The following is a 55,232-nucleotide window of genomic DNA, read 5'->3' as shown; positions in this document are numbered from 1 at the left end:
GCGCTGGACAAGCTGCGCATCGATGCGGGCCTGCTGTTTTATGGCTACGACATGACAACCGAGCATACGCCGTTTGAAGTCGGGCTCGGTTTCACCGTCGCCGGTTCGAAAACCGGTTATCGCGGCCATCAGGCGTTGATGCAGGCGAAAGGCAGGGAGAAGATCAGCAATGTCTGCCTTGTCATCGATCACCCGGGCATGGTTGCCGGCGGAGAGCAGCTTTTCCACGGCGGCAAGCCTGCCGGCGTTGTCAACAGTCCGTGTTTTTCCCATCGCCTCGACAGCTCGCTCGCGCTCGCCCATGTCAGCCGCGATGCCGCCGCCCTCGGCACGCGGCTTGAGCTTTCCGGCGACCGCATCACGACCACCGCAACTGTGGCGCCGATGCCGATCCATGATCCGGGCAAGACCAGAACGCATCAGGCCTGATCTGCCGCGCCGATGGCCTGGCCTGCGCCGAACGCAGGTCGGGCTTTGCCCGCTTGCCGGGAGGCCGCCAGCGCGCTATCCCGGAGTGGATTGCCGTTGCGGCTGAATGAGTGTTTCCCGCAAGGTTCCGCGACGCTTGCTTGAGGCCTCCCCATGCCCCCATGCCCCTGCGGCTCCACTGCTGATCTCGCCCTGTGCTGCGGCCGCTACCACGCTGGCGCTCCGGCGCCGAGCGCCGAAAAACTGATGCGCTCGCGCTATGCGGCCTATGCGACCGGCAAGCTCGACTACATCGAGGCCACATGCGCCGGACCGGCAGCGCTCGCGTTTGATCGCGCCGAGGCCGGTATCTTGCAGATCGGCACAGAGTGGCTCGGGCTCGAGATCGTCGCCACAAAAAGGGGCAGGGAAGGGGACAGCGAGGGCACGGTAAGCTTCATTGCCCGCTACCGCCAGCAGGGAACGGCGGCAGCGCTCAGCGAAACCTCGCTGTTTCGCAAGATCGAAGGCCGCTGGGTCTATTGGGACCGTGACCCGGTGGTCGCCGGCCCTGTGCACGGCGCGGGGCCGGGCCGGATTGGCCGCAATGATCCGTGTCCCTGCGGATCGGGCAGAAAGCACAAAAGGTGCTGCGGCTGATGCGGAACAAGGCCGGTTTCCCAGCAAAAATGCGGCATCCGGGGCCGTCAACGCTCGGTTAACCATGTTCAGCGAAAATCCGGCAACGTCATCGTTATGAGTTGAGTTGCCATGGTTTCGCGTCTTGCCTTCGTTTGCGTCTTGTCGTGCCTGGCCATGGCCGGCTGTGCGTCAAAGCCTCCTTCCAGCCTGAAAACGGCGAAAACCGCCTATGTGCCGGTTGTCGAAAGGCAGTCGCTTGTTGGCCGCGATCAGGCGGATGAGCCCGATGGCACGCCGCCGTTTTCCAGCTTCGGCACTGCGCCGGGCCGGCCCGGTTTCGGGTCGCTGGCCGGGAGGACGCTGCGGGTTGCCTCCCTGTCGGAGATAAAGCTGCACGACAAGGAGGTGGTCCTGACCTTCGACGACGGGCCCATGCCTGGCAAGACAGACCGCGTGCTCGAGATCCTCGACCGGTTTGGCGTCAAGGCAACCTTTCTGATGGTTGGCCAGATGGCAAGCAGCTACCCGGCCGTCGCCGCAAGGGTTGTCGATCATGGCCATTCCATCGGCGGTCACACCTACAACCATGCCAATCTGGCAAGTGTCGGCAATTCCCGCGCGCTCAGTGACATTGCCACCGGAAATGCGGCGGTTGCCAGGGCGACCGGTGTCGAAGTCGGCTTCTTCCGGTTCCCCTATCTGGCCGACACCGGCACATTGCGGAACGCCGTCGCCGATCGCGGCCAGGTCATTCTCGATGTCGATATCGACACCAAGGACTATTTCAAATCCAGTCCGGAGACCATTGCAGCGCGGACCATGGCGCGGGTCCGCGCACGCGGCAAGGGCATTATCCTGATGCACGATATTCATGCCCGCACCGCCGCAATGCTTCCCTCGCTGCTCTCGCAGCTCAAGGCCGGCGGCTACAAGGTTGTGGCTCTGCAGTATCGCCGCTCGCGGATGCCCGGCGCGCTGGTGTCTGCCGGAGTTGACGCGACCACAACGCGTCAGATGTAGCGCCATGGCAATGGCGGCAACGGTTCAGGTTTCCCGTCCGGAAACGATTGATTGCCTTGAGGCGCCGACGGCTGCAAAGGCCAAGTGTCGCCTCACTTCGCCGCCTCGGCACCGCCATGCATGTCCGGCGCGTATCTGGCGTGAAACCGGCCATAGCCCTTCTCGGTCACCCTCAGGTGCTGCGCCGTCAGCTTGTGCAGATCCGGCAGCCGGTGAAACGGCACCGCCGGATAGCTGTGATGCTCGGCATGATAGGGCATATTCCAGGCCAGCCGCCGCACCGCCGCAGTGGTAAAAGTGGTGCGGGAATTCTCCAGCATGTTGGCGACATGGGCGCAGCGGCCATGCTCGGCCAGCAGGTAGAGCCTGAGGAACGGCTGGCCGAGCAGCATCGGCAGCAGCCAGACGAAGACCAGCACCGGGCTCGCAAACGCGATACTGCCCGCCAGCAGCAGACTGTAGACGGCCAGCATTGTGCGCGCCTCGTTTCGCACCGCCTGCCGCTTCCCCACCGGCACGAAATCGTCGGCGCAGCGTCCGGCGGCATTGCGGACAAGTGTGCGGACATGGCTGATCCACACCGGAATGCCCGAAACGTAGCGGATATAGTCAGCCCAGCCCTCGGGCTTCGGTTCGGCCAGTTCCGGATCCTTGCCCGGAATTTGGGTATGGCGGTGATGGGCGAAATGGAAATAGCGAAACCAGCGCGGCGGCAGCAGGATGACAAGCCCGCTGACATGCGCGGCCGCGGTGTTGAGCCAGCGCGAGCGGAACGGGGTTTCGTGGCTGGCCTCGTGCAGCAGCGTGAACAGAAACACCAGCACTATGCCTTGTGGCAGCATCAGCAGCGGCCACAGCGGCACCCGCGCCACAATCAGCGCAGCGATCAGGCCGATGAGGCCCAGATGCAACGCCAGCTGCATCAGCCCGCGCCCATCGGATTTGCGGGTCAGCTCACGGCGTTGTGCGGCAGTCAGGCTGGCGAGAAACTCTCTGTGATCCATCGATCGTCCCCGTGGTGAAGCCTGACTGTAGCCAAAGCTGATGCCTGGTGAAAGCCGCAGCTTGTTGTGCCAGCCACCCTGTTTGCTGGGGTCAACCACCGGAATGAACCGGGAACGCTGGTCTTTCGCCCGCGAATCACTACATTCAGCCGCTATGAGCTCAGCAGATGATGACATTCCGTTTTTCGGTGACGACGATCCAGCGCCGCGCGCACAGCCGGCAGCCGGCGGCGGCTCGATTGCCGCGCGCGCCATGGCCGCGCGCAATGCCTCGCGGCCGACGCCGAATTATCTTTCCGGCCTCAATCCCGAACAGGCCGATGCGGTCGAATCCATCGAGGGCCCGGTGCTGGTGCTGGCAGGCGCGGGCACCGGCAAGACGAGGGTTCTGACCACCCGCATTGCCCATATTCTCAATCTCGGGCTCGCCTATCCCTCGCAGATCCTCTCCGTCACCTTCACCAACAAGGCGGCGCGCGAAATGAAGGAGCGCATTGGCGTGCTCGTCGGCGGCGCGGTCGAGGGCATGCCCTGGCTCGGCACCTTCCACTCGATCGGTGTCAAGCTGCTGCGCCGCCATGCCGAGCTGGCCAACCTGCGCTCCGATTTCACCATTCTGGACACCGATGATGTGGTCCGGCTGTGCAAGCAACTGATTCAGGCCGAAGGCATCGACGACAAGCGCTGGCCGGCACGGCAATTCGCCCAGATGATCGACGGCTGGAAGAACAAGGGGCTCGGGCCGGCGGAAATCCCCGAAGGCGACAGTCGCGGCTTTGCCAATGGCAAGGGCAGGGCGCTTTACACCGCCTATCAGGCGCGGCTGCAAACCCTGAACGCGGTGGATTTCGGCGATCTGTTGTGCCAGCCGATCCGGCTGTTTCGCGCCAATCCCGATGTGCTGAAGGAATATCAGCAGAAATTCCGCTTCATTCTGGTGGACGAGTATCAGGACACCAACACCGCGCAATATATGTGGCTCAGATTGCTGGCACAGCGCCCTGCACCCGAGCGCCCCAACATCTGTTGCGTCGGTGATGACGACCAGTCAATCTATGGCTGGCGCGGCGCCGAGGTGGAAAACATCCTGCGCTTCGACAAGGATTTTCCCGGCGCCAAGGTGATCCGGCTCGAGCGCAATTACCGCTCCACCGAACACATTCTGGGCGCCGCCGGTCACCTGATCTCGCACAATGAGGGCCGGCTCGGCAAGACCCTGTTCACCGAGCAATCCAACCCCGAGCATGAGCGTGTGCACGTCCACGCCGCCTGGGATTCGGAGGAAGAAGCCCGCGCCATCGGCGAGGAAATCGAGCAGGCGCAGAACAAGGGCCGGGCGCTTAACAATATGGCGATCCTGGTTCGCGCCTCGTTCCAGATGCGCGAGTTCGAGGAACGCTTCGTCACGCTTGGTCTCAATTACCGGGTGATCGGCGGCCCGCGCTTCTATGAGCGCCAGGAAATCCGCGACGCCATGGCGTTTTTCCGCGTCGTCAGCCAGCCCGCTGACGATCTTGCTTTCGAGCGCATCGTCAATGTGCCCAAACGCGGCCTGGGCGAGGCGGCGGTGCGCCAGATCCACGATGCGGCCCGCGCCCGCGGCATCCCGATGCTGGCTGCCGCCCGCGATCTGATCCTCACTGACGAGCTCAAGCCCCGGCCGCGCAAGTCCCTGACCGACGTGGTCGAGATGTTCACCCGCTGGCAGACCCTGATGGAAACCGCGCCCGGGCACGAACTGGCCGAAACCATTCTGGAGGAATCCGGCTACACCGAGATGTGGCAGAACGACCGCGCCGCCGATGCGCCGACCCGGCTCGAAAACCTCAAGGAGCTGGTCGAGACCATCTCCGGCTTTGAATCGCTGCGCGCCTTTCTCGAACACGTGGCGCTGGTCATGGACACCGACAACAATCCCGATCTCGACGCCGTCTCGATCATGACGCTGCATTCGGCCAAGGGGCTGGAATTCGAAACCGTGTTCCTGCCGGGCTGGGAGGAAGGCCTGTTCCCGCACCAGCGCGCGCTCGACGAGGGCGGCCGCTCGGGGCTGGAGGAAGAGCGCCGTCTCGCCTATGTCGGCCTCACGCGGGCAAAGCTCTTTTGCCACATCTGGTTCGTCTCCAACCGCCGCATCCACGGTCTGTGGCAATCGACGCTGCCCTCGCGCTTCCTCGATGAACTGCCCGAAGCCCATGTCGAGGTGGCGGAAATGGATACCGGCTATGGCGGTTACGGCCGCGGCGGAAGCTTTGGCGGACAGTCCGGCGGCCCCTATGGCGCCTCGCGCTTTGACCGGGCCGAGCCGTTTTCGGGCACGTACAACACGCCGGGCTGGAAACGGGCGCAGGCCAACAAGACCGATGCCGCGCGCGACAATTGGGGCACCCGTTCGGGCCATGCGGTCGAGCGCATCGCCTACGGTGAATCCGGCCCGCGCGGCTCCACCATCGAGGGCGAACTGGTGGCCAAATCCACCGGCACAACTTCGGCCTATTCGGTCGGCGACCGGGTTTTCCATATGAAATTCGGCAACGGCAACATCGCCGTCATCGACGGCAACAAGCTGACCATCGATTTCGACAAGGCCGGCCAGAAACGGGTGCTGGACGGGTTTGTCAGCCGGGTTGGAACGTAGCGGCGCGACTGAAAACCGGCGTTCCGGGCCGACGGCGAGCGCGCTTTCCGGCTGCGGATCACGCCGGCTGGCCCGCCATGCCCCCCGCTCTCCCTTGGCACACCATTAACCAGACCTCTCAACGGTTCTGAAACGAAACCGTGCAAGCCTTCGGTGTCTGGTCAATGAGTGGCCGGACCCGAACCATGAGAGTTCGGACATGTGCACATGCTGGAAAGGGACCTCCATGATGAAGGTACTCTGCACACGCGCTGCCAAATGCGAAGCTGGCGCGACCGCGATTGAATACAGCCTGACTGCTGCTCTTGTGTCCATGGCGCTCTACGCCGGCGCCGACAGGCTGGGTCATACACTCGCCGAGCAGTTCCAATCACTGTCAAGAACGATTCCCGCTGACGGCCCGCGGAGCCAATTTCTCCGCACAACAGCCGAAGCCCGCCCCGGCTCGGTCATTGCCGCGGCCGCGCAGGAGCCGTAACGGAAGAGCCGTCCGCTTCCCCGATCGCCGCATTCAAACCCATCCATGTGAACAGGATCGCAATCAGGCAATCCTCCTTCCGCGGATGGCGCGCACTCCGGGGCGGCCGCAATCCATGGTGGCGGAAGACGTTTTTCTCCCCCTCAGTGATTTTATCCACAACCAGTTTCCAGGATGCGCGGCATTTTAGCGATTGTTTTCAGGCGGTGTTAGGACGCGGCATCTATTCACCGGACCTCGTATTACAAAAAATATTTTCGGTGGGGCCAGAATTCATGAGCATTGAAAATCTGTTCCAGATCAGCGAGATGCGCCAGGTATACAGACTTGCGGCCATCATCACCGCCTTTACCGTGTGTGTCCCGGTGTTATCGATTGGCTCTGTGATCTGGAGCCTTGGCGGGACAGGCATCGCTCTATATCTGGTCTGGCTTGGTCCGGCGCTGCTGATTCCGCTGCTGATCACGCCCCCGCTGAGCATCGCCGTGCTCAATATGTTTCGCATGCAGACCCTGACCATCGACAAGGTCGACGAGTACATCAGATACGACACGCTCACCGGCGTGTTGACCCGAACCTATCTGCTGGGAAAGACCAAGGAGGTTGTGCCGCAAACCGGCGTGTTTCTGATGATCGATGCCGATCATTTCAAGGCAATCAACGACACCCATGGCCATGATATCGGGGATGAGGCGCTCAAGCGGCTGGCCGAGCTGTTGCGCAAGGCGCTGCCGACAGACGCTCTGATCGGCCGTCTGGGCGGCGAGGAGTTCGGTATTTTCCTGCCCGGCGCCGATGAGTCGGCAATTGCCGAAATTTCAGACCGGCTGTGCCTGCTGATGCGCACCGAAGGCCGGTTCGTCTCCGGTCGCAGGATCGATCTGACCGTCAGCATCGGCGGCGCCCGGCATCATCCCGGCCAGTCGCTGGAAAAGACCATGAAGCTTGCCGATACAGCGCTTTACCAGGCCAAACGCACGGGCCGCGACCGCTATTGCGTCGCCGGCGCGCCTGCAGGCGTCGTGCCGGCACCGCCAAGGCCCGCCAGCCTCGCCAGCTAGATGGGCGTTTTCAGCCGGCCACCATCATCCACACCCCATGTCCGAGCATTCCGGCCATCAGCACGAGTTGCCCCAGGAACGACAGGGTAAAGCCACCGCCGCGTTGCCAGCCCGGCGCATCTTCCTGGATAAAATGCCAGGCGTGCAGGCCGCGCCCAACGGTGAAGATCAGACCAAGCCCGTGCACAGCGATCGCAGGTATTCCCATCAGCACGGCGATGATCAGCAGAACGAAGAACATCGGCATGTTCTCGATTGCATTGGCATGACCGCGAATGATGCGCACCAGATGCTTGACCCCGCCATCGCCGATCGAGACCTTGTGTTTGGCGCGCAACCGGCCCGTCTCGATCGCGATCCAGAACAGGATGACCATGTTCAAAGCTGCGTAAATACCTGCGGCGGAAAGGGCCGGTGTCAAACTCTGCATCTGTCAGTCTCCGTGAAGTAAGCTGCCGCGGCACGGAAGCTCGTTACCGTTGTCAAGGCGATGCCGCATATTGGGCCAAATGTAAACCGCTGCCGGACACGCGATATACTTCTTTGTCGGCTGGCGAAAGCTCGACTGTCCTGGGTTGCTGCGCAACACACGGCGCTCTCTTGCCGCCCGGCGCGCCGATCGCGCGGGACTTTACCGGTGCGCTTCCTCGCTGGCCGCAACCAGCCGGCGGTTGAAATGGCCCAGCGCCTCGACTTGTTCGGCCCAGCCGACGATGCGCTTGTCCTCGCCATCGGCAATCACCGGCATGCGCATGTGTCCACTGGCATCAAAGAGGCGCAGCGCGATTTCAAGCGTGTCGGTCGCCTTGAGTGCCTGGACCTTGCTGTCGGGATCGTAATACTCGATCTCCGCATCATCCTCGGGCAGCGTCATGAAATCCATAACCCTGGCATTGCGCAGCACGGTTCGATGCGGGCCGCCCTTGATGAACAATCCGCGCATTTCCAGCTGCCACTGGAAATAGGAATGGCCATGCAGTGCCAGGTTGATGCCGTGGGCAATGGCAACAGTCAGCAGCAGCGCGATCGACAGCGCATAGCCGCCCGTCAGTTCGAACACGATCACCGTGGTCGAGATCGGGGCGCCGAGCACCGCGCCGGCCACCGCCCCCATCCCCAGGATCGAATACAGAGCCTGGCTCGATGCGAGGTCGGGAAACACCGATGCCGCGATGATGCCGAAAGCCCCGCCGGTCATGGCGCCAAGGTAGAGCGAGGGCGAAAACACCCCGCCGCCGAACCGCGAAGCCAGCGTGATGGCGGTGGCCAGCGTTTTCATCACGATCAGGATGAGCATCAGCCAGAGCGAGAGTTGCCCCCACAGCGCCAGGTCGGTGGCCTCGTAGCCGACGCCCAGAATGTGCGGGAAAGGCACCGCCATCAACCCGACGATCAGGCCGCCACAGATCGGCAGTGCCCAGATCGGGATTGGCGAGCGTCGCGCCAGGTAGTCGGCGGAAAACAGTGCAAACTGGAAGGCCATTGCCACCATGGCACAGACCACGCCCAACAGGGCAAAGGCGGGAAACTCCCAGTAGGATGTGATCTGGTAGGACGGCACGATAAACGCCGCCGTATCCCCGAACCACAGCCGCGATGTGACCGCGCCGGCTGCCGAGGAGATCACCACCGGCACGAAGGAACGCGAGGCGTAATGGCCCAGGATCACTTCATGGGCGAACAGCACGCCGGCAATGGGCGCATTGAAGCTGGCCGAAATGGCCGATGCGACGCCGGCCGCCAGCAGGGTGCGGCGGGCGTGGTCGGGCAAATGCAGCCGGTCGCCGACAGCACTTGCCAGCGTTGCGCCAAGATGGACCACCGGCCCCTCGCGGCCGGCACTGCCGCCCGCTCCCAGAGAAAACGCCGTTGTCACGGCACTGAGAAGGCCCTCCCGCAGACTGAGGCGGCGCCCGGCCAGGGTGCGCGCCTCGATCACGTCAGCAACCCCGCTGGTCCGGCGCGAGGAGATGAAGCGGCTGACGACGATACCGACGACGATGCCGCCCAGCGTCGGCCCGGCGACGATCATGTACCAGGGCGTGTGTTGCGCCACCGTCAGCACCTGTTCGCTGGTGTTGCCAAGCCAGTAGAGCTGCACAAATCCGATCAACTGCCGGAACCCGATCGCAGCCCAGGCCACACCAAGCCCGATCAGCAGTGACAGCAGCCAGATTTCTGGCTGCCGGTGTTCGATAAAGGCCCGAATGTTGGGCATCACCCATTTTCGAATACGTTCGGGCATCGAGTGAAGCAGGTCAAAGCCCATCAATCAGCCTGCCCTGTGAGTTTGCTTGCGGACAATCCCTATGGATCGCCCCGCCCGTTCGGGTCGCGCCAGGTGGCGATGGGCTGCGGCCATGCTGGTCACATTGGCCAGCACATCGTCAGGCATCGGGGCGGCCCGGGGACCGGTCATGTCGACATGCAGGATCAGGGTTTCCGACGTCGCCGACAGCCAGCCGTCGACATGCCGGAGCTCCTGAAACAGGTGAACCCGTTTGCTGTCGAAGTCGACAAGCTGCACGCTCGCCGCCACCACAGCATCGGGCTTCAATTCCCTGAGGTAGCAGATATGGGCCTCGGCGGTAAAAAAGCTCATCTTGCGCGCCGTCACATATTCAGGCCCGCAGCCGATCAGGCCGAAGGCGTGGTCGACAGCCTGGTCGAACAGGACATTGTAATAAGCCATGTTCAGATGGCCGTTGTGATCGAGCCACGACGGGTCCAGACCGCGCGCGGGCGCGATGACTGGAGCATCAAACAACATGGCTTCTCCTCACGATTGTTCATCTGCGCCCGGGTTTGTTTGTCCGCGGCGTCGTCGCGCACTGGACAAGAGCGTTTCAGTTTGCACATTACCTCATCATGCCGAAGCAGCAAGTATGTGGCGCCATCAGTGGACCCACAGTTGCCAGGAGATGATCAAATGGGACTCAGCGACATCGAATCCGGCCAACGCAACGACGCGGGCATCGCAGCGGTGATAGGTGTCCTGCGTCAGCGATTTGGCGATCAGGTCCAGACCGGCGAGGCGCTCCGCGCCCAGCATGCCCATACCACCACCTATATTCCCGGCCAGTTGCCCGATGCGGTGGTGTTCCCGGCTTCCGCCGACGACGTCAAGCTGATCGTGCGCGCCTGCGTCGATCATCGTGTGCCGGTGATTCCGTTCGGCACGGGAACGTCGCTGGAGGGCCAGGTCAATGCTCCCCATGGCGGCATATCCATCGACACGTCGCGGATGGACAGGGTGCTCGAAGTCAATGCGGAAGACCTCGACTGTACCGTCGAGCCAGGCGTGACGCGCGAACAGCTCAACACCCATCTGCGCGACACCGGGCTGTTTTTTCCCATCGATCCCGGCGCCAACGCTTCGATTGGCGGCATGACCGCAACACGTGCCTCGGGCACCAATGCGGTCCGCTACGGCACCATGCGGGAAAACGTCATTGCGGTCACCGCCGTGACCGCGTCGGGCGACGAGATCCGCACCGCCCGCCGCGCCCGCAAATCCTCCGCCGGCTATGATCTGACGCGGCTGTTCGTCGGATCGGAGGGAACGCTCGGCGTGCTCACCTCGGTGACGCTGCGTCTGCAGGGCATCCCGCAGGCGATTTCTGGCGGTGTCTGCCCGTTCCCCAGCGTCGAGGCCGCCTGCGACGCGGTCGTCATGACCATTCAGATGGGCATCCCGGTGGCGCGGATCGAGCTTCTCGATGCGCTTCAGATGAAGGCCTGCAACGCCTATTCCAAACTGTCCAATCCCGAAACGCCGGCCTTGTTTCTGGAGTTTCACGGCACCGAAGCCGGCGTCGCCGAGCAGGCGGCGATGTTTGGCGACATTGCCGCCGAATGCGGTGGCAGCGACTTCCTCTGGACGACAGATCCGGAACGGCGGACCGAATTGTGGAAAGCCCGCCACAATGCCTACTGGGCAGCGCTGCAGCTCAGGCCCGGCGCGCAAGGGATCTCCACCGATGTTTGCGTGCCGATCTCCAGGCTTGCCGAATGTGTGGTTCAAACCCAGCAGGACATCGCAACCGCCGGTCTGATCGCGCCGATTGTCGGGCATGCCGGGGATGGAAATTTTCATGTACTGGTGCTGATGGACACCAAAGTGCCGGCGGAAGTGGCGGCGGCGGAAGCCTTTGTCGGCCGTCTCAATGCCCGCGCGCTGGCGATGGATGGAACTTGCACCGGCGAACATGGTATAGGGCAGGGCAAGCGACCCTATTTGTCGCTGGAAATGGGCGAGGGCGTGTCGGTGATGCGGCAGATCAAACAGGCGCTCGATCCTTTGAACCTGATGAATCCGGGCAAGATTTTTTCATTCGATCACTGAGACCAACAAAAGCGGGCATGCTGACCGCAAGAGAGGATTGAACGCTGGTCCGTCTATTTGTCGCCATTGGGGGTTTGCTGGTGCTGGCGCTGTTTGCGGCGCTGCTCGCTCCGTTGTTCATCGACTGGAGCAGCTACCGCACTGCGTTTGAGACCGAAGCCAGCCGCATCATCGGCCAGCCGGTCAAGGTGCGCGGCGAGGCGGATGCGCGGCTGCTGCCATTCCCGTCACTGACCTTTTCCGATGTCACCGTCGGCGAGGACGACCAGCCGGCGATGACCATCGCCAGATTTTCGATGGATGCGGAACTGGCGCCGTTCCTCAGCGGCGAAGTCCTGATCTATGACATGCGCATGGAATCGCCGAAGGCGATCGTGCGGATTCTCGAAGACGGCACCCTGGATTGGGCGCTCAAGCGCAAGCCGACGCCGCCCGGCGATCTGGTGGTATTGGAACGGGTGACCATCGAGGATGCCGACATCACGATCCTCGACGAGCAGAACGGCCGCACTCACCGCATCCGCGACATAAATGCGGTTGTGTCGGCAAAGTCCCTCTCCGGTCCATGGCTGATAGAAGCCGGTGGTGAAATCGAAGGGCAGCGGGGCGCGGTGTCGATTTCCACCGGCATTGCCCAGGCCAATGGCTCCATTCGCCTGCGGGCCCGGATAGTCCCGGATGCCTGGCCGGTTCTGCTCGAAACCGAGGGCGACGCCCGCATTGAAGACAGTACACCGGTCTATGACGGGCTGTTTACCTTCACCGCTCTGTCTGGTTCCGCTGATGACAAGGCTGCACCGGAAAAGCCGCTGGTCGTCGCCAAGGGCGATTTCGCCGCAACCAATGAGCGCCTGGCGATCAAGGAATGGCGCGCGGAGGTCGGGCTTGCCGACGATCCCTATGTCATGACCGGCCAGGCCACGATCGACACCGGCCCCGATCCGGACTTCCTGCTCATTGCCGACGGCCAGCAAATCGACATGGCCCGGCTTTCCGGCGAAAATCCCGAAGCCGACAGGCCGCGGGAGGTGGCGTCCCTGGGCGAACGGCTTGCCATTTTCAACCGGCTGATTGACCGCTTGCCGCCGCCGCCGTTGCCGGGTCGGGTGTCGTTCAACCTGCCGGCCATCGTAGCCGGCGACACGACCTTGCGGGAGATCACGCTCGACGCCCGGCCCGAGGGCGACGCCTGGCTGATCGACCGCTTCTCGGCCAATCTGCCCGGCCGCACCACGGTGGAGGCGCGAGGCCGCCTGGTCTCCGGCCCGGACGCCGGCTTTAACGGCGCCCTGACCGTGGCCTCAACCCAGCCGTCGGGTCTGGCCAACTGGCTGGTCGGCGATGTCGATCCGGTGATCCGGCGTCTTGGCGCGGCGGGCTTTTCCGCGCAGGTCAGCCTGTCATCCCAGTTGCAGCGTTTTGAAGCGCTCGAGGTCGCGGTCGGAGCTGCCATTCTCAAAGGCCGGCTGGAACGGGAAACGCCGGCCCAGGGCACGCCGTCGCTGTCGCTCGAATTGTCCGGTGACACGTTCGATGTCGATGCAATGCGTGCGCTGACGCTGCTTGCGGCAGGCGAAGACGGCAAGGGCCAGTCTCTTGACCAGTACAATCTCGCCGCCCGCATCACAGCCGACACGTTCACGCTTGGTGACTACCGTCTCAACGGCTTTGACTCCTCAATGCTGTGGCGCAACCGACAACTGACCATCGAGCGCATGGAGTTTGCGGATTTTGGCGGCGCCTCAGGCGCCTTCTCCGGCGTTCTCGAAGGTTCGTTCGCCGCACCCAGCGGCACGGTCACCGGCGAGTTTGCCGCCGCCCAGGCCGCCGGTCTGTTCGCGCTTGCCGACCGGATCAGCAACGGCCATCAACTGGTCCGCCGTCTGGCCGCCAACAGTTCGGCATTCGATGATCTTTCCGGCCGTGTCGATCTGAAGCTCGATCCGGCAAGCGGCCCAGACCTGAGCGTGACCGGCTCGGCCGGCGGTGGCGCCTATACGGTCCGGGCGGTTGGAACCGGGCTTACCCCCGGTGGCGATGGTCCCCGCACCCTCAAGGTGACAGCGAGCAATCCGCAAGCCTACCGGCTTGTCGAGCAGGCCGGATTTGCGGTGCTGCCACTGGAAGGTGAAGGGCCGGCAGCCCTGACGCTCCAGGCCTCCGGCGGAGCCAACAGTGGTGATCTGGACATTGACGCCAGCTTTACAGCACCGGGAACCGAATTCACGTTGAACGGCAATGGCCGCATACCGTCGAATGATCCGATCACCGGCCTGTTCGATCTGGCAATCAGCACTGGCGACATCGAGCCTTTGCTTCTTACCTTCAACCGCTCCGTGCCGCAGGCAGGCACCGGGCTTGCGTTTTCGATGACGGCAAGTCTGGGTATGAATGACGAGCAGCTGCTGCTTTCCGATATCGCCGGCAGAGCGGCCGGAAATGCCTTCTCGGGCGAACTGGAATTTGACCGGACAGCTTCAAACCTGACCGGTCAGGGCAGTTTGAAGGTCGAAGAGGCAGATCTCGGCTGGCTTGGCGAACTGGCGCTCGGACCGCAATTGCCGGGAAGTGCCGGGGCCAGCTGGAGCGATGCACCATTTCTGCCGCCGTCACAGACACAGCCGGAAATGAAGATCGCGCTTGAGGCGGACCGGATCGATCTCGGGCGGGCCGGGACTGCGAGGAATTTTTCCGCCGGCCTGTCGATGGCAACCGGAACGCTGGCTTTGGAAAACGCCGGGGCGGACTGGTACGGCGGCCGTCTCGGCGGCAGCCTGTCGCTGTCCAATGCGGAAGGGGCGGTGTTCCTGTCCGGACGCGTCGTCGCAGCGGATGCAGACCTTTCAACCCTGGAACAGGCTGTGGGGGGGACCTCGGCGCTGGCCGGCAAGGCGGGCGCAAGAGCAAGTCTCGAGGGCACGGGAAATTCGATGCGCGAGCTTGTCGCCTCGCTCGCCGGCGGGGGGGAACTCACCGCCGGGAACCTGACCATCTCCGGATTGGACCCCGGTGCCTTTGACCGGATCCTCGGCGCCGCCGACCGTGAGGACTTCACGATCGAACCCGGTCCGGTTGCAGACCTAGTCGCCGGCTTCATGACCGGTGGCGAACTCAAAGCCGAGAGTCTGACGCTGCCGTTCACGCTGACCGGCGGGGTCATGCGCTTTTCCAGCGCCGAAATCGTCGATCAGGATACCAGACTGTCGGGCGATGCCCGCGTCGATCTGGTCGGCCTGCGTCTGGAGGCAAACTGGCAGATGAGCTTCGAGCCTGGTGTCGAGGCCATTGCCGGAGGCGATCCGTCGGTGGTTTTCAGTCTTGGCGGGCTGCTGGTCGATCCCGGTGTGTCGATCGACGCCGGACAACTGACCAATTATCTTTCGATGCGGGCTTTCGAGCGCGAACGCCGCAAGGTGGAACTGCTGCAGGCCGGCGTGATCGAGAAGCAAAGGCTTCGCCGCGAGATCGCCTTGCTCAAGGAACGGGCCGAGCAGCGCGAAGCTGCGGCCCGCGCCCGTGCGGAAGCCGAAGAGGCGGCAAGGGTGGCGGCTGAGGAAGCTGCACGTCTGGCGGCGGAGGAGCAACAGCGCCGGGAGGAGGAGCAAGCCCAACGCGCCCGCGATCAACAGGCGGCCGACCAGGCCGCTGCACAACGCGCGGCCGAGGAAGCTGCCCGGCAGAAGGCATTGCAGGCCCCCGACGGCCCCATCGCCCCCGAGGCCCCCATCGCCCCCGGCGTCATTGAGCGCCGTCCGCTGTCTGCGCCGTCCGCCGATCCGCCATCAGCCATCGAGGACAGGTCTTTGCCTCGCGCCATCCCGGACTTGAATTTTGAAGATCTGCCCGGCGTCAACGATCCGATCCGCAGCCTGATCGCGCCGGGCGGCTGAAAGCCGGGACCGTGTGCGCGGTGTTGAAGCAATGGTTGGGGGGCGGCAACAGAAATCAGCCTATTGATCACGTGTCGGCAGCGCCTGTTTGCCCAGCGCCCAGTCAAGCACGGCAAGCCGGATGGCCGATGACAGATTGACCGGCACCGCGTGCGCGCTGTCGATCTCGGCAATCAGCGCCGCGACCGCGATGCCGCGCTCGCCGGCCATCTGCCGCAAGGCGTCCATGAAGGCGTCTTCCAACGTGATGCTGGTACGATGGCCGCGAATGCTGACCGAATGCTTGCGGATCTGACCGCGGCTCACGCCTTACCGCTCGGTTTCATCGGTTTCGCGGCGGGACGCCGCGTGCTCGCGTGCGGCTTTGTCATTGCGGGCGCGGGCAAGGGTGCGCTCCGCCTTGGAGCGGCCATGCTCGAAGCGGTTGCGTTCCGCCTCCGCCGCCTTGTCGGCGCGGTCGCGACGCTTGCGCGCCATACGCAGATTGACGACGTCACCGCTCATCAATCCGTCCCGTCAGCTTTTCTTGCGGAAGGAATCGAGCGAGACCACGTCCGCTCCGGCTTTTTTCGCAGCATCGACATCGGCGTCGCTCTCGGTGGCGTCTGCCGCCTCGGCATTCTCGTCCTTGGTCGCCGTTTCGGCAAGCCGTTCAATTGTCCCGGAAAGTTCGGCACGGCCATTGTCTTCGGTGTCGCCGCCGTCATTGGCGGCAGAATCGAGGACGGTGTCGAATTCCAGCTCGAAATTGACTGACGGATCATAAAATCCACGGATGGCGGCAAACGGCACCACCAGTTTTTCGGGCTTGTCCGAGAACGACAGGCCGATCTCGAACAGCGATTCCGTGACTTTCAGATCCCAGAACTGATGCTGCACGACGATGGTCATCTGCTCGGGATAGCGCTCCTTGAGTGCAGTCGAAATCCGCACGCCGGGCGCTTCGGTCAGGAAGGTGATGAAAAAATGATGTTCTCCCGGCAGGTAGCCGGTCACCGCAATCTCGGACAGCACCTTGCGGATCACGCCTCGCAGCGCATCCTGGGCAAGTATGTCGTATCGGATATGGTCTTGCGGCATCAGCGGTTTCTTTCCTGTCGGGGCCCGTCCAGAGCCCTAGTCTCGTGTGCACAGGCGGTCATGCGCCGCCGATTCATCCTGCTTTATAACCGGAAAGCCCGCGCGCTTGAAAGCTGTGTTCCGCGATAAGGCCCCAATGCACTTATAATCGGCCGAATATGGCGCATTTGCGGGGGTGGCATTCCGGCGTCCCGGCTGCATCGGGCGCGATCATGGTCTGGTTCGGCATGGTCAAAAATCTGAAAAGTGGAGGTTTCTGTTGCCAGGTACCTCCGAACCCCGCCTAGAAGTGCGACCCTCTAGGACTTAATTTGAAGTGTCACACCGCAATTAAGCAGCGAGACGAGCTTCCGCATAGTTGTCGTTTGCAACTACAAGTTTAGCCCGATAACGGTGGTACAATGCCGAACAAAAAGTCGCTCTTTACACCCTCGTCGATCCTGTTTCGCCCCCATCATCATCCGGCCGTCAGGCTGGTTTTCGGCTCGTGGCCGGATCATGGTGGAGGCGCCGGGTACCGCCCCCGGGTCCGAATGGTTTATTTCAACGCTCGTTTATTGTCATAGCTGCTTGCGCAGCACTCCTCATATAGTGTGCTTGCAGTACAATGAAAAGGGGGCAATCGGGTGGACTTGCTATTGACAGCATAATTGCGATTGCGAAACATGCGCATTCAATGCCAACCGGATGAGGCTCGTGTGGAGTCGAGTTCCAGTCAAAGGGGAATGTTCATGACTGATTATGCCGCCGATGTGAAGAAATATGACGCCGGAGCGTCCGACGAAACCATCGGCAAGATTGTCAAACATCTCGGCATTGCGCTCAGAAGCCGCGACGCGTCGATGGTGGCCTGTTCCGATCCCTCAGAGCTTGCCCGTGTCTCGGAAAAATGGTGCGGCAAGAAGCTCGGCGTGACCGGTCCGGCCGCTGACGACGCGGTTGCCGCAGTTTGCGAAATGATGAAGGCGGACAACTCCAAGGCGCGGGTGACCTTCTATTATCTGGTGGCCAAGGAACTCGGCAAGCTCGGCGACCTCTGAATCAATCTGACTGCAGCGGTCAGGCCCTGCTCGCGCGGTGAGCGCAGCGGCGGATGCTATGCGCTGTCCGCAGTCTCTGCAGCAGCATTGGCAACCTGACTCAACAGCGTCAGCGCTGCAAAGGGCAGGGGGCCATGACGGCGATCGGTCTTGCCGCTCGTGCCGAAGGATTTTGTCGCCGCCGCCGGTGGCCATTCATCTCGGTCCGCGTTCGGCTGACCAGGCCGCAATCTAGCCAGATCCTCTCTCCGGTGGTAAATTGCTGCTGGCTCGTTGGAGGGCGCATCCGATGTCTTCAAGCAGTTTGTCGGTGCTGGTGGGAACCACCAAAGGCGCCTTTTTGCTCTCCGGTGGAAAACATCGCGACGGCTGGGCCGTGCGCGGCCCCTTCTGCGACGGTTGGCCGATCAATCACGTGATTGGCGATCCGGCGACCGGCCGTCTCTGGGCGGGCGGCGGCGGCGACTGGCATGGGGCCGGAATCTGGCGCTCAAGCGATGACGGCGAAACCTGGGACCTGATCCGGCTGACCCGCGGCACCATGGACGACTGGGCGGCAAACGATCCGGATTTCGCCGCGATGATTGGCTGGAGTGCACAGACCCTGCCGTTCGCCGACACGTTTTCGCAGATCTGGTCACTCGGCTATGCCCATGGCACCTTGTATGCGGGCACCAAACCCGCAGGCCTCATCGCCAGCACGGATGGCGGCCTGAGTTGGCAAAAGATTGAGAGCCTGACCGATCATCCGTCGGCCGAAGCCTGGAATCCGGGCGCTGCGGGCCTGGTTCTGCACACCATTGTGGCGGATCCGTCCGACCCGGCCAAGCTGTGGGTTGGCATCTCGGCCGCCGGTGTCTTTGCCACCGAGGACGGCGGCGCCTCCTGGGAGCGCCGCAACCGCTTGTCCAATGCCGACAAGTGCACCCATCACGACCACCCGGCGGCCCCGCGCGATGGCGAGATCGGCCACTGCGTCCACAACATGATGCGGGCACCGGGCACGGCCGATCTGTTGTACCAGCAGAACCATCATGGTGTCTGGCGTTCAGTTGATGGCGGCCGCAATTGGGACGACATCACCGCAGGCCTGCCCTCCAGCTTCGGCTTCCCGATCCGGGTGCATCCGCGCGATCCCGACACGGTCTTCACGCTGCCGCTCAATGGCGACAGCGCGGGCCGGTTTCCGCCCGATGCGGCGGCCGCGGTGTGGCGCTCGCGGGATGGCGGCCAAAGCTGGCAGGCCCTGCGCCAGGGCCTGCCGCAGCAAGGCTGTTATTTCACCGTGCTGCGCCAGGCTATGGCGGGGGATGGACGCGATCCGGCCGGCCTCTATTTCGGCACCAACAGCGGCTCGGTGTTCGCCAGCCTTGATGAAGGCGACCGCTGGGACGAGATTGCGCGGCACCTGCCGACGGTTCTGGCGGTTGAAGTGCTCGACCGCAGATAACGCAACAGATTGGAAGCCAGTCTGTGGCTTTGGGAAATCCGGCGCAAAAACAGAGTTCTGCGCCTGTTTACGGAATCGTTTCGTCAGAGTGCTTGTGTGCCGTAGCGGGGATAATCCGCCAGCGTCGTTTCGATGGCGCGGCATCTCGGCTAGGATTGCGCTTCCTCGAATCATGAAACGGCTTCCATGCAGCAATATCACGACCTTCTCCGGCTTGTTCTCGACCAGGGATCCGACCGCGACGACCGCACCGGCACCGGCACCCGCAGCCTGTTCGGCCACCAGATGCGGTTTGATCTGGCAGCGGGTTTTCCGGCGCTGACCACCAAGAAACTGCATCTCAGGTCGATCATTCACGAGCTGCTGTGGTTCCTGAAGGGCGACACCAACATCGCCTATCTGAAAGCCAACGGCGTGTCGATCTGGGATGAATGGGCCGATGAGAACGGCGATCTCGGTCCGGTCTACGGCGCGCAATGGCGCTCCTGGCCGGCGTCCGACGGCAGCACGATTGACCAGATCGCCGGTGTGCTGAACCAGATCAGAACCAACCCGTCCTCGCGCCGCTTGATCGTCTCGGCCTGGAACCCGGCCGAGGTCGATCAGATGGCGCTGCCGCCGTGCCATTGCCTGTTCCAGTTCTATGTCGCCGACGGCAAATTGTCCTGCCAGCTCTACCAGCGCTCGGCCGACATCTTTCTCGGCGTGCCGTTCAACGTCGCCTCTTACGCGCTGCTGACCATGATGGTGGCGCAGGTGACCGGTCTCAAGCCGGGCGACTTCGTCCACACGCTGGGCGACGCGCATATCTACAAGAACCATTTCGATCAGGCCGATCTTCTGTTGAGCCGGGAGCCGAAGGCTCTGCCGGTGATGCGGATCAATCCGGGTGTCACCGATCTGTTTGCCTTTGCCTATGAGGATTTCAAGCTCGAGGGCTACGATCCGCACCCGGCGATCTCCGCCCCGATTGCGGTGTGACCATCCATGAGCGAAACGCCTGCTGCATTGAAAATCGTCCTGGTTGCCGCCCATGCCCGCAACGGCGTGATCGGCCGTGACGGGGACATGCCCTGGCGGCTGCCGTCGGATCTGAAGCATTTCAAGGCGGCGACACTCGGCACACCGGTCATCATGGGCCGCAAGACCTATCTCTCCATTGGCAGGCCGCTTCCTGGCCGCGCCAATATTGTGGTCTCGCGATCGGGCTTCGCCGCCGATGGCGTCGAGACGGTGGATAGTATTGAGCGCGCGCTCGACCTGGCGCGAAAGCATGCGCGACAATCCGGCGCCAATCAGGTGTCGGTGATCGGCGGTGGTCAGATCTATGCGCTGACCATCGATCGTGCCGATGAGCTGCTGCTCACCGAGGTGGACGCCGATCTCGAGGGTGACACCGTTTTCCCCGAAATTGATTCGAACCTTTGGCAGAAGGTCAGCCTCTCCGATCCGGTCAGGACGGAAAAAGACAGCCATTCTGTCCGATTTGCGGTTTGGCGTCGTCGTCAGCGATAATTCGACCGGAATAAACCGCAAACACGGCCCTATTGGACAATGCTGCGTTGAAAGCGGACCGGACGATACCTATAACGAGGGCAGCGTGCGCGTTTCGGGGATTAGCTGCCGGGTCGCGCCATAACTCGGTTCGAAAAGAGGTATTGATGCCCTGGAGTAATCAAAACGGAGGCAGCGGCGGTCCATGGGGCGGCGGCGGCGGCGACAGGAATCAGGGGCCATGGGGCAAGGGGCCGCAACCGCCACGCGGCGGCGGCAATCCACCCGATCTTGAGGAGTTGATCCGGCGTGGCCAGGACAAGTTGCGCCAGGTGCTTCCCGGCGGCGGCGGCCCCGGTTCGGGCAGCAACAAGGCGATTGTCGGACTGGTCATTCTTGGCCTCGCCGGTCTCTGGCTGATGCAGTCGGTCTACACCGTGCAGCCGGACGAGCGCGGTGTCGAACTGCGCTTCGGCAAGCCCAAGGACGAGGTCTCCCAGCCTGGCCTGCACATGATTTTCTGGCCGTTTGAGACGGTCGAGTTGGCCACGATTGTCGAGCGTGAAATGGACACCGGCGGGTCTTCCCGTACCGGATCGAGCGACGGGCTGATGCTGTCGGGCGACCAGAACATCGTCGATGTCGAGTTCAAGGTGCTCTATGCCGTTCAGGACCCCCAGGCGTTCCTGTTCAATGTCGCCCGTCCTGAAGATACGCTGCGCCAGGTTGCCGAAAGCGCCATGCGCGAGGTCGTCGGCCGCAGGCCGGCGCAGGATATTTTCCGCGACAATCGTGAAGCCATCGCCACGGAAGTCCAGACCATCATGCAGACCGTGATGGACGCTTTCCCGTCCGGCATCGTGGTCAACCAGGTCTCGATCGAAGACGCGGCGCCGCCGCGTGAAGTGGCCGATGCCTTTGACGAGGTGCAGCGCGCCGAGCAGGACGAAGACCGTTTCGTGGAAGAGTCCAACCAGTACGCCAACCAGAAGCTTGGTCAGGCGCGTGGTGAAGGCGCCCAGCTTCGCGAAGAAGCGTCCGCCTACAAGGACCGCGTCGTCAACGAGGCGACCGGTGAAGCCGGGCGTTTCCTGTCGGTCTATGAGGAATATGCCAAGGCGCCGGATGTGACCCGGTCGCGTCTGTACCTTGAAACACTTGAAAAGGTTCTCGGCGGATCCGACAAGGTCATCATCGGTCAGGATGGCAACGGCTCCGGAGTCGTGCCCTATCTGCCCTTGCCTGAAATCCGCAAGAACGTCGGAGGCACCAACTAATGGGTAATCGTCTTCCCCTAATCCTTGGCCTTCTGGCCGTCGTCCTCTTCATCGCCTGGTCATCGCTGTTTGTCGTCAACGAGCGGCAGCAGGCAATTGTTGTCCGCTTCGGTGAAATTCAGGATGTGAAGACCGAACCCGGTCTGTACTTCAAACTGCCGTTTGCCTTCATCGACGCAGACACCGTGCAATATGTCGAGGACCGGGCCCTGCGCTTCGATCTCGAAAATATTCGTGTGCAGGTCTCGGGCGGCAAGTTCTACGAAGTCGATGCGTTCGTGCTTTACAAGATCGCTGATGCGCGGAGGTTCCGCCAGACGGTTTCCGGTGATCTGGTCGCGGCCGAATCCCGGCTCCGGACTCGTCTGAACTCGGCCTTGCGGACGGTTTACGGTCTGCGCGGGTTTGAGGCGGCACTGTCGGAAGAGCGCACCTCGATGATGCGAGAAGTGCGTGATCAGCTCCGTCCCGAAGCCACATCGCTCGGCCTGCGCATTGACGATGTGCGGATCCGCCGGACAGACCTCACTCAGGAAGTCTCGCAGCAGACCTTCGAGCGGATGAAGGCCGAGCGCCTTGCCGAAGCCGAATTGATCCGTGCACGCGGCAATGAGGCGGCCCAGCGTATCCGGGCCATCGCCGACCGTCAGGTTGTCGAGATTGTCTCCGAAGCCGCCCGTGATGCTGAGCTCATCCGCGGTGAGGGTGACGGTGAACGCAACCGCATCTTCGCGGAAGCATTCTCGCGCGATTCGGAATTCTTTGAATTCTACCGGTCGATGAATGCCTACGCCCAGGCGCTTGCCGACAGCGGCACAACGATGGTGCTGTCGCCAACCTCGGAGTTCTTCCGCTACTTCAACAGTGCGGCGGGCGCCGAGTCAGGTGCTCCGTCGGCTGCGGCGAATGCGGCGGCTTCGGCTGCTCCGGCCAACTGATTGAAGGGTGATCGCCAGTGAGCTTTTTCTTTCTGGCGGTTGGACTTGTGCTTGTTGTGGAGGGGCTGGCCTATGCGCTGGCCCCTTCCTTTATCCGCCGCATGGCGGAGGAATTGCCCAAGCTCGGTGACGAGCATCTGCGCGTTTTCGGCGTCGTCGCCTTGGCGATCGGGGTCGGCTTGGTCTATCTGGCGCGCAATTTCTGATCGCGCGCGCGGATGCCAACGTGGCTGATCCCGCCGGACCCATCCTGTCGCGTTCGACTCTGTACCCTTGAACGATAGTGCCGATGTGCGCATCCAGGCAAACGAGGCTCTGGCGCCATACTTTGGTACCAAGTATTGTACAAGGAATGCCCTTCAAGGAGACCTTGCCGATGAGACCTGTCCGTTTCCGTGCTGTCAAAGTTGCGTTCGCCGCCGCCATGCTGATGGCATCGCCCGCCGTGATGCCGGCCTATGCGCAGTCCAATCACGGCCCTGCATCTGTCGCCGACCTGGCTGAAGGTCTGCTTGATGCGGTGGTCAACATCTCGACCTCACAGAATGTCGATGGCGGCAGGGCGCAGCCGCCGATGCGCGCGCCTGACGGCTCGCCGTTCCAGGATTTCTTTGATGAGTTTTTCAGGGATCGCCAGGGAGAAGGCCCGCGCAACCGCAAGGTTTCGTCGCTGGGGTCCGGGTTCGTGATCAATGCCGAAGACGGGATTATCGTCACCAACAACCACGTCATCGAGGGGGCTGACGACATCGAAGTCAACTTCGCCGATGGCTCCAAACTTGCGGCGGAACTGGTGGGCGCCGATTCCAAGACCGATCTGGCGGTGCTCAGGGTCAAGCCGGTCAAGCCGCTGACCGAGGTGCCTCTGGGCAGGTCCGACACGATGCGGATCGGCGATTGGGTCATGGCCATTGGCAATCCGTTCGGCCTTGGCGGCACGGTCACGGTCGGCATCATTTCGGCGCGCGGGCGCGATATCAATTCCGGCCCCTATGACAATTTCATCCAGACCGATGCCGCCATCAACCGCGGCAATTCGGGCGGGCCGCTGTTCAACATGAACGGCGAGGTCATCGGCATCAACACGGCGATCATTTCACCGTCGGGCGGGTCCATCGGCATCGGCTTTGCCGTGCCCACGGAATTGGCGCTCAATGTCATCGACCAGCTTCGCGAGTTCGGCGAAACCCGCCGCGGCTGGCTTGGCGTGCGGATTCAGCCGGTGACCGATGAGATCGCCGAAAGCCTTGGCATGGCCGACGCCATGGGCGCGCTGGTGGCGGGCGTCATTCGCGGCGGCCCGGTCGATGATGGCTCGATCGAGCCGGGCGACGTGATCATCCGCTTTGACGGCAAGGACGTGGACACGATGCGCGATCTGCCAAGGATTGTCGCCGAGAGTCCGGTCGGCAAGGCCGTCGATGTGGTCGTCATCCGCAAATCCCAAGAGCAGACCGTCAAGGTCACGCTCGGACGTCTCGAGGACAGCGATCAACTGGCCAGTGCAGAGCCCGACAGTGATGGCATGACGGATCTGCCCGATCAGCTTGCGACCGCCGAGGTGCTCGGCATGACGCTGGCGGAACTGACCGACGAGGGCCGTCAGGAGTTCGCCATCGCCGATGATGTCGAAGGCGTGGTGATCACCGCCGTCGATCCCGATTCCGCCGCCGCCGAAAAGCGCATCGAACCTGGCGATGTCATCGTCGAGATCGCCCAGGAAATGGTCATGACGCCACAGGATGTCGAAGACCGGATCTCGGCGCTGAGGCAGGACGGGCGCCGGAATGCGCTGCTGATGCTGGCAGGACGCACCGGCGAGTTGCGCTTCGTCACCGTTCGCATGGACTGACGCTGTCGCCGCAAGAATCAGATCAACGGCGGCTTTCGGGCCGCCTTTGTCATGTCCCGATCCGAGTGTGCGTCAGCCGCGCGGGTCACCGGGCAGCATCTCGTAAAACACATGCCGCTTGAGCTGCGGATATGTGCCGGGCACCCCCGGATGATCGAAACTGAGATCGGGGCGAGGGCGCATGCCGGTCCGCTGCATCACGGCTGTCGAGCGGTGGTTGTTGGCGACCGCAAAGCTGATGATCCGCTCAAGCCCCAGATCATCGAAGCCGAAGTCGAGCCAGCGCCGCGCCGCCTCGGTGGCGTATCCCTTGCCCCAGTACCGCGGCGCCAGCCGCCAGCCGATCTCGATCGCGCCGTCTTCAGCGACCGGCAGCCCGTTGGTGATGTGCAAGCCGGCGAAGCCGGCCAGGTCGCCAGTCTCGGCGATCTCGACCGCAGCGAAACCGAACCCGTTCTGTGTGATGCCGGCTGCAATCCGGTCCATTATCGCGTCGGCTTCCGCCCGGCTGCGCCGCATCGGAAAGAATTCCATCACCTGCTCATCCGAATTGATCAGATGAAACAGGTCCCGGTCGCGTGTCTGCCAGTTGCGCAGGATCAGGCGTTCTGTTCTGAGCGGCGTCATGCAGTGACGAAATCGGTCCGCCGGTAGCCCTGCAGATACAGCAGGGCCGACAAGTCGCCATGATCGATGCGGATACCGGCCTGGGCTGCGACTGCCGGTTTGGCATGCAGCGCCACACCTGAGCCGGCAATTCCCAGCATGCCCAGATCATTGGCTCCGTCGCCAACGGCGATGGCATCAGCCGGATCAAGTCCGAGGCGGGCGGCGATGTCTTCAAGCGCATCGACCTTGGCCTGCTTGCCCAGGATCGGCTCGCGCACCGTGCCGCTCAGCACGCCGTCCTGGCTTTCGAGGATATTGGCGCGGTTTTCGTCAAACCCGAGCATTGCCGCCACCACCGAGGTGAACGAGGTAAAGCCGCCCGACACCAGCGCGGTGTAGTGGCCATGGGCGCGCATGGTGGCAACCAGTTCGCGGCCGCCCGGCGTCAGCGTGATACGGTTTTCGATCACCTGGGCGATCACGGAGATTGGCAAGCCCTTGAGCAGAGCGACCCGTTCCCGCAGAGCCGGCTCAAACGCGATCTCGCCATTCATGGCGCGTGCGGTGATGGCCGCCACCCGCTGCTTGAGCCCGACTTCGGCCGCCAGTTCGTCAATGCATTCCTGGCCGATCATGGTCGAATCCATGTCGGCGATGAGGATTTGCTTGCGTCGCGTCTCGGCCGGCTGAACCGCTGCGTCGACAGGCAAGTCACCAACAGCAGTTCTCAGACCGGCCAAAGCCGCATCCGCGTCGGCTCCGCTTCTGAGTGCGATATCGCAGGCGATTCCATCGGCGAGCCAGTAAAGGCCGGCGCCATCTACGGCCTGACAAGCCGCTTCGCCCAGTTTTGGCGACAGAACAGGGTTTGACGGATTGGCGACAAGCGTGGCAACGAGGGCCATGGAACAAAAACTCCTGCAACAAGGTATCTCGGCGGTTTTGATAGCCGGGCCGACCGCCAGCGGCAAGTCCGCGCTGGCGCTTGAGATGGCGCGTCAACACGGCGGTGAAATCGTCAATGCGGATTCCATGCAGGTTTACGGTGTGCTCGACCGGCTGACCGCGCGCCCGGATGCGCAGGATCTGGATGCCGTGCCCCACCATCTCTATGGCCATGTGCCGCCGCAGTCGGCCTATTCCACCGGCATCTGGGTTGAGCAGGCAACCGACGCGATTGCCGGCATCCGTGCCCGTGGTGCACTTCCGATTGTCGTCGGCGGGACGGGACTGTATTTCCGCGCGCTCACCGGCGGTTTGTCCGACATGCCGACAATTCCTGCCGCCATCCGCGATGATCTGCGGGCCCGACTGGAGAGCGAAGGCATAGAACCGCTTTCTGCCGAGCTTGCGCGGCTTGATCCAGGCATGGCCGAACGGCTCCGCCCGGCGGACCGGCAGCGCATCCTGCGTGCGCTTGAGGTCATTCTGGCGACCGGGCGGTCGATCGCGGAGTTTCAGGGGCAGGGCCGTCCTGCGATCATCGATCCGTCCAGCGCCCGTTGCCTCGTGCTGGAGCCTCCAAGGCCGCTGCTGCACGCGCGCATCAACACCCGGTTTGGCAAGATGATTCAGGACGGCGCGCTGGAGGAGGTCGAACGGCTGCTTGCGCTGGATGTTCCACCGCAACACCCGGCCATGAAAGCCATCGGCGTAAGCCAGCTCGCGCAATATCTGGCTGGTCATCTCTCGCTCGAGCAGGCTGTTGAGCTGGCCCGGGCCGCCACACGGCAATACGCCAAGCGTCAGATGACCTGGTTCCGAAACCAGCTTGACCAAGACTGGGTCAGGCTGATGCATGACAACTAGACAGCAACCAGTCGCCACTATCGACCAGCCGTTAAGCCAAATATAACGACTTGCCTCTAGAATTGACCGATAGATATTCGGGTTTTTGTTGGGCCATGCGCTTTCATAAAGTTGAACTTTTCTTCTTTTTGCTGATCGCCCTTGCGGGGTTTGGCGGACTGTTTGCATGGGCGGCCTACTCCGCCGCCTCTGGCGGACTTGTCGTCGGAGGCGGGGATGCCGCTGCGAAATTCGCGATGATGAGTGCTGTTTTGACCGGCCTTTCGGTGGTGTGTGGCGCCACTCTGGTGCTTCCGACATTGAGCCGCGGCCTCAGTGAACGTGGCACACTGGAGAAAATGACCGAGTCGCTCTCGGTGCGGTCCTTGTCGCTGGAGCACGCCGCCGTTACCGACGGTCTGACCGGCGTGTACAATCGCCGCTATTTTGATGATGCTCTGACGGAGTACATCAGTGCCTTCAGCAGCATCGGCAAACCCATAGGCATGGTGATCCTCGATCTCGATCACTTCAAGACCGTCAATGACACGCACGGGCATGATATCGGTGATGAGGTCCTGCGACGGGTTGCCGAATGTCTGCGCATGTTCATCCGCTACCATGATGTCGTGGCGCGGCTTGGCGGTGAGGAGTTCGCGATCCTGTCCCCCAACATCAGCGAGAGCCAACTCTTCAACCTGTCGGACCGCATCAGGCAGGCGGTCTCGGAAATCGCTGTCCGCAATGGCAATGTCACATTGAAGGTCACCGTGAGCGCCGGATTGGCGATCTGGGACGGCGAGGAAAGCGGCGAGGATCTCTATCGCCGGGCCGACAAGCAACTCTACCAGGCCAAGCGGCAGGGCCGCAACCGGGTGTGCGCCGCCTGACCCCTTTTTCGGGAAGGGGGCTCTGCCGCCGGGACAAAACCATTCCATTGCAAAAGTTTGCAGACTGCCGGGCAGGCCTCAGGGTTTGATCAGCGAAGACAGCGGCTTTTTCAACAGGCTCGACCGGATCGAGCTGTACTCGCTGCGCGGCGTGGCGGGAGCCGGAGCCGCAGGCCCGCTGTCCTGAGGCGGGTAGGCGGGGTTGTGACGCGATTGACTGTCGGACAGGCGGCGATGAGCCGCCGCGACGTCAAATCCATCCGACGGGTCGATTGAAGGCTGCTGGTGCGTGAGCGTGTCAGCCGCCGGTGCAGCAGGCTTTTGGGTATCGTCGATATGCCGCATCCGCTTCACGATCTTGGTCAGGTCCACCGCATTCGGGTCGCCGCGATGTATCGGTTGCAAACCTGAATTTGCCCGCGGCAGCACGTTCTCGGGAACCCGCTCGAACATCATGCGCATGGGAACCGCCACCGCCTCGCCGAAAGCGATCGCCTCGCCATTGCCGATCGAGGAGAGAAAGCTCATGGTCGAGGCCGATGAATCGGGAATCGCCGAGCGGATGATGTCCTGGTCATGGTCGTTGGACAACCGCATGGCGAACACGGTCGAGCACTGCGACAGGATCGTCGGATCAAGTTCGCCGGGACGCTGGGTGATCACGCCGAGGCTGACGCCGTATTTGCGGCCTTCCTTGGCAATCCGCGAGATGGCCTGCCTTGTCGGGAAAAATCCAAGCTTCGGATCGGACGGCACGTAACGGTGGGCTTCTTCGCAGACCACCAGGATGCGGACGCCGCCGGCACTCCACAGCGCGATTTCGAACGCCATGCGGCACAGGATCGATGCGACGGAGTTGACCACCTCGGAAGGAATGCCCGACAGCTGAAACGTGGTGACCGGCTTGCCGTCTCCGGGAATGCGGAAGATATGGCTGATTGTCGTCAGGATGGTGTCATGGATGGTGTTTGACGAGAACATGAATTCATAGCGCGGGTCATTGATCGCGGCCTGCACGCGGACCTTGAGCGAACGCAGGAACGGCTTTTCTGTCCGGCCTTCCAGCTTGCCGATCCGTTCGTCGATCAATGCCAGCAGGTCGGCGACCCGATAGGGCACCGGGGTGTCGGCGGTCAGCGACGATTTTTCCGGCCCGCGACGAAGCAGCGCCGTGTCGGTTGTGCCCTTGAACATGCGTTTGGCTTCAGGGATCAGATCGCGCAGAATGTCGACCTCGTCCATGATCGGCGGCCGTCCGCGGAACAGGACTTCAGTGAATTCCTCAAGCTTGAACAGCCAGAACGGCAAATCCAGCGTATCGGTATCGATGACGATCGATTCAGTGGGAAAGGCGGCGGCGAATTCATTGTGCGGATCAAGGATCAGCACCCGCAGGGAGGGGTCGGACTTGAGGGCCTTGTGCACCAGCAGCGTCACCGCCGTGGTCTTGCCGACACCGGTTGTTCCGACGACAGCGAAATGCCGCGACAGCAGCGAGGGAATATGAATGAGCGCACCCAGTGAGGTGTCCTGGGTCAGCTTGCCGATGACGGCCGTGTCGTTGACGCCGGGATCGTAAATCGCGGCCAGATCCGACGACCGCATACGGTGCGCCACGGCACCGAGATAGGGATATTGCGATATGCCGGCGCTGAACTCGGTCTTGCCGTTCACGCCGGTGCGAATCTCGCCCACCAGCTCGACATCGATATGCATGACGTTTTCGTCGGTTTCATTCCAGGATGACGTTGCCGTTTGCATCGAGCAGACCAGAGCAGCCACCCGGTTGGCGCCGACACTGATGGAAATCAGGCGGCCCACCGACCAGAGCTCCGCCAGGCCATTGCCGTCTTTTTCGGCAAATGCGCTCACGGTCGCCTTCGATCCGGAGCAGCCGGTCACACGGCCCATCAACCGGTTTCCGGCTGCAAATGTGCCGCGGCGTTCGCTGCCGTCTTCCGGCTCCGGGGTCGTTGATGTCGGTTCGCTGTCCATGCTCTTGCCGTTTTCCATGGCCCCGACCATCGCATTGCGAAGTTAATGGGGCGTTGCAAGTCTTGGGAAACTGAACGTTTTTAGGCAATATTGCGGCAACAAACCCGTTGACGCAGGGTTTGCGAGGCGGTACGACTTCTGGCATGAACAAGTTTGCGAACATTCTCGTGGTAGGATCGCGCATGGGCAGGGTGGCGTAGCCACCCGGCGAAAGCACCCATGCGCGAAACACAGGCTCCTTCGGGGGCCTTTTTTTATGGCTTAAACCGGGCTATTGAGCCCGACAAACAGACTGAACAAGGGGTCAGGCGATATGGCCGGCAAGCAAATGGAAATGACAGGCGCGGAAATGGTTCTGCAGGCGCTGAAGGACAATGGCGTCGAGCATATCTTCGGTTATCCCGGTGGTGCAGTTCTGCCGATTTACGATGAACTGCATCAGCAGGAAGACATCGAGCATATTCTGGTGCGTCACGAACAGGGCGCCGGTCACATGGCCGAAGGTTACGCCCGCTCGACCGGAAAGCCCGGGGTTGTTCTGGTCACATCGGGTCCAGGCGCCACCAATGTGGTGACGGCGCTGCAGGACGCCTTGATGGATTCCATTCCCATCGTTTGCCTCACCGGCCAGGTTCCGACTTCGCTGATCGGCTCCGACGCCTTCCAGGAATGTGATACCGTCGGCATCACCCGGCCGTGCACCAAGCACAACTGGCTGGTCAAGGACGTCAATCAGCTCTCCCGCGTCATCCATGAAGCCTTCCGCATCGCCACCACCGGCCGTCCCGGTCCGGTCGTCGTCGACATTCCCAAGGACGTCCAGTTCGCCACCGGCATCTACACCCCGCCATCGCCGGTGATCGAGCAGAAGAGCTACCAGCCGAAAGTCTCGGGCGACCTTGAGAAGATTCGGGCTGCCGTCGAGCTGATGGCCGGCGCCAAGCGTCCCATGATCTATTCCGGCGGTGGCGTGATCAATTCCGGCCGCGAGGCAAGCCAGTTGCTGCGCGAACTGGTCGAACTGACCGACTTTCCGATCACATCGACCCTGATGGGGCTGGGCGCCTATCCGGCGTCAGGCAAGAACTGGATGGGCATGCTCGGCATGCACGGCACTTACGAAGCCAACATGGCGATGCATGATTGCGATGTCATGGTCTGCATCGGCGCCCGCTTCGATGACCGCATCACCGGGCGTCTGGATGCGTTCTCACCGAACTCGAAGAAAATCCACATCGACATCGATCCGTCATCGATCAACAAGATCGTCCGGACCGATATCGGCATTCTGGGTGATGTCGGTCATGTGCTCGAGGACATGGTCCGGCTGTGGCGCGCGTCGAAGACCACCGACAGCAGCCAATTGACCGAGTGGTGGACCCGGATATCCAAATGGAAAGCGCGCAATTCGCTGGCCTATACGCCCAACAAGGACGTCATCATGCCGCAATACGCGATCCAGCGGCTTTATGAGCTGACCAAGGACCGCGACACCTACATCACCACCGAAGTCGGCCAGCACCAGATGTGGGCAGCGCAGTTCTATGGCTTCGAGGAGCCCAACCGCTGGATGACCTCCGGCGGGCTCGGCACCATGGGCTATGGCTTCCCGGCTGCCATCGGCGTGCAGGTGGCGCATCGGGACAGTCTGGTCATCGACATCGCCGGCGACGCCTCGATCCAGATGTGCATCCAGGAAATGTCCTGCGCGGTCCAGTACGGATTGCCGGTCAAGATCTTCATTCTCAACAACCAGTATATGGGCATGGTGCGGCAGTGGCAGCAATTGCTGCACGGCAACCGGCTGTCGCATTCCTATACCGAATCCATGCCCGATTTCGTCAAGCTGGCCGAGGCCTATGGCGGTGTCGGCATCCGCTGCGACAAGCCGGACGAGCTTGATGACGCGATTCAGACCATGATCGACACGCCGCAGCCGGTGATTTTCGATTGCCGTGTCGCAGCCCTTGCCAACTGCTTCCCGATGATCCCGTCGGGCAAGGCGCACAACGATATGCTGCTGCCCGATGAAGCCACCGACGAAGCCGTCGCCAACGCCATTGATGCCAAAGGCCGCGCGCTCGTTTGAGCCGCGCCTGTTAGAGGAACTGATTACATGAACGCTCAGCATCAACCCACCGGTTCGGCCTATTTCATGACCGCCGAAACCGCTCTTCCGGAGAGTCACACGCTCTCGGTTCTGGTCGACAACGAGCCCGGCGTCCTGGCCCGGGTCATCGGCCTGTTTTCCGGCCGTGGCTACAACATCGAAAGCCTGACGGTCTCCGAGACCGAGCACGAGGCGCACCTCTCGCGCATCACCATTGTCACCACCGCCACCCCGCATGTGCTGGCTCAGATCATGGCCCAGCTCGAACGCATCGTTCCGGTCCACCGTGTGGTTGATTTGTCTGTACGCTCGGTCGAGCTCGGCTATGACAAGGCGCTGGAGCGGGAACTGGCGCTGGTCAAGGTCACCGGAACGGGCGACAATCGGGTCGAGGCGCTGCGGCTTGCCGATGCCTTCCGCGCTCAGGTGATCGACGCCAACACCGAGCATTTCATCTTCGAGATCACCGGGCGGGTGTCCAAGATCGAACAGTTCATCTCGATCATGAAGCCGCTCGGCCTGGTCGAGATCTGCCGCACCGGCATCGCCGCCATGAACCGCGGACCGCAAGGAATGTGAGGAGGTCGGTCAGGCCACAGATCAAGATGCACTTGGTTAACGCCAGATTAACATGGCGTTCCATTTCGGTTCAGACGCACCTTTCTACAAGGGATCATCGCAACAACGCGACACCCCAGAGAGAGGAACCAGCCATGAAAAAGATCATCCTGACCACCGCCGCCTTGTCCCTCGGCATCATGTTTGCAGCCGCAGGCGCCGCCAGCGCCGAGGGCCGTTCGGCCACCTTCAAACGCGCGCAGGCGACAAGCACTCAAATGAAGATCGCCGCCAAGCCCGGCGCGACAGCCGGCCCACGCGACAACACGGCGCCTGCATGGACCGCGGGCTGCTACGCAGAATTCGGCCCCAATGCCAAATACCCCGATGCAGCCATGCTGGAGAAATGCCTCAGCTATTGAGGCGTCACCTGAGTTGTCCAATGCCGACGCCGGTGGAGATCTCATCGTCTCCAGCGGCGTTTCCCTGTCCAGCAACTGATATGCCGCGGCAAGGCCGCGATCTCAAATCATCTGCAGCGGCTGGCGTGAGCGCGGCGGCGGGAACAGCCGGTCGAGGTCCGCCAATTGTTCCGCGGTCAGTCTGATCTCGGCGCCGGCCCGGTTTTCCGCCACGCGCTGGGGGCTGGAGGATTTCGGGATGGCAATGACATTGTCGCGGGCAAGCACAAACGCCAGCGCCAGTTGCGCCGGCGTGACGCCGAGTTGCTTGGCCATCCTGCCCAGGTCCGGATGCCGCAACAGCCGGCCTTCATCGAGCGGTGAATAGGCCATCAGCGGCAGGGCATTCCCGCGCATCCATGGCATGAGGTCGAACTCGATGCCCCGCGTCGACAGATTGTAGAGCACCTGGTTGGCGGCGCATTTGCTGCCGCCAGGCAGGGCGGAGAGCTGGCGCATGGCGACGGTGTCGAAGTTCGACACGCCCCAGCGGGCAATCTTGCCGTCCGCGCGCAATTCCTCGAAGGCTTCGACTGTGTCACGCAAGGGGTGACGTCCGGGCCAGTGCAGCAGGTAAAGATCGATATGGGACGTGCCGAGTCGCTTGAGGCTCGCCTCGCAAGCGGCGATGGTGCCTTTGCGGCTGGCATTGGACGGCAGCACCTTGGACACCAGGAAGACCTCGTCGCGCCGGCCCTTGATGGCTTGGCCGGTGATCTCCTCGGCGCCGCCACTGCCATACATTTCCGCTGTGTCGATCACAACCATACCGCAATCGATGCCTGCTTGCAGGGCGCGGATTTCGCTCGCCGCCGCGGCGCGGCTCTCCCCCATATGCCAGGTGCCGAGCCCGAGGGCAGGCACCGATTGACCGTCAGGGAAGGTGGCTGTAGGAAGCGGAACGCTCATGCGGATCTCCTGTGACAGGTTTGGATCACAATCTCGAATGCGGGCCGGACGACACTGTCTGCGTTTCGCCCGAAAGCTCAAGCATAGGCCGGCACCTTGCCCGCAGGAACCGTATGGCACCGGAAACTTTCTTGTCCCTGATCATCTTCGCCTTCGTCACCTCGGTGACGCCGGGGCCGAACACCATGATGCTGTTTGCCTCGGGCGTGAATTTCGGCTTCCGCCGCACCGTCCCGCATATGGTCGGCATCGGGGCCGGCTTCTTCTCGCTGCTGCTCGGCGTCGGCTTCGGTCTCGGCGCCTTGCTGGCCACGGTTCCGGTTCTCTACACGGCGCTGAAGATCGCCGGTGGCGCCTATCTGGTCTATATCGCCTGGAAGATCGGCATGTCGCGGGCCATGCCCGACGGCAAGGTCGGCGAACGGCCGTTGACCCTGATCCAGGCGGCGGCATTCCAGTGGGTGAACCCCAAGGCCTGGGTGATGGCTGTCTCGGCGATGACGATCTACACCAACCCCGACCGCTACACGCTCACCGTGTTTCTGGTCGGCCTGGCGTTCGTGCTGACAAATTTTCCGGCCGTCTTCACCTGGGCAGGCTTCGGCTCGGTTCTGCGATCCTGGCTGGCCGATCCGGTCAGGCTCAAATGGTTCAACATCACGATGGGCGTGTTGCTGATCCTGAGCCTGTGGCCGATGCTAAGATAGGCTGATCGCCGGTTTGTTGATCATCAGCCAGACGATGCCCAGCACCGCGAAAAAGGCCGGAAACCCGCAGGCCAGCCAGATACGGTACAGTCTGTGGAAGTCATCGGGCAGGGGGATGCCCGCCTTGACTGCCGCGCGCGCCAGATCGCGCAGCCGGATCTGGATGCCGACGACCGGCAGCCAGAAGATGCCGGTCAGAACGTAAAGGCCGAGCGACAGCAGCAGCCATCCTTCCGACAACGGCCAGCCGGCTTGCCGCGCCAGCAGGTAGCCGGTGACCGGCTGCGCGATGACCGCCGTGGCGGTGAACGCCATGTCGGCAATCACCACAGTGCCGCTGACATGGGCGATGAGCCTGGGCTCGCCGGTCCGCACGGCCATCAGCATGAAGAACGCGATCCCGGTGCCGGTGCCCAGCAGAACTGCGGCGCCGATCACATGCAGCGGCAGCAGGATGTCAATGAGCGTCATCAGCGTTCATCCAGTATGGCCAGCGCCGTCAGCGTCAACAGGATCGACGGCACCACCTTGACCAGCGGCCCCAGCGGATCGAGCCACAGCGTGACCCCCGTGATGGTCGCGGCGACCAGATAAACCAGGCTGGCGGCGATCATGCCGAAAAGCGCGTACCGCGCCGTGGGGCGAAACAGCAGGCCAAGCCCGAGCGCCACATCGAGCGCGCAGCCGGCCAGAACGGCCAGCAGCGCCGGTCCGGGCGAGAGAAGGCCGTCGAGATAGGATGCGGCGACCGCATATCTTGCCAGCGGGATAAGGCCGGAGACGAGCCAGAACACCGCCAGCGTGAGGATGATCGGAGCCTTGAGCAGCGTGAGCCGCGCGAACCACAGATCCTGAGCCCCGGCGGGGTTGCGGGCAAGGGTTTCCTCAAGGCTCATCAGCGGGAAGGGGGCAGCCTGGCCCTGCGGGCGGCGGGTGACGCCTTCGGCCATGACCGCCATTGCCGTCGAGCGCAGCGCAGAGCGCCAGCCCAGCCGGCCGGCAACATCGGCGAGCGCGATCACCGGTCTGGCCAGCCAGGGCGGCAGATCGACCGGTTCGGCCGGCGCGAAGCCGAGCCATTGCCGGTGACGGGCAACGGTTTGGGCAAGGCTCAGGACCGGGCCCGCGGCGAGATCAAGATCAGCCCCGTGCGGGAGGTGGCCATCCACCGCCCGCGCCACCGCTTCGGCGACATCGTCAAGAGCCACGGTTTCAACCGGGCTCGAGGCGTGGATCAACGGCAGCCGCCGCGGGAAGCTTGCAAGCGCGCGCAGCAGCGCGGTCCCGCCATGGGCGTTGCGGCCGATGACGAGGGCAGGCCGCAGGATGACATGATCGAGGCCCGAGGCCTTGAGCGCCGCATCCGCGCGGGCCTTGGTTTGCAGGAAGGCCAGGTCGCTGCCTGCGCCGTCAAGCCGTGCCGAAACCTGCACGATCCTGCGCCCGCCGGCGGCAGCGGCGGCGGTATAAAGCGCTAGCATCGCCCGCTGCTGGGTGGCGGCAAGGTCGTCGCGCAGCCCGTCCTGCAGCGCGCCGGCGCAATTGACAATGACATCATGGAGTTCGACCAGTTCGGTCCAGTCTCCGGCCTGCTGCATCCGCGCCAGATCCGCCTGCACGAAGTTGGAGCCCGGATTTTGCCGCGCGGCGCGCGCGCTATCCCGCCCCAGGCCGGTGATCCGATGCCCATCCTGCATCAGCCGCGCCATGACCGCGGTGCCGATAAACCCGGTGGCCCCAAGAATCAGTATGTCCATGTCGACAGTCTACCCAAGAAACCGGCCGCTGACAGGGCTTGGCAGGGTCAAGGCAGCGGCGTAACAATGGCCTATCAAGATCAGGGGGATGCTGTGACGCACGACCACGACCATCATCACGACAACGAGCTTGATCCGTTCGCAGCCCGGGTCAAGGCGCTGGAGACGATCCTGACAGAGAAGGGTCTGATCGATCCTGCTGCGGTCGATGCCATTGTCGAGACATACGAGACCAAGGTCGGGCCGCGCAACGGCGCCCGCGTGGTGGCCAAGGCCTGGTCCGATCCAGACTTCGCTGAATGGCTCAGGCGCGACGCCACCGCAGCGATCGCCTCGCTTGGCTACACCGGCCGCCAGGGCGAGCACATGCAGGCGGTGTTCAACACCGAAGACACCCACAATCTCATCGTCTGCACGCTGTGCTCCTGTTATCCGTGGACCGTGCTCGGCGTGCCGCCGGTCTGGTACAAGGCACCGCCTTACCGCAGCCAGGCAGTGATCGATCCGCGCGGTGTGCTGGCTGAATTCGGCCTTGTGCTGCCCGAAGCCACGCGCATCCGGGTGTGGGATTCGACGGCAGAGCTGCGCTACATGGTGGTGCCGATGCGGCCCGCCGAGACCGAAGGGCTGAGCCAGGACGACCTTGCCCGGCTGGTGACCCGCGATTCAATGATTGGCACCGGATTGCCGCTCAGGCCCGGCTCCCTCGGCCCCGGAGCATTGTGGCCGGCCGCCGCAGATGAGGGTGGGGCGCCATGAACGGGCCGCACGACCTCGGCGGCCAGATGGGCTTTGGCCCGGTGGCGCCGGAACCTGACGAGCCGGTGTTTCATGCCGATTGGGAGCGCCGCGCGCTTGGCGTCACCATCGCCACCGGGGCGTTTGGCGCCTGGACCATCGACGAAAGCCGCCATGCCCGCGAAAGCCTGCATCCGGCGACCTATTATGCGGCAAGCTATTACGAGATCTGGATCCGGGCGCTTGAAACGCTGCTCGAACGGCACGGTTTCGTCTCTGCCGACGAACTTGCGGCCGGCCACGGGATCTGGCCCGGCGTGACGCCGAAACGGGTGCTGCACAAGGATGATGTTGCGGCCGTGTTGTCGCGCGGTGGCCCTTGCGACCGAGAGCTTGCCGCGGCGCCGCGCTTTGCGCCGGGCGCGCGGGTGCGCACCATCAACGAGCACCCTTCGGGCCACACCAGGCTGCCGCGCTACGCCCGTGGCAAGACCGGCGTCGTCGAGGCGGTGCGGGATGGATTTGTGTTTCCCGACACCAATGCACACGGCAAGGGTGAGAACCCGCAACGGGTCTACACCATCTGCTTTGAGGGCACGGAACTCTGGGGCCAGGGGGCTGACCCGGCATTGACGGTGTCGATCGACGCCTGGGAGAGCTATCTTGAGCAAGCCTGAAACGGGTTCTGGCGCAGCCGCCGCAACGCCATTTCGATTGCCCGCGGGCAGCGGAACCGACACACCGGTGTTTGCCGAGCCGTGGCAGGCGCAGGCCTTCGCGCTCGCCGTGGCGCTGCATCAGCGCGGCCTGTTCAGCTGGAGCGAATGGGCCGCAGCGCTTTCCAAAGAGGTGGCAAGTCCTGATGCGGCCGACGATGGCAGCGATTATTACCAGCACTGGCTGGCGGCGCTCGAAGCGCTGCTGGTGGCCAAGGGTGTGGCAGGTCCGGAGCTGATTGACGCGCTCTCGTCCTCCTGGCAACGCGCCGCCCGGGCCACACCGCACGGACATCCGGTCAGCCTCGAGAACGACCCGGAGCGCGCCAGATAGGGAAGATGGCGGATAGTTTAGGTTCACACGCAAGAGGGCGCCGCGTTCGACGGTTCCGAAGCGTGATAGCAAACGGTCCCCGAGCGTCTCAGGTGAGCCAGTCGGGCGCCGTGTTGAACGGCGTGCCGAACCGCGCCAGCCACAGGCTGCGGGCGATGCGCCGGGCGATGGTCAGGATGGCTGAAGCGACGCCCGCCTCAAACAGCGTCGCGGTGGTGCGCTCGAACTGCTGCAGCCACAACCGGAAATCATCTTCCTCAAGGTCCGGCAGGCCATTGTGCTTGACCACCGGCTGGCCCGAATACTCGCCCGAATGCAACAGCACCGAACGCCAGAACCTGTTCATCTGGTCAAGGTGCGGATCCCATTTGCCCGCCAGACGGTCCTCAAACAGCGGGCCGAGGCGCGGGTGCTGGCGGATCGCGCCATAAAACTGGTCGACCAGAACAGCAATCTGTTCCGCTGTGATCTCGACCATGGGCGCCCGTGGCGGCGATGGCCGGGCATTGATGGTAACCGGTGCAGGTCTGTCTGACATATCTCACAGCGATCATCCGCGTGATCGCTCCCCAAAGCCACTTGTTGATGAACGCGCGGATCAGCCCGCCGTCCGGGTTCACCGTGATGCCAAGCGTGTGGCGACCCAAATCACCGGCAGGCCGACACGGCCAAAACTGTTGTCATCACGAGTTTATTTCTGGTATTTGATTTACCACTATTCCTCTGCGCCCCAAAAAGCAATATGACAATGACGACAAAAGAGGTTTCCCATGCGCCTGACCCTGCACACCGATTACGCCTTTCGAGTCCTGATGGCGCTGGCTCGTGCACCCGAGCAGGTGCAATCGGTCGAGGACCTGGCGCGTGAGTTTAGTGTGTCGAAACACCATCTGATGAAGGTGGCGCAAAACCTCACGGCCGGCGGGTTTGTCGCAACCGTGCGCGGCCGCAACGGCGGTCTGCGGCTGGCCATGCCGGCGCGCGACATCAATCTGAAATCGGTGGCGCTGCACATGGAGCCGGACTTCAACATCGCCGACTGTTTTGGCAACGGGCAATGTTCGTTTCTGCCACGTTGCGGGCTCAAGGGCGTGCTGGGCGAGGCCAGGCATGCTTTTTTGCAGACCCTCGGCAGGCATGATCTGGCCTCGATCATCTAGGGCATGTCGCGTCCAAACGCAGGCATTTGAACGACAACGGACTTGCATTGATTGAAAGAGACACAGCGTGCGGCAGGGTGGGGCCAGGTTGCTTTGCACCCGAGCCTCTGGCGATCATCTGTGTGAACCGGACCAGTAAACTCTCGCCACTGTGCCGGATGTTCCGCACAAGCCGGTTTTCTCGCGCCTGACGCGCCTGCATTTGCCGGGTCGCCTGCGGCAGGCGAATCTGCCATGAGAGGCCTATGAAGTTTTCACCGCAACAGGATGAGGCGCTCAAGGCGGTCTCGCGCTGGCTGAAGGACGGCCGCACGCCGATCTTCCGGCTGTTCGGCTATGCCGGCACCGGCAAGACCACGCTGGCCAAGTATTTCGCCGAACACGTCGAAGGCGAGGTGCTGTTTGCCGCCTTTACCGGCAAGGCGGCGCAGGTGCTGCGCGCCCGGGGCGCCAAGAACGCCCGCACCATTCATTCGCTGATCTACCGGCCAAAGGGCGAGGAAGAGGTCTCCGATGAGGAAACCGGCAAGACCACCGTCTCGCCGTTGTTCTCGATCAACCGCCAGAGCCCGCTGGCGCAAGCCGCGCTGATCATCATCGACGAATGCTCGATGGTCGACGAGGCGCTGGGCAAGGATCTGATGAGTTTCGGCACCCCGATCCTGGTGCTGGGCGATCCCGGGCAATTGCCGCCGATTTCCGGCGGCGGTTATTTCACCGAACACGAGCCCGATATCCTGCTCACCGAAATCCACCGCCAGGCCCGCGACAACCCGATCATCGATCTGGCCATGCAGGTGCGCGAAGGCCGCGCGATCATGCATGGCGATTATGGCGCCGCGCAGATCATCGGCAAGAACGATGTCGATCGCGACATGGTGCTCGAGGCCGATCAGGTGCTGGTCGGCACCAACCGCACCCGGCGGCGCTACAACCAGCGTCTGCGCGAACTCAAGGGCTTTACCCAGGCCTTTCCGCAGGCGGGCGACAAGCTGGTGTGTCTGAGGAACGATCCCGCCAAGGCGCTGCTCAACGGCTCGCTGTGGCAGGTGATGACGTCGTCAAAAGAGACCGTCAAGCCCGGCATCAACCTGCTTGTTCGCCCGGAGGACGATGACATGGATCGCGGCTCCGCCAAGATCAAGCTGCTCAAAAGTGCCTTTGACGATCCTGATCTGGAGGTGCCCTGGCAGACCAAGAAACGCTATGATGATTTCGACTACGGCTACGCGCTCACCGTGCACAAGGCGCAAGGCTCACAGTGGAACTCGGTCGTCCTGTTTGATGAAAGCTACGCCTTTCGCGAAAGCCGCGAGCGCTGGCTCTACACCGCGATCACCCGCGCCGCCGAGCGGCTGGTGATTGTCAGGTAGCCGGTGATTGTCAGCTAGACCGGAGCCTGGCGCACGGGCTTCCGCCGCTTCGACCCAAGCGGCGCTTGGGTCGATGGCGTCGACCGGGTCGGTTGCAGTCCGCGCAATGTCTGGAAACCCGCTGCCCGCCGCCATCGACCGGTGAAGGGGCGCGCCAGCGGTTGCCCGTTGGCGCCGATGGTTGCATTCACCCGGCTTTGAGATACGGAATAGCACCGGCAATGTCGGTATCGTCGACGACATGAAAATTGCTGATGCTGCCGGCTTGCCGCGCCTGACCATAAGGTGCGTAGAGCGGGTCGGCGGCAAAGCCGTCGAGGGCTGCCCGGGTGGGAAACGCCAGGATCGCGATCAATGTGCTGTCCTTGTCCACTCCTTCCAGCGTCTCGATATTGCCGCTGCGGCAGAGATATTTTCCGCCATGCTTTTCGACCAGGTTGTGAACATTGGTCGCGTAGTCGGCAACCCAGCCGTCATTGGTAACCTTGATGTCAGCGATCAGGTAGACACTCATGTTTTCTCTCCTTTTGAAGCCGCTTCGATGGTGAACATCGAGGCTGGCCCGCAAGAGCTATCGAAAGGGCCGGTTGCCGGTCCAGTCCCCGAACTGAACTGCCCGGTTCCGATTCTGTACTAGGCAGATGCATTCAAAGGACTACGGTTGGAATCCTCCGGAAGGGAAGGTCAAGATGACACAAGCTGGATACAAGCAGTTCTGCCCCGTGGCGATGGCGGCCGAAGTGTTGTGCACGCGATGGACCATGGTGCTGATGCGCGAACTCGTTGCCGGGACCACCCGGTTCAATGATCTGCGCCGCGGCGTCCCGAAAATGTCGCCAGCACTGCTGTCTACGCGCCTGAAGGAACTTGAGATCGCCGGTGTGGTCGAGCGCATCCCGCTCAAAGCGGAAAAGGGCGTGTTTGAATATCGCCTGACCGACGCTGGAAAGGACATTCGTCCGGTTGTCGAAGCCATTGGCCTGTGGGGGCAAAAATGGGTTGAATCGTCGCTCTCCCTGAAAAATCTCGATCCGTCCCTGTTGATGTGGGACATGCGCCGGAACCTTGATCCCTCGCCGCTGCCGTCGATCCGCACGGTGGTTCAGTTTCTGTATTCGGATTTGCCTGCCCCAAAGAACCAGTGGTGGCTGGTGATCGAACCTGGAGGTGAGGTTGATCTGTGCTGGTCGGATCCGGGGTTTGACATCAATCTTTACGTGACAACGGATTTGCGAACCATGACGGCGATATGGATGGGGTTGGGCACCATCGAAAGCGAAGCCGACAAGATCGAACTGCTGGGTGAGCGGACCATCGCACAAAGCATGCAGGTCTGGCTTGGTCTCAGCCCTTTTGCCAAACAGAAGAAACTGGTTGGCTAGCAGTCCGCACGCACCGTTCGCAAGACCGGTGTAAACCGGGCGGACGGCAGTATCGTCAGCATTGTCGGCACGTGATCCGATGAACAGGCACCGTCTCAATCTCGTCTGCTGCCAGCCGGCATGAGGCTGAATTTTGTCATCTGGGTCGAGCTGCGCCGGTGGCGGCGGCGCGGCAGCGTGCTATAGGGGCGCACAAAGGCAACCACGGCAACGGATTGTGCGATGATCCCCTGGGAACGGCTCGATGCCGTCAAACTTGATGATGGCCCCGAACTGCGGCTGATGCGCCGCGGCGCGGAATTCTCCATCATGCTCGGCTCCAACGAACTGATGAACAGCCGTCTGAGCGGCTCGGAGGAGGCGCTGGCCGAGCTGGCGGCGGAGAGGCTTGAGGGGCGCAGCCAGCCCCGCATGCTGATCGGCGGTCTGGGCATGGGGTTTACCCTGCGCGCCGCGCTCAAGGCCCTGGGCAAAGACGCCCGCATCACCGTCGCCGAACTTGTGCCGTCAGTTGTTGAATGGGCGCGCGGACCGATGGCGCCGGTGTTTGACGGCTGTCTCGACGATCGGCGGGCGAGCCTGTACGCGGGCGATGTCGGCGCACTGATCGGCGGCGAGGCCGCGGCCTGGGATGCCATTGTGCTTGATGTTGACAACGGTCCGGAGGGGCTGACCCGCACCGGCAACGATGCGCTCTATACGGCGCAAGGGCTGGCGAGCGCCTATCGGGCGCTCAAATCCGGCGGTGTGTTTTCGGTCTGGTCCTCGGCGCCCGATCCCGCCTTCACCCGGCGGCTCAAGCAGGCAGGCTTTGCCGTCGCGGAAGTGCCGACCCGCGCCCGTGCCAAGAAACGGGGGGCAACGCACATGATCTGGGTCGCCACCCGGCCCGGTTAGGCCGGGCAGGGTCCGGTGCTGCCGGTTCTGCCGGTGCGGTCGGTGCGGCCGGTGCCGCGACCGGTTCTTTCGACCGGTCGCCTCTCTCGCCATCGCCCAGGACGCTGCCTTTCTTTCTTCAAGGCAACGCCGCTCTTGTCGAGATGAATAGAATTGAACAAGAATCTAGATGCATTAATCTCGTTTTGGTGGCAGATTTGCAGCGGAGGCCGGCATGCGTTCTTTTGACGACATCTTCGACATCGCCGCAGCCCGCAAGGGTGGCGCCGATGTGTTGAATGCAATGCTTGCCCCGCCAAAAGCCTCAGCCGAACTCGCAGCCATCGCCGATGACCGCTGGCTGGCGGCGATGACCAGAGGCGTGTTTCAGGCCGGATTCAGCTGGAAAGTGGTCGACAGCATGTGGCCCGGCTTCGAGGCTGCATTTGACGGCTTCGACATCGGCCATTGCGCCATGCTCAACGACGAGGATTTTGACCGGCTGGTGTCGGACACCCGCATCATCCGCAACGGCGCCAAGATCCGCTCGGTGCAGCAAAACGCGGTCTTTGTTCAGGCGTTGGCGGCGGAGTCCGGCAGTGCCGGAAAGGCCATCGCCGGCTGGCCGTCGACCGATTTTGTCGGCTTGCTGGATCTGTTGAAGAAGCGCGGCAGCCGGCTTGGCGGCACGACCGCGCAATATTGCCTGCGCAGCCAGGGCAAGGACAGCTTCATCCTCTCCGAAAGCGTGACCGCCCGCCTGATTGCCGAGGGCGTCATCGACAAGCCGGCCACCTCGAAAAAGGCCTTGGCCGATATCCAGGCCGCCTTCAACGTCTGGATGGACCAGTCGGGCCGGTCCCTGACCGAAATCAGCCGTGTGCTGGCGATGAGCCTGTGATGCGGGCGGTGAACACTGAAACGGAATAGCCAATGGACTGGACCATCGCCTTCATCAGCGTCTTCGCTCTCTTCATCCCGGCCTTGATCCTGCCCGGCCCGGATTTCATCGCCGTGGTGCGGTCCTCCATGGCGCGGGGACCGCGCGCCGGTCTCATGACCACGCTCGGCGTGACGGCGGGACTGGGTCTTTACGCAGGGCTGAGCTTGCTCGGGCTGTCTGCCATTCTTGTCCAGTATCAATGGCTTGCCTGGGCGGTGCGCATCTGCGGCGGGTTGTATCTGGTCTATCTCGGGATCAGGCTGGTGCTGATCAGACCCGCGCCGCTGGATCTTGGCGATCAGAACCGGGTGCGGTCCGGCAATCCGCTGGTTTTCGGCTTTCTGGTGACGTTGACCAATCCCAAGGCGATTGTGCTGTTCACCAGTGTGTTCGCCACCGCCGTCAGCGATGCGATGCCGCTTTGGGTGATGACGGCAATGATCGGCCTGGTGATGGCAAGTGCCGCGAGCTGGTACACGCTGGTTACACTGTTCATGTCGTCACCCCCGGTGATCAGGCGGTTTGGGAATGCTCAGCACCGGATCGAGCGGGCCGCGGGGGTCTGCTTCATCGCCATTGGCGGCAAGATCCTGAGCGACAGCCGCAACCCGCTCACGCCCTGATGCCGCCGGGCGCCTGTTTCGGGACAGCCAATCGGGCCTGTCTCGGATCTGCGCCGATCCCGCAAGAGCGGGGCTGGCCAGGCGGCTGCTGGCAACCGGGTCCGGCGCTGTCGCATACGCAGGCTCCGGCAACGGCAGCAAGACGGATCTGGCCAAAGATCGGCGACTGATCGGTGGGACCACGGACGTGATTCGCCCTGGCCCGGCCAAAAGGAGCAAGCGGCGGGCCCAAAGCCGGATCGCGGGGCCCATTCCGGTACGTCAAACTGACGCAGGCTGCAGGAAACTGCTGATCGAAAATGTGGAAAATGGCGCCGGGGCCGTCACAATGATGGCAGCCAACCGCTTGTCGGCTGGTTCGGGATTGAAAGCAGCAAGAAGTCGTGAGCAGGCGTTTAATCCTCGTTAGCTAAATGCCAATAGGTCTCTGCGGGAAGGCCATGAGGGCCTGGCAAACCGGTTTTGAAAAGCGCCATGACGTGCCCTTTTTGCTGCCTTGATCAGGATTTCCCTTCATGACCGCCGACAAGCCCGACCAGATAAGCATCGCAGACAAGCTCGCATTCACGGATATGAGCAAGCAGCAGCTGGCAGCGCTTGCCGCCCTCAAGCCGCTGATTGACGTCACGGTCGGGCCGGCACTGGATCGCTTCTATACGTTTGTGACCGCCACCCCGCAAACCGCCAGGCATTTTCGCAATGCGGCCCATGTCGACCACGCCAAGGAAAAGCAGGTGGAACACTGGGGCATGATCGCCACCGGCAAATTCGATCACGCCTACATCGACGGCGTCACCCGGATCGGCAAGGTCCACGCCAAGCTCGGGCTGGAACCGTCATGGTATATCGGCGGCTATGCGCTCGTTCTGGAGGAATTGGTTCGCGGCATTATCGAACAGGAGCTCGGGGGCTTCGGGTCACGCCGCAAGGCCAGCAAGACCAGTCAGGGTGTGACCGCCGTGATCAAGGCGGCGCTGATTGACATGGATTACGCCATCTCGGTCTATCTTGACGAATTGAGCCAGGAGCGTGCCAGGGTCGAACGGGAACAGGCGCGCCTGAAGGCCGATCAGGACAAGGCGCTAGAGGCTCTGGAGCAGGCGCTCACCAGTCTGTCCGAGGGCAATCTCGGCGCGACCATGTCGGAGCCGCTGGCAGCGGAATTCGACCAGCTCAAGGCCAATTTCAACACCACTGTCACCAAGCTCAATGATGCCTTCACCGACATTGTTGCTTCGATCAAGCAGTCGGGCAGCGAGACGCGTGAACTCTCCAGCGCCACCGACGACATGGCGCGGCGAACAGAGCAGCAGGCGGCCTCGCTGGAACAGACCGCGGCAGCGGTCGAACAAATCAGCACCATCTCCCGTCAGTCCGCCGAACGCACCGGCGACGCCCGCCAGATCGTCGATCAGGCCGCACAACAGGCTGCGCAGTCGGGTGAGACCGTCAATCAGGCCATCGCGGCCATGGGCAAGATCGAGGAATCATCCAAGAAGATCACCCAGATCATCACGGTGATTGACGAAATTTCTTTCCAGACCAATTTGCTGGCGCTCAACGCCGGCGTCGAAGCGGCGCGCGCCGGTGAGGCGGGCAGGGGCTTTGCCGTGGTCGCCCAGGAGGTGCGCGAACTGGCGCAGCGCTCCGCCTCCGCCGCCAAGGAGATCAAGGAACTCATCGAGGCATCATTCAGCGATGTCCTCAACGGGGTTTCGCTCGTCAACAAGACCGGTGAGGCCTTGTCCAGCATCGGCGGGCAGGTGCGCGTCATCAGCGAGCATTTCACCGCGATCTCGCAATCGGCACAGGAGCAATCGCTCGGCATTGCCGAGATCAACACCGCCGTCACGTCGATGGATCAGATCACCCAGCAGAATGCGGCGATGGTGGAAGAAACCAACGCGGCCACCCAGAACCTGTTGGGCCTCAACCAGACACTTGCCGAACTGGCGTCGCGCTTCACCCTGTCGGCGACAACCACTCAGGAAATGACCCACTCAAGGCTCGACAGAGTGGCCTGACACGACCCTTCAGCGCCGACGGCGGACCTTGTTTCTGGTGTTTGCTGTTGCGTGGGTTGCCGGGCCGATGGTCTGCCCCCTCAGGGGGCGGCCGTCAGCTCAACCGAGCTGGCGGTTGCCGGCCATCGCGCCCGGTAGCCCGCTGCCCGAGACGGATCGAGATTGGTCTTGTCGAGATCGCCGTCCGCCCAGGCCATCACCTTCGGGTCCATGACCCGGAACCACAGCCGCGGCACCGCTGCCAGCAAGAATGTACCGGGATAGCCGGACGGCAGCGTCGGCAGATCGTCAAACGAGCGCAGCGCCTGGTAGGGCCTGAGCGGATTGGCGTGGTGGTCGGAATGGCGTTGCAGATGAAACAGCATCAGATTGGTGATGATGTGGTTGGTGTTCCACGAGTGGCGCGGCTCGCAGGGACCGTAGCGGCCATCGGGCCGAAGCTCGCGTTTGAGGCCGTAATGCTCGATGTAATTGGCGGTGGTCAGGTGAAACCAGCCGATCAGATTGTGCAGCAGCAGAAACGGAACCATGGTCCAGCCAAAGGCGACAATCAACGCGACATCGGCAACCAGAGTGATGGCGTAGCCCTGCAGGATATCGTTGCGCCAATGCCAAAACCCCAGTCCTTTTTGCGCCAGCCGGGCCCGTTCCATGCGCCAGCCCCGCACCGCAGTGCCCGGAATCTCCCTCACCGCAAACCGCCACAGGCTTTCCCCGAGCCGGGCCGAGGCCGGGTCCTCAGGCGTCGCCACGTGAATGTGGTGGCCGCGGTTGTGCTCGATGCAGAAATGGCCGTAGCCGGATATGGCATTGGCAAATTTCGCGCCCCACCGGTCGAGCCGGCTGGTCTTGTGGCCCAGTTCATGGCCGACCGTGATGGCGGTGCCCGAACTCACCCCGGCGCCGAGCATCAGGCCGAGCCAGGCCCAGAAACCGGTATCGGGCTGGCCCGCGGCAATGGCGCAGGCCAGAAACGAGAACCAGAAAACCGGAACCGAGAGAAACAGCAAGACCCGGTAATAGGTGTCGGAAGCCATTGCCTCGACCACATCTTCGGGCGGATTGTTCGGGTCGACGCCGACCAGATGATCGGCGACAACATAGACGCCGTAATAAAATGCAATCGGCGCCAGCACCCACCAGGCATTGCCGCTGATCAGGAAGGCCACAGCCGCCAGGCCGGGCAGGGAAGGTGACAGCACCGACAAGATCCACAGCCAGCGTTTCCGGTCGCGGTATTCGATCCGGTCGCCGTTGCGTGTGGTGGCGATAAAAATCATGCCCTGTCTACTCCCCGCCAGCACGATACGCCCGAAGGTTGCCGCAGGCAAGATCTGCTATCCAGGGGATAAGGCTCCGGTTTTTCAGCGCTCGCTCATGCATGTCACGTTCAAATGTCTTCATTGGAACGATAACGGACAAGCATCGATTGAAAAAGAGACAGCGTCCTTTCAGCAGCCAACTGGATGCGCGGCGCTGTAGGGTGACAGTCTATTTAGGATTGGCGCGGTAGGATGGGTGTGGATTGTTTATGAGGAAGAACATGATGCGCATCTTGTCCGCAATTGCTGTCTTGCTGGCTTCGCTGATCAGCGCCGCGCCAGCGCAGGCTTTCGAGTTCAACGTTCTGCTCACCCGGGTTTTCGGTTCGTCGGATCCGAAAGACCTTGGACTGCCGATCTTCGGCCTGATTGCCGTGGCGGCGATTGCGTTTTTCTGGGGTGCGCTCAGAATCGGCAAGAAGCGTCAGAGCCGGATCATCGACAATTACCATGCCGACTTGAAGGATTACTCGACCCATCTGAGGCGCGGCAAGTAAGCTGACCCCGGTGTGAATGTCGCCAACGCAAGTGCGGCGCCTGGCGCCGCGCAGGCAAGAGGGCGCGCATTCGAGGCTGTCGCTCATTGTCCCCTTGCCTGGATGCGGTTTCTGCCAGCATCAATTCAAAACCGGAATGGACGCTTTCCCGAAATTCATTTTCACATTCCAGATTGATGGTCTAGGAGAGGGAACGGGCCTCGGGCTCTTCAGATCGTCTTGGTTCAGGGGGCCGCCATGCCTGCGCAACTTTCCGTCAATCTCAACGCCATAGCCATGCTCCGCAACCGCCGCGATCTGCCCTGGCCGAGTGTCACCTCGTTGGGTCGCATCGCCCTGCAAAACGGCGCCCACGGGCTCACCGTCCATCCCCGGCCCGACCAGCGCCATATCCGCTTCTCCGACCTTCCCGATATCCGCGCCTTGATCGATGATGAGTTCCCCCAGGCCGAGTTCAACATCGAAGGCTATCCGACCGAGGAGTTTCTCGATCTGGTCGAGGCCCATGCGCCCGAGCAGGTCACGCTGGTTCCCGATGACCCGGCTCAGGCGACCTCCGATCACGGTTGGGACTTTGAGGGCAAGGGCAATGTCCTGCGCTCGGTGGTTCAGCGGCTCAAGAAGAGCGGCGCCCGGGTGTCGCTGTTTTGCGATCCCGACGCCAGCCGCGCAAGCCTGGAGGCGGCAAAGGCCACCGGCGCTGACCGGGTGGAGTTCTACACCGGCCCCTATGGCGCAACCTTTGACGATCCGGCGCGCGCTGCCGAGGCGTTGAGGCAACTGGAGATCTCCGGCAAGCTTGCCGCGGAACTCGGTCTTGGCGTCAATGCCGGTCATGACCTGACGGTCGACAATCTGCCGGGCCTTGCCCGCGCCCTTCCCCAATTGCTGGAAGTCTCCATCGGCCATGGTCTCACCGCCGATGCGCTGGAATATGGCATGGCCGAAACGGTTCGCCGCTTCGTGAAGGCATGCCAGGGCTGACGCAAGGCCGCCGCCGCTGTTGAGGCGAAGGGCGCTTGCGATACGTCTTGAATTTTACCTGTTGCTCGGCCAGAAAGCGCACCAGCTTTAATTGAGGACATCATGAGTCGGCTGAAAACAACAATTCTGGTGATGGCCGCTTTGCTGCCGTGGAGCCTTGCCGGTTGCGTGGCTGAACCCGGACCCGGACCCCAGTCATCGGCAAGACGGTCGCTGATTGACGCCAACGCGATATTGCCGCCGCAAAGCCTGTTGCGCGAGGACACCAATGAGGCCCTGAGCCATAACCGCAGCGAAAGCCGGCTTGCCTATGTCGGGGTCTGGGCCGTCGATGCCGACACCTGTGCAATGATGGACCAGACCAGCTTTGACGGCTTTGCCGTGCTCACGCCGAACACACTCAGACGCTCGGACGAGACCTGCAGCTTCGAGCCCGGCGACCGAGGCAGCAGCAGCCTGCAGCTCGAGGCCACCTGCGAGGCGAATGGCCGCAGCACCAGCCGGACGCTGGGCGTGCACATGGTCAACAGCCAATCGCTGCGCCTGATCAACGCGCCCGGCGACCCCGGCAGTCCATATGTCCGGTGCCACCTGCAGCCGTAGCTGCAGCCAGCCGGCTCAGCGCTGCCGGACCGGCACTTCCCAGACCCGCCCGCACCAGACCCGCACCTTACGGCAGCGCGCGCGCCTGATCTTGCTCGCGACCACACCACCGCTCAGGCGGCGCTGAGGCGGGGTCCGGATCGATCGACCCGGCGCAGAGCACCCGGCAGAACGCCCGCAGCCAGCAACTCTCTTGCGCCTTGCAGGCAGGCTTGTCTGTGGCCCCACCCTCGGCGCGGGCCGGTCGGACGCACCTGTCCGCAGCCGTGAATTTGACTTGCAGCCAACAGGTTTGCGATAATGGTTTGAATTGGTCTGAGCAATTCGATTGTGCTGATGATGCTCAAACTCGCAATTAAGCGCCTGTTATCAAGCCATTTTTGTGATTTTGTGGACAGCATATGTGTATGTTGCGAGCTGGGCTTGACTCGTTTGATCGCAAGATATCTAAAGAGGTAAGACCAATGGGTGGAGCTTATGACCGGAATCATCCCGACCAACGAGACCGATAGCCAGAGCGGAAGTGAGCGCGTGTTCGCCTATTTCCGCAGCCGGATCCTGTCCGGCGAATTGCGCACCGGTGATCGGCTTCCCTCCGAGCGCGATCTGGCTACCCAGCTCAATGTCGGGCGTCCATTGCTGCGGGAGACGATGCGGGCTCTGGGTATGCTCGGCCTGATCGATATCCGGCATGGCAGTGGCGCCTTTGTCGGCAAGGCCGACATTTCGGTGCTCGCCAATTTTTTCACCTTCAGTCTTGCCCAGGAGCAGAATGCCTCCGAAGACATCATGCAGGCGCGCATGGCGATTGAATGTCAGGCAATCCGATTGGCCTGCGAACGGGCGACCGACAGCGATCTCGATCGCATCGGCGGCTGCCTGACGGCGCTTATCCAGACCCTGTCCGACCCGGAAAAGGGCGGTCTGGCGGATTTCCGGTTCCATGCCGCCATTGTTCAGGCGAGCCACAGTCAGGCTCTGATCACGCTCTACAAGGCGATCTCGGAACTGCTGATGCAGAACCATGTCGAGCGCCGCCGCGTGACCCACAACACACCCAAGGTGATTGACGATCTGGTGGAATCCCATCGTCAGGTTTTCCTTTCGATCGTGGAAGGAGATGGAGACGCGGCCGATCACCGGTTGCGCGATCATTTCGCGATCGGCGACGAACTGCGCCGCAAAAGCATCATCGCCGCATTCAGCGGTGGTGGCGTGGCGAAGTAACATGAATTCAACATTGGAGGACTGAGTATGTATAGTTCCATTACCCGGCGCGTAGCGTCCACCATCCTGGCGTTCGGCATCCTGTCGGCGCCCGCGTTTGCGCAAGAGCTGCGCTATGCCCACGTCGGCTCCGAAGGCGACATTCAGACCCGGTTTGCCACCGAGGCAGCCGCAGGCATTGATGAAGCCACCGGCGGCGACGTTACCGTGCAGGTCTTCCCTGCAAGCCAGTTGGGCGGCGTGGCTGAAATGGTCGACGGCGTGCGTCTTGGCTCCATCTCCATGGGCCATCATGACTTTGCTTCGCTGGCCCGTATCGTGCCGGACGTGGCCGTGTTCAACGCACCGTTCATCTACCGCGATGCCGCGCAGGCGCTGGCAGCCACTGACCCGAATACTTCGCCGGCCTTGCAGCAGATCAACGCAAAGCTGATCGAAGAAGGCGGCGTGCGCATCATCGGCCGCATCTATCGCGGCGCGCGGCACATCTCGTCGAATTTCGAGGTCAAGTCACCGGCCGATCTGAAGGACAAGCCGTTCCGTGCTGTGCCTCTCGACCTTTGGGTGTCGATGGTCAAGGGATTTGGCGCGACCCCGACGCCAGTGGAAGTTGCCGAACTTCCCACCGCCTTGATGACCGGTCTGGTCGTCGGCCAGGAAAACCCGCTGACCATGATTTCGGCCAACAAGCTCTATGAAGTCCAGTCGCACGTCGCCATGACCGGCCACATGCACTCGGTTCTTGCCGTTTTCATCAACGAAGACGTCTGGCAGGGTCTGAGCGACGACAACCGCGCCAAGATCACCAAGGCTCTTGATGAGAAGGCTGCGGATTCGCTGCGCTGGGCGCAGGAGTCGGAAGCCGGACTGGTCGATGAGCTGAAGAAGAACGGCATGACCGTCATTACCGAAGCCGAAGGTCTCGACATGGACGCATTCCGTGCGCCGGTGCTGGATCAGATCCGCAAGGATTTCCCTGATTTCGCCCCCTATATCGAGCAGATCGCAGCGGTCAAGTAATCCCGTTGACGACTTCTGGCGGGCGCCTTCGGGCGCCCGTCATTTTGGGGGAAGATCTTATGAAACTTGCCAAACGCCTTGTTGAATATGTCAGCGTGTTCTTGCTCGGGGCGCTGGTGTTCTTGCCGTTTGCCCAGATCATCATGCGCTGGGTCTTCGGAACCCCGATGATCGGCGCCGAGGAGTTCACCCGCTTCCTTCTCATCTGCGTCGTCTTCGTCAGCTACCCGTTGGTTGTCGAGTCCGGCGAGAACATTGTCATGGGAGACCTGCGCAACGCTTTGCCGGATCTGCTGCGCCGGGTTCTCAATCTGTTGATCTCGCTCAGCGCCATATTCATCGCCGGGCTGGTTGCCTATGCGGTGTTCAACACCATTGGCAAGAACCTCAAAAACGCCACGCCGACGCTGAAGATTCCGTTCTGGATCTTTCTCGGCTCCACATTTTTCGGATTCGCCGCAGCGGCCGTAGTCCACCTCGTCCATCTGCGCAAACCGCCGCAGAAGGCCACGAGCGTCAGCATTTAGGGCCGGTCATGGGCATCCTCATCATCATCGCCTTTCTGGCGCTTTTCATCCTTGGCTTTCCGGTGGTCTACGCCATCCTGCTGCCGGGCATCCTCTACATCCTGATCGAGGGGTTTCCGCTCGGCCTTCTGGCCCAGCGCATCACCTATGCGCTGGACAGTTTTCCGCTGGTCGCCGTGCCGATCTTCATCTTTGTCGGCAATCTGATGAACCTGTCCGGAGTGACCGACCGGATCTTCCGCTTTGCCGACACCCTGGTCGGCCGTGCGCCCGGCGGTCTGGCCCAGGTCAACATCTTCTCGTCGCTGATCTTCTCGGGCATGTCCGGTGCGGCTCTGGCCGATGTCGGCGGTCTCGGAAAGATCGAGATCGAGGCGATGCGCAAGCGCGGCTTTTCGGCGCCGTTCTCGGCGGCGGTGACCGCGGCCTCGGCCGTGGTCGGACCGATCTTTCCGCCCAGCATTCCGCTCATTGTCTACGGATCGGTGACCAGCGTTTCGATCGTCCAGCTGCTGCTGGCAGGCATCGTTCCTGCCTTGATCTGTGTCGCCTTGCTGATGGTAACGGCGGCGGTTCTGTCGCTGCGCCATGCGATGCCGCGCGCCGAGCGCTGGCCGACAGGGCAGGAGATCTGGCAGTCCTTGTTGCCGGCGCTGCCCGCCATCCTGGCTCCGGTGCTGATGATTGCCGGGATGCTGCTGGGGATTTTCACCCCCACCGAAGCTGCCGCTGTCACCGCCGTCTATGTCATTCTGATCAGTTCGCTGATCTACAAGGAGCTCACCTGGTCTCATTTGTGGCATTCGATGCTGGTCACGGTTCGTTCCACCAGTGCAATTCTGATCATTGTCGCCGCGGCAGCCCTGTTTGGCTGGATCCTCGCAGTCGAGCAGGTGCCGCAGGATTTTGCCGCCATGATCCTGCAACTGTCGAAGGATCCGCTGGTGCTGTTGCTGATTGCCAATCTGATCTTCTTCATCGCCGGCATGTTCCTCGATTCCACCACGGCGACACTGCTGGTGGTTCCGGTGATCGCGCCGCCGATGGTGCTGGCCGGTGTCGACCCGGTGCATCTGGGCATTGTGGCAATCTTCAACCTGATGATCGGGTTGCTGACCCCGCCGATGGGCCTGTCGCTGTTCCTGGTCTGCTCGATCGCAGAAATCTCGTTGCGGGATCTGCTCAAGGCCCTGGCGCCGTTCTACATTCCGCTGGTGGTCACCCTCGGCGTGATCACCTTTGCCCCCGATCTTGTTCTCTGGCTTCCCAGCTTCCTGCGTTAGCCCCTTTGGAAGGATAAAATTATGCGAATTGTTGTTGGTTCTGATCATGCCGGATTTCCGATGAAGGCCCATGTCGTTGAAACCATCAAGGCGCTCGGTCACGAGGTCATCGATGTCGGTTCGTTTGATGACCAGCCGGTGGACTTCCCCGATATTGCCAAGCTGGTGACCGGGGCGCTGAGCGATGGCACCGCAGATCGCGGCTTGATGGTCTGCGGCACCGGAGTCGGCGCCTCGATTGCCGCCAACAAGGTCAAGGGCATCCGTGCCGCGGTCTGCCATGACGTCCATTCAGCCCATCAGGCGGTGGAGCACGACGACGTCAATGTCATGTGCATCGGCGCCCAGATCGTCGGCTCCTGGCTCGCCTCCGATCTGATCAAGGCCTATCTGGAAGCTGAATTCTCCACCAGCGAGGAATTCCGCCGCCGGGTCGACAAGCTGCACAAGATGGACGGCGAACGCTGACAACCGGGCCATCGCGTGGAACACTATTAGCGCGATGGCCACCTGACTTATTTGATGAATGCGAAGATGTGGGAAGGGGGCACGAGTAGGAGAGATCGCCTATCATCGTGGTCGTCAAAAAGTCGTCAGCAGGTTAAAATTAAAGGTCTATTTCAATTCCTGATAGGTCTGCGACCTTCTTTCTTATTATGCCTTTTGCTATTTCGCTCAACACCTCGATACTGAACGCTCCAACTTTGTCTGCACCTTTTTTGGTTTTTGCCCAGACCTCTGGATCGCGGACAGTGTTGAGAAACTCGTGGCCGTTCCATGTCAACCTTTGGACCAACATATGGCGCCCTTGCATGTGGGAAGCGTCAATGCCTTCTATAAAGCCGGCGTTTTTTAACATGAAGAGATGTTCGGTCACCACTTCGGAAGGGTGACCAATGTCGCCAATCGTAATTGTTTGCCCCGATCCACTGTCTTTTTCCTCGATCTCCAGCAGGATCAATCGGATCAAATCCATGTCTCGTTTCATAGTGAGCCTCCGGTCTGCGCTTTTAAAGCCTAGAAGCGCTGCTCCGTTTAAGTACTAAGAGAACTCGCCAGCAGCCTTCTAACTGATGCAATCTGCCAAATGGGATTACGATCCCACGCGGCTAGCGTTGTTGGCGTAACCTCGTGATAAGATCGTGTCCCAGGACGTGGTGTAGCTTCGGCGTTCGCCTTGCCCTCCGAACAGAGCCGGA

At 62.3% G+C, this 55,232-nt stretch carries 57 protein-coding genes and 1 other RNA gene (1 of these 58 running past the window's edge); 40 read left to right on the top strand and 18 right to left on the bottom strand.

The annotated features are described in order from the left end of the window. The 3 genes from PZ897_RS09810 to PZ897_RS09800 all read left to right on the top strand — a co-directional run. On the top strand, positions 1 to 429 hold the 3' end of the coding sequence (locus PZ897_RS09810) for an aminomethyltransferase family protein (RefSeq protein ID WP_275752080.1). 669 nt of this gene lie to the left of the window's left edge; the window shows 429 of its 1,098 coding nt (coding positions 670-1,098); the start codon falls outside the window, past its left edge; its stop codon occupies positions 427 to 429. A gap of 153 nt (positions 430 to 582) precedes the next feature. Further along, positions 583 to 1,068, top strand: coding sequence for a YchJ family protein (locus PZ897_RS09805; RefSeq protein WP_275752079.1), 486 nt, complete (start codon positions 583 to 585; stop codon positions 1,066 to 1,068). Between the two features lie 111 nt (positions 1,069 to 1,179). Next, positions 1,180 to 2,070 carry a polysaccharide deacetylase family protein gene (locus PZ897_RS09800; protein ID WP_275752078.1) on the top strand — a complete coding sequence of 297 codons (891 nt, stop codon included), beginning with the start codon at positions 1,180 to 1,182 and terminating at the stop codon, positions 2,068 to 2,070. A 92-nt stretch (positions 2,071 to 2,162) separates the two neighbouring features. On the opposite strand, the gene PZ897_RS09795 is transcribed toward PZ897_RS09800, so the two are convergent. Further along, positions 2,163 to 3,074 carry a fatty acid desaturase family protein gene (locus PZ897_RS09795; protein WP_275752077.1) on the bottom strand — a complete coding sequence of 304 codons (912 nt, stop codon included), beginning with the start codon at positions 3,072 to 3,074 and terminating at the stop codon, positions 2,163 to 2,165. A 154-nt stretch (positions 3,075 to 3,228) separates the two neighbouring features. Here PZ897_RS09795 and PZ897_RS09790 point away from each other — a divergent pair, with 154 nt between their 5' ends. The 3 genes from PZ897_RS09790 to PZ897_RS09780 all read left to right on the top strand — a co-directional run bounded on the left by PZ897_RS09790 (position 3,229) and on the right by PZ897_RS09780 (position 7,251). Next, positions 3,229 to 5,712 carry a UvrD-helicase domain-containing protein gene (locus tag PZ897_RS09790; protein WP_275752076.1) on the top strand — a complete coding sequence of 828 codons (2,484 nt, stop codon included), beginning with the start codon at positions 3,229 to 3,231 and terminating at the stop codon, positions 5,710 to 5,712. A gap of 226 nt (positions 5,713 to 5,938) precedes the next feature. Continuing rightward, positions 5,939 to 6,190: a Flp family type IVb pilin gene (locus tag PZ897_RS20300; protein WP_343217452.1), complete on the top strand. Its 252-nt coding sequence runs from the start codon at positions 5,939 to 5,941 to the stop codon at positions 6,188 to 6,190. Between the two features lie 275 nt (positions 6,191 to 6,465). Further along, positions 6,466 to 7,251, top strand: a complete 786-nt coding sequence (locus PZ897_RS09780; RefSeq protein WP_275752074.1) for a GGDEF domain-containing protein — start codon at positions 6,466 to 6,468, stop codon at positions 7,249 to 7,251. Between the two features lie 10 nt (positions 7,252 to 7,261). On the opposite strand, the gene PZ897_RS09775 is transcribed toward PZ897_RS09780, so the two are convergent. The 3 genes from PZ897_RS09775 to PZ897_RS09765 all read right to left on the bottom strand — a co-directional run bounded on the left by PZ897_RS09775 (position 7,262) and on the right by PZ897_RS09765 (position 10,021). Next, positions 7,262 to 7,681: an MAPEG family protein gene (locus PZ897_RS09775; RefSeq protein ID WP_275752072.1), complete on the bottom strand. Its 420-nt coding sequence runs from the start codon at positions 7,679 to 7,681 to the stop codon at positions 7,262 to 7,264. 201 nt (positions 7,682 to 7,882) lie between these two features. After that, positions 7,883 to 9,520 carry a chloride channel protein gene (locus PZ897_RS09770; protein WP_275752070.1) on the bottom strand — a complete coding sequence of 546 codons (1,638 nt, stop codon included), beginning with the start codon at positions 9,518 to 9,520 and terminating at the stop codon, positions 7,883 to 7,885. 3 nt (positions 9,521 to 9,523) lie between these two features. Further along, on the bottom strand, positions 9,524 to 10,021 hold the full coding sequence (locus PZ897_RS09765) for a thioesterase family protein (protein WP_275752068.1): 498 nt from the start codon (positions 10,019 to 10,021) through the stop codon (positions 9,524 to 9,526). 159 nt (positions 10,022 to 10,180) lie between these two features. Here PZ897_RS09765 and PZ897_RS09760 point away from each other — a divergent pair, with 159 nt between their 5' ends. Continuing rightward, positions 10,181 to 11,596 (top strand): FAD-linked oxidase C-terminal domain-containing protein, encoded by a 1,416-nt coding sequence (locus PZ897_RS09760; protein WP_275752066.1) that lies wholly within the window; start codon positions 10,181 to 10,183, stop codon positions 11,594 to 11,596. Between the two features lie 44 nt (positions 11,597 to 11,640). Next, positions 11,641 to 15,486, top strand: a complete 3,846-nt coding sequence (locus PZ897_RS09755) for an AsmA-like C-terminal region-containing protein (RefSeq protein ID WP_343217454.1) — start codon at positions 11,641 to 11,643, stop codon at positions 15,484 to 15,486. 60 nt (positions 15,487 to 15,546) lie between these two features. On the opposite strand, the gene PZ897_RS09750 is transcribed toward PZ897_RS09755, so the two are convergent. The 4 genes from PZ897_RS09750 to ssrA all read right to left on the bottom strand — a co-directional run bounded on the left by PZ897_RS09750 (position 15,547) and on the right by ssrA (position 17,184). Continuing rightward, positions 15,547 to 15,792 carry a ribbon-helix-helix domain-containing protein gene (locus PZ897_RS09750; protein WP_275752065.1) on the bottom strand — a complete coding sequence of 82 codons (246 nt, stop codon included), beginning with the start codon at positions 15,790 to 15,792 and terminating at the stop codon, positions 15,547 to 15,549. A 3-nt stretch (positions 15,793 to 15,795) separates the two neighbouring features. Beyond that, a complete protein-coding gene (locus PZ897_RS09745; protein ID WP_275752064.1) occupies positions 15,796 to 15,990 on the bottom strand; it encodes a DUF4169 family protein in 195 nt (64 codons plus the stop codon). 12 nt (positions 15,991 to 16,002) lie between these two features. Continuing rightward, positions 16,003 to 16,566 carry an SspB family protein gene (locus tag PZ897_RS09740; RefSeq protein WP_275752062.1) on the bottom strand — a complete coding sequence of 188 codons (564 nt, stop codon included), beginning with the start codon at positions 16,564 to 16,566 and terminating at the stop codon, positions 16,003 to 16,005. A gap of 245 nt (positions 16,567 to 16,811) precedes the next feature. Then, positions 16,812 to 17,184: a transfer-messenger RNA gene (gene ssrA, locus PZ897_RS09735) on the bottom strand. 113 nt (positions 17,185 to 17,297) lie between these two features. Here ssrA and PZ897_RS09730 point away from each other — a divergent pair. From PZ897_RS09730 to PZ897_RS09695, 8 genes are all read left to right on the top strand, one after another. After that, the gene (locus PZ897_RS09730) at positions 17,298 to 17,606 is read left to right on the top strand and encodes a DUF2853 family protein (RefSeq protein WP_275752060.1); all 309 of its coding nucleotides are present in this window, start codon (positions 17,298 to 17,300) and stop codon (positions 17,604 to 17,606) included. A gap of 289 nt (positions 17,607 to 17,895) precedes the next feature. After that, positions 17,896 to 19,056: an exo-alpha-sialidase gene (locus PZ897_RS09725; protein WP_275752058.1), complete on the top strand. Its 1,161-nt coding sequence runs from the start codon at positions 17,896 to 17,898 to the stop codon at positions 19,054 to 19,056. 186 nt (positions 19,057 to 19,242) lie between these two features. Further along, entirely contained in the window at positions 19,243 to 20,037 is a 795-nt protein-coding gene (locus PZ897_RS09720) for a thymidylate synthase (RefSeq protein ID WP_275752057.1), read from the top strand. Positions 20,038 to 20,043: 6 nt separating this feature from the next. After that, positions 20,044 to 20,571, top strand: a complete 528-nt coding sequence (locus tag PZ897_RS09715; RefSeq protein WP_275752055.1) for a dihydrofolate reductase — start codon at positions 20,044 to 20,046, stop codon at positions 20,569 to 20,571. 146 nt (positions 20,572 to 20,717) lie between these two features. After that, positions 20,718 to 21,827 (top strand): FtsH protease activity modulator HflK, encoded by a 1,110-nt coding sequence (gene hflK, locus PZ897_RS09710; protein ID WP_275752053.1) that lies wholly within the window; start codon positions 20,718 to 20,720, stop codon positions 21,825 to 21,827. Next, complete coding sequence (locus PZ897_RS09705) at positions 21,827 to 22,765, top strand: protease modulator HflC (RefSeq protein WP_275752052.1); 939 nt, start codon at positions 21,827 to 21,829, stop codon at positions 22,763 to 22,765. Before hflK ends, PZ897_RS09705 begins: the two co-directional genes overlap by 1 nt. Positions 22,766 to 22,782: 17 nt before the next feature. Beyond that, the gene (locus PZ897_RS09700) at positions 22,783 to 22,971 is read left to right on the top strand and encodes a DUF2065 family protein (RefSeq protein ID WP_275752051.1); all 189 of its coding nucleotides are present in this window, start codon (positions 22,783 to 22,785) and stop codon (positions 22,969 to 22,971) included. Positions 22,972 to 23,141: 170 nt separating this feature from the next. Further along, positions 23,142 to 24,617 (top strand): DegQ family serine endoprotease, encoded by a 1,476-nt coding sequence (locus PZ897_RS09695; protein ID WP_275752049.1) that lies wholly within the window; start codon positions 23,142 to 23,144, stop codon positions 24,615 to 24,617. A 72-nt stretch (positions 24,618 to 24,689) separates the two neighbouring features. Here the strand turns inward: PZ897_RS09695 and PZ897_RS09690 are convergent, their stop codons facing one another. Together PZ897_RS09690 and serB are read right to left on the bottom strand one after the other, a co-directional pair. After that, the gene (locus tag PZ897_RS09690; protein ID WP_275752047.1) at positions 24,690 to 25,244 is read right to left on the bottom strand and encodes a GNAT family N-acetyltransferase; all 555 of its coding nucleotides are present in this window, start codon (positions 25,242 to 25,244) and stop codon (positions 24,690 to 24,692) included. After that, positions 25,241 to 26,131 (bottom strand): phosphoserine phosphatase SerB, encoded by an 891-nt coding sequence (gene serB / locus PZ897_RS09685; protein WP_275752045.1) that lies wholly within the window; start codon positions 26,129 to 26,131, stop codon positions 25,241 to 25,243. Before serB ends, PZ897_RS09690 begins: the two co-directional genes overlap by 4 nt. On the opposite strand from serB, the gene miaA reads away from it, so the two are divergent. Together miaA and PZ897_RS09675 are read left to right on the top strand one after the other, a co-directional pair. Beyond that, positions 26,130 to 27,035 (top strand): tRNA (adenosine(37)-N6)-dimethylallyltransferase MiaA, encoded by a 906-nt coding sequence (gene miaA, locus PZ897_RS09680; RefSeq protein WP_275752043.1) that lies wholly within the window; start codon positions 26,130 to 26,132, stop codon positions 27,033 to 27,035. The genes serB and miaA overlap by 2 nt on opposite strands. Positions 27,036 to 27,130: 95 nt before the next feature. Next, positions 27,131 to 27,904: a GGDEF domain-containing protein gene (locus PZ897_RS09675; protein WP_275752041.1), complete on the top strand. Its 774-nt coding sequence runs from the start codon at positions 27,131 to 27,133 to the stop codon at positions 27,902 to 27,904. A gap of 78 nt (positions 27,905 to 27,982) precedes the next feature. Here the strand turns inward: PZ897_RS09675 and PZ897_RS09670 are convergent, their stop codons facing one another. Next, complete coding sequence (locus PZ897_RS09670; RefSeq protein ID WP_275752039.1) at positions 27,983 to 29,899, bottom strand: DUF87 domain-containing protein; 1,917 nt, start codon at positions 29,897 to 29,899, stop codon at positions 27,983 to 27,985. 313 nt (positions 29,900 to 30,212) lie between these two features. Here PZ897_RS09670 and PZ897_RS09665 point away from each other — a divergent pair, with 313 nt between their 5' ends. From PZ897_RS09665 to PZ897_RS09655, 3 genes are all read left to right on the top strand, one after another. Then, positions 30,213 to 31,988 (top strand): acetolactate synthase 3 large subunit, encoded by a 1,776-nt coding sequence (locus PZ897_RS09665; protein ID WP_275752037.1) that lies wholly within the window; start codon positions 30,213 to 30,215, stop codon positions 31,986 to 31,988. A 27-nt stretch (positions 31,989 to 32,015) separates the two neighbouring features. Beyond that, the gene (gene ilvN, locus PZ897_RS09660; RefSeq protein WP_275752036.1) at positions 32,016 to 32,588 is read left to right on the top strand and encodes an acetolactate synthase small subunit; all 573 of its coding nucleotides are present in this window, start codon (positions 32,016 to 32,018) and stop codon (positions 32,586 to 32,588) included. Between the two features lie 134 nt (positions 32,589 to 32,722). Then, on the top strand, positions 32,723 to 32,989 hold the full coding sequence (locus PZ897_RS09655) for a hypothetical protein (protein WP_275752035.1): 267 nt from the start codon (positions 32,723 to 32,725) through the stop codon (positions 32,987 to 32,989). Positions 32,990 to 33,091: 102 nt separating this feature from the next. Here the strand turns inward: PZ897_RS09655 and PZ897_RS09650 are convergent, their stop codons facing one another. Then, positions 33,092 to 33,937 (bottom strand): aldo/keto reductase, encoded by an 846-nt coding sequence (locus tag PZ897_RS09650; protein ID WP_275752033.1) that lies wholly within the window; start codon positions 33,935 to 33,937, stop codon positions 33,092 to 33,094. Between the two features lie 113 nt (positions 33,938 to 34,050). Between PZ897_RS09650 and PZ897_RS09645 the strand changes: the two genes are divergently transcribed. Then, the gene (locus PZ897_RS09645) at positions 34,051 to 34,644 is read left to right on the top strand and encodes a LysE family translocator (RefSeq protein WP_275752031.1); all 594 of its coding nucleotides are present in this window, start codon (positions 34,051 to 34,053) and stop codon (positions 34,642 to 34,644) included. On the opposite strand, the gene PZ897_RS09640 is transcribed toward PZ897_RS09645, so the two are convergent. Next, complete coding sequence (locus PZ897_RS09640) at positions 34,636 to 35,115, bottom strand: DUF2269 domain-containing protein (RefSeq protein WP_275752029.1); 480 nt, start codon at positions 35,113 to 35,115, stop codon at positions 34,636 to 34,638. The genes PZ897_RS09645 and PZ897_RS09640 overlap by 9 nt on opposite strands. Continuing rightward, positions 35,115 to 36,401: an SDR family oxidoreductase gene (locus PZ897_RS09635; protein ID WP_275752027.1), complete on the bottom strand. Its 1,287-nt coding sequence runs from the start codon at positions 36,399 to 36,401 to the stop codon at positions 35,115 to 35,117. Before PZ897_RS09635 ends, PZ897_RS09640 begins: the two co-directional genes overlap by 1 nt. 93 nt (positions 36,402 to 36,494) lie before the next feature. Between PZ897_RS09635 and nthA the strand changes: the two genes are divergently transcribed. Genes nthA through PZ897_RS09620 form a run of 3 tightly spaced genes read left to right on the top strand, consistent with a single transcriptional unit; the run spans position 36,495 to position 38,189 of the window. After that, positions 36,495 to 37,160: a nitrile hydratase subunit alpha gene (gene nthA, locus PZ897_RS09630; protein WP_275752026.1), complete on the top strand. Its 666-nt coding sequence runs from the start codon at positions 36,495 to 36,497 to the stop codon at positions 37,158 to 37,160. Beyond that, positions 37,157 to 37,816, top strand: coding sequence for a nitrile hydratase subunit beta (nthB, locus tag PZ897_RS09625; RefSeq protein ID WP_275752025.1), 660 nt, complete (start codon positions 37,157 to 37,159; stop codon positions 37,814 to 37,816). The genes nthA and nthB overlap by 4 nt, the downstream gene beginning before the upstream one ends. Positions 37,817 to 37,853: 37 nt before the next feature. Then, positions 37,854 to 38,189, top strand: a complete 336-nt coding sequence (locus PZ897_RS09620; protein ID WP_275752231.1) for a nitrile hydratase accessory protein — start codon at positions 37,854 to 37,856, stop codon at positions 38,187 to 38,189. Positions 38,190 to 38,277: 88 nt separating this feature from the next. Here the strand turns inward: PZ897_RS09620 and PZ897_RS09615 are convergent, their stop codons facing one another. Continuing rightward, positions 38,278 to 38,727, bottom strand: a complete 450-nt coding sequence (locus PZ897_RS09615; RefSeq protein WP_275752023.1) for a group III truncated hemoglobin — start codon at positions 38,725 to 38,727, stop codon at positions 38,278 to 38,280. 232 nt (positions 38,728 to 38,959) lie between these two features. On the opposite strand from PZ897_RS09615, the gene PZ897_RS09610 reads away from it, so the two are divergent. After that, positions 38,960 to 39,349: an Rrf2 family transcriptional regulator gene (locus tag PZ897_RS09610; protein WP_275752021.1), complete on the top strand. Its 390-nt coding sequence runs from the start codon at positions 38,960 to 38,962 to the stop codon at positions 39,347 to 39,349. 245 nt (positions 39,350 to 39,594) lie between these two features. Next, positions 39,595 to 40,722 carry an ATP-dependent RecD-like DNA helicase gene (locus PZ897_RS09605; protein ID WP_275752019.1) on the top strand — a complete coding sequence of 376 codons (1,128 nt, stop codon included), beginning with the start codon at positions 39,595 to 39,597 and terminating at the stop codon, positions 40,720 to 40,722. 187 nt (positions 40,723 to 40,909) lie between these two features. Here PZ897_RS09605 and PZ897_RS09600 read toward each other — a convergent pair whose 3' ends face one another. After that, positions 40,910 to 41,236: a DUF1330 domain-containing protein gene (locus tag PZ897_RS09600; protein ID WP_275752017.1), complete on the bottom strand. Its 327-nt coding sequence runs from the start codon at positions 41,234 to 41,236 to the stop codon at positions 40,910 to 40,912. A gap of 175 nt (positions 41,237 to 41,411) precedes the next feature. Here PZ897_RS09600 and PZ897_RS09595 point away from each other — a divergent pair, with 175 nt between their 5' ends. The 5 genes from PZ897_RS09595 to PZ897_RS09575 all read left to right on the top strand — a co-directional run bounded on the left by PZ897_RS09595 (position 41,412) and on the right by PZ897_RS09575 (position 46,570). Next, positions 41,412 to 42,104, top strand: coding sequence for a helix-turn-helix domain-containing protein (locus tag PZ897_RS09595; RefSeq protein WP_275752015.1), 693 nt, complete (start codon positions 41,412 to 41,414; stop codon positions 42,102 to 42,104). 222 nt (positions 42,105 to 42,326) lie between these two features. After that, on the top strand, positions 42,327 to 43,001 hold the full coding sequence (locus PZ897_RS09590; RefSeq protein WP_275752013.1) for a spermidine synthase: 675 nt from the start codon (positions 42,327 to 42,329) through the stop codon (positions 42,999 to 43,001). Positions 43,002 to 43,215: 214 nt separating this feature from the next. Beyond that, entirely contained in the window at positions 43,216 to 43,881 is a 666-nt protein-coding gene (locus PZ897_RS09585; protein ID WP_275752010.1) for a DNA-3-methyladenine glycosylase I, read from the top strand. Positions 43,882 to 43,913: 32 nt separating this feature from the next. Beyond that, on the top strand, positions 43,914 to 44,546 hold the full coding sequence (locus PZ897_RS09580; RefSeq protein ID WP_275752008.1) for a LysE family translocator: 633 nt from the start codon (positions 43,914 to 43,916) through the stop codon (positions 44,544 to 44,546). A 515-nt stretch (positions 44,547 to 45,061) separates the two neighbouring features. Next, positions 45,062 to 46,570, top strand: a complete 1,509-nt coding sequence (locus PZ897_RS09575; protein WP_275752006.1) for a globin-coupled sensor protein — start codon at positions 45,062 to 45,064, stop codon at positions 46,568 to 46,570. A gap of 80 nt (positions 46,571 to 46,650) precedes the next feature. Here the strand turns inward: PZ897_RS09575 and PZ897_RS09570 are convergent, their stop codons facing one another. Beyond that, positions 46,651 to 47,850 carry an alkane 1-monooxygenase gene (locus PZ897_RS09570; protein ID WP_275752005.1) on the bottom strand — a complete coding sequence of 400 codons (1,200 nt, stop codon included), beginning with the start codon at positions 47,848 to 47,850 and terminating at the stop codon, positions 46,651 to 46,653. Between the two features lie 263 nt (positions 47,851 to 48,113). On the opposite strand from PZ897_RS09570, the gene PZ897_RS09565 reads away from it, so the two are divergent. From PZ897_RS09565 to rpiB, 8 genes are all read left to right on the top strand, one after another. Beyond that, a complete protein-coding gene (locus tag PZ897_RS09565; RefSeq protein ID WP_275752003.1) occupies positions 48,114 to 48,389 on the top strand; it encodes a hypothetical protein in 276 nt (91 codons plus the stop codon). Positions 48,390 to 48,626: 237 nt separating this feature from the next. Beyond that, positions 48,627 to 49,373, top strand: a complete 747-nt coding sequence (locus PZ897_RS09560; RefSeq protein WP_275752001.1) for a pyridoxine 5'-phosphate synthase — start codon at positions 48,627 to 48,629, stop codon at positions 49,371 to 49,373. A 102-nt stretch (positions 49,374 to 49,475) separates the two neighbouring features. Continuing rightward, positions 49,476 to 49,976, top strand: a complete 501-nt coding sequence (locus tag PZ897_RS09555; RefSeq protein ID WP_275751999.1) for a hypothetical protein — start codon at positions 49,476 to 49,478, stop codon at positions 49,974 to 49,976. A 477-nt stretch (positions 49,977 to 50,453) separates the two neighbouring features. Then, positions 50,454 to 51,203: a FadR/GntR family transcriptional regulator gene (locus PZ897_RS09550; protein WP_275751997.1), complete on the top strand. Its 750-nt coding sequence runs from the start codon at positions 50,454 to 50,456 to the stop codon at positions 51,201 to 51,203. 27 nt (positions 51,204 to 51,230) lie between these two features. Next, entirely contained in the window at positions 51,231 to 52,223 is a 993-nt protein-coding gene (locus tag PZ897_RS09545) for a TRAP transporter substrate-binding protein (protein WP_275751995.1), read from the top strand. A 59-nt stretch (positions 52,224 to 52,282) separates the two neighbouring features. Beyond that, complete coding sequence (locus PZ897_RS09540) at positions 52,283 to 52,750, top strand: TRAP transporter small permease (RefSeq protein ID WP_275751993.1); 468 nt, start codon at positions 52,283 to 52,285, stop codon at positions 52,748 to 52,750. 8 nt (positions 52,751 to 52,758) lie between these two features. Then, entirely contained in the window at positions 52,759 to 54,033 is a 1,275-nt protein-coding gene (locus PZ897_RS09535; protein ID WP_275751991.1) for a TRAP transporter large permease, read from the top strand. 21 nt (positions 54,034 to 54,054) lie between these two features. Then, entirely contained in the window at positions 54,055 to 54,501 is a 447-nt protein-coding gene (gene rpiB, locus PZ897_RS09530; protein WP_275751989.1) for a ribose 5-phosphate isomerase B, read from the top strand. A 139-nt stretch (positions 54,502 to 54,640) separates the two neighbouring features. On the opposite strand, the gene PZ897_RS09525 is transcribed toward rpiB, so the two are convergent. Next, positions 54,641 to 55,021 (bottom strand): DUF2513 domain-containing protein, encoded by a 381-nt coding sequence (locus tag PZ897_RS09525; RefSeq protein WP_275751987.1) that lies wholly within the window; start codon positions 55,019 to 55,021, stop codon positions 54,641 to 54,643. Positions 55,022 to 55,232 lie beyond the last annotated feature (211 nt).

The sequence above is a fragment of the Hoeflea sp. YIM 152468 genome (assembly GCF_029210485.1).
Lineage (GTDB): Bacteria > Pseudomonadota > Alphaproteobacteria > Rhizobiales > Rhizobiaceae > Hoeflea.
Note: the sequence above shows the minus strand (reverse complement) of the source record. Positions and strands in the feature narration are given on the sequence as shown.

Bases quoted from the DNA above. Each gene is read 5' to 3' on its own strand.
- PZ897_RS09805 (WP_275752079.1), top strand. From the start codon at position 583: ATGCCCCCATGCCCCTGCGGCTCCACTGCTGATCTCGCCCTGTGCTGC.
- PZ897_RS09800 (WP_275752078.1), top strand. From the start codon at position 1,180: ATGGTTTCGCGTCTTGCCTTCGTTTGCGTCTTGTCGTGCCTGGCCATG.
- PZ897_RS09795 (WP_275752077.1), bottom strand. From the start codon at position 3,074: ATGGATCACAGAGAGTTTCTCGCCAGCCTGACTGCCGCACAACGCCGT.
- PZ897_RS09790 (WP_275752076.1), top strand. From the start codon at position 3,229: ATGAGCTCAGCAGATGATGACATTCCGTTTTTCGGTGACGACGATCCA.
- PZ897_RS20300 (WP_343217452.1), top strand. From the start codon at position 5,939: ATGATGAAGGTACTCTGCACACGCGCTGCCAAATGCGAAGCTGGCGCG.
- PZ897_RS09780 (WP_275752074.1), top strand. From the start codon at position 6,466: ATGAGCATTGAAAATCTGTTCCAGATCAGCGAGATGCGCCAGGTATAC.
- PZ897_RS09775 (WP_275752072.1), bottom strand. From the start codon at position 7,681: ATGCAGAGTTTGACACCGGCCCTTTCCGCCGCAGGTATTTACGCAGCT.
- PZ897_RS09770 (WP_275752070.1), bottom strand. From the start codon at position 9,520: ATGGGCTTTGACCTGCTTCACTCGATGCCCGAACGTATTCGAAAATGG.
- PZ897_RS09765 (WP_275752068.1), bottom strand. From the start codon at position 10,021: ATGTTGTTTGATGCTCCAGTCATCGCGCCCGCGCGCGGTCTGGACCCG.
- PZ897_RS09760 (WP_275752066.1), top strand. From the start codon at position 10,181: ATGGGACTCAGCGACATCGAATCCGGCCAACGCAACGACGCGGGCATC.
- PZ897_RS09745 (WP_275752064.1), bottom strand. From the start codon at position 15,990: ATGAGCGGTGACGTCGTCAATCTGCGTATGGCGCGCAAGCGTCGCGAC.
- PZ897_RS09740 (WP_275752062.1), bottom strand. From the start codon at position 16,566: ATGCCGCAAGACCATATCCGATACGACATACTTGCCCAGGATGCGCTG.
- PZ897_RS09730 (WP_275752060.1), top strand. From the start codon at position 17,298: ATGACTGATTATGCCGCCGATGTGAAGAAATATGACGCCGGAGCGTCC.
- PZ897_RS09725 (WP_275752058.1), top strand. From the start codon at position 17,896: ATGTCTTCAAGCAGTTTGTCGGTGCTGGTGGGAACCACCAAAGGCGCC.
- PZ897_RS09720 (WP_275752057.1), top strand. From the start codon at position 19,243: ATGCAGCAATATCACGACCTTCTCCGGCTTGTTCTCGACCAGGGATCC.
- PZ897_RS09715 (WP_275752055.1), top strand. From the start codon at position 20,044: ATGAGCGAAACGCCTGCTGCATTGAAAATCGTCCTGGTTGCCGCCCAT.
- hflK (WP_275752053.1), top strand. From the start codon at position 20,718: ATGCCCTGGAGTAATCAAAACGGAGGCAGCGGCGGTCCATGGGGCGGC.
- PZ897_RS09705 (WP_275752052.1), top strand. From the start codon at position 21,827: ATGGGTAATCGTCTTCCCCTAATCCTTGGCCTTCTGGCCGTCGTCCTC.
- PZ897_RS09695 (WP_275752049.1), top strand. From the start codon at position 23,142: ATGAGACCTGTCCGTTTCCGTGCTGTCAAAGTTGCGTTCGCCGCCGCC.
- PZ897_RS09690 (WP_275752047.1), bottom strand. From the start codon at position 25,244: ATGACGCCGCTCAGAACAGAACGCCTGATCCTGCGCAACTGGCAGACA.
- miaA (WP_275752043.1), top strand. From the start codon at position 26,130: ATGGAACAAAAACTCCTGCAACAAGGTATCTCGGCGGTTTTGATAGCC.
- serB (WP_275752045.1), bottom strand. From the start codon at position 26,131: ATGGCCCTCGTTGCCACGCTTGTCGCCAATCCGTCAAACCCTGTTCTG.
- PZ897_RS09675 (WP_275752041.1), top strand. From the start codon at position 27,131: ATGCGCTTTCATAAAGTTGAACTTTTCTTCTTTTTGCTGATCGCCCTT.
- PZ897_RS09670 (WP_275752039.1), bottom strand. From the start codon at position 29,899: ATGGACAGCGAACCGACATCAACGACCCCGGAGCCGGAAGACGGCAGC.
- PZ897_RS09665 (WP_275752037.1), top strand. From the start codon at position 30,213: ATGGCCGGCAAGCAAATGGAAATGACAGGCGCGGAAATGGTTCTGCAG.
- ilvN (WP_275752036.1), top strand. From the start codon at position 32,016: ATGAACGCTCAGCATCAACCCACCGGTTCGGCCTATTTCATGACCGCC.
- PZ897_RS09655 (WP_275752035.1), top strand. From the start codon at position 32,723: ATGAAAAAGATCATCCTGACCACCGCCGCCTTGTCCCTCGGCATCATG.
- PZ897_RS09650 (WP_275752033.1), bottom strand. From the start codon at position 33,937: ATGAGCGTTCCGCTTCCTACAGCCACCTTCCCTGACGGTCAATCGGTG.
- PZ897_RS09645 (WP_275752031.1), top strand. From the start codon at position 34,051: ATGGCACCGGAAACTTTCTTGTCCCTGATCATCTTCGCCTTCGTCACC.
- PZ897_RS09640 (WP_275752029.1), bottom strand. From the start codon at position 35,115: ATGACGCTCATTGACATCCTGCTGCCGCTGCATGTGATCGGCGCCGCA.
- PZ897_RS09635 (WP_275752027.1), bottom strand. From the start codon at position 36,401: ATGGACATACTGATTCTTGGGGCCACCGGGTTTATCGGCACCGCGGTC.
- nthB (WP_275752025.1), top strand. From the start codon at position 37,157: ATGAACGGGCCGCACGACCTCGGCGGCCAGATGGGCTTTGGCCCGGTG.
- PZ897_RS09615 (WP_275752023.1), bottom strand. From the start codon at position 38,727: ATGTCAGACAGACCTGCACCGGTTACCATCAATGCCCGGCCATCGCCG.
- PZ897_RS09610 (WP_275752021.1), top strand. From the start codon at position 38,960: ATGCGCCTGACCCTGCACACCGATTACGCCTTTCGAGTCCTGATGGCG.
- PZ897_RS09605 (WP_275752019.1), top strand. From the start codon at position 39,595: ATGAAGTTTTCACCGCAACAGGATGAGGCGCTCAAGGCGGTCTCGCGC.
- PZ897_RS09600 (WP_275752017.1), bottom strand. From the start codon at position 41,236: ATGAGTGTCTACCTGATCGCTGACATCAAGGTTACCAATGACGGCTGG.
- PZ897_RS09595 (WP_275752015.1), top strand. From the start codon at position 41,412: ATGACACAAGCTGGATACAAGCAGTTCTGCCCCGTGGCGATGGCGGCC.
- PZ897_RS09590 (WP_275752013.1), top strand. From the start codon at position 42,327: ATGATCCCCTGGGAACGGCTCGATGCCGTCAAACTTGATGATGGCCCC.
- PZ897_RS09585 (WP_275752010.1), top strand. From the start codon at position 43,216: ATGCGTTCTTTTGACGACATCTTCGACATCGCCGCAGCCCGCAAGGGT.
- PZ897_RS09580 (WP_275752008.1), top strand. From the start codon at position 43,914: ATGGACTGGACCATCGCCTTCATCAGCGTCTTCGCTCTCTTCATCCCG.
- PZ897_RS09575 (WP_275752006.1), top strand. From the start codon at position 45,062: ATGACCGCCGACAAGCCCGACCAGATAAGCATCGCAGACAAGCTCGCA.
- PZ897_RS09570 (WP_275752005.1), bottom strand. From the start codon at position 47,850: ATGATTTTTATCGCCACCACACGCAACGGCGACCGGATCGAATACCGC.
- PZ897_RS09565 (WP_275752003.1), top strand. From the start codon at position 48,114: ATGATGCGCATCTTGTCCGCAATTGCTGTCTTGCTGGCTTCGCTGATC.
- PZ897_RS09560 (WP_275752001.1), top strand. From the start codon at position 48,627: ATGCCTGCGCAACTTTCCGTCAATCTCAACGCCATAGCCATGCTCCGC.
- PZ897_RS09555 (WP_275751999.1), top strand. From the start codon at position 49,476: ATGAGTCGGCTGAAAACAACAATTCTGGTGATGGCCGCTTTGCTGCCG.
- PZ897_RS09550 (WP_275751997.1), top strand. From the start codon at position 50,454: ATGACCGGAATCATCCCGACCAACGAGACCGATAGCCAGAGCGGAAGT.
- PZ897_RS09545 (WP_275751995.1), top strand. From the start codon at position 51,231: ATGTATAGTTCCATTACCCGGCGCGTAGCGTCCACCATCCTGGCGTTC.
- PZ897_RS09540 (WP_275751993.1), top strand. From the start codon at position 52,283: ATGAAACTTGCCAAACGCCTTGTTGAATATGTCAGCGTGTTCTTGCTC.
- PZ897_RS09535 (WP_275751991.1), top strand. From the start codon at position 52,759: ATGGGCATCCTCATCATCATCGCCTTTCTGGCGCTTTTCATCCTTGGC.
- rpiB (WP_275751989.1), top strand. From the start codon at position 54,055: ATGCGAATTGTTGTTGGTTCTGATCATGCCGGATTTCCGATGAAGGCC.
- PZ897_RS09525 (WP_275751987.1), bottom strand. From the start codon at position 55,021: ATGAAACGAGACATGGATTTGATCCGATTGATCCTGCTGGAGATCGAG.